Source organism: Mesorhizobium sp. BR1-1-13 (genome assembly GCF_020165515.1).
Lineage (GTDB): Bacteria > Pseudomonadota > Alphaproteobacteria > Rhizobiales > Rhizobiaceae > Mesorhizobium.
The window spans coordinates 841,066-897,410 of sequence record NZ_JAIUIH010000001.1 but is presented as its reverse complement, the minus strand read 5'-3'; the positions used below and the strand labels follow the sequence as shown (position 1 = coordinate 897,410).

The 56,345-nt window shown below is 64.1% G+C and carries 55 protein-coding genes (1 of these 55 running past the window's edge); 36 read left to right on the top strand and 19 right to left on the bottom strand.

Features of this window, described 5'->3' with window-relative positions; all coding sequences use genetic code 11:
- Positions 1-59 precede the first annotated feature (59 nt).
- Entirely contained in the window at positions 60-428 is a 369-nt protein-coding gene (locus tag LB533_RS04420) for a hypothetical protein (RefSeq protein WP_224676738.1), read from the bottom strand.
- 167 nt (positions 429-595) lie between these two features.
- Here LB533_RS04420 and ureC point away from each other — a divergent pair, with 167 nt between their 5' ends.
- A complete protein-coding gene (gene ureC, locus LB533_RS04415; RefSeq protein ID WP_411970874.1) occupies positions 596-2,308 on the top strand; it encodes an urease subunit alpha in 1,713 nt (570 codons plus the stop codon).
- A 6-nt stretch (positions 2,309-2,314) separates the two neighbouring features.
- Here the strand turns inward: ureC and LB533_RS04410 are convergent, their stop codons facing one another.
- On the bottom strand, positions 2,315-2,758 hold the full coding sequence (locus LB533_RS04410) for a hypothetical protein (RefSeq protein ID WP_224676737.1): 444 nt from the start codon (positions 2,756-2,758) through the stop codon (positions 2,315-2,317).
- Between the two features lie 140 nt (positions 2,759-2,898).
- On the opposite strand from LB533_RS04410, the gene LB533_RS04405 reads away from it, so the two are divergent.
- The 8 genes from LB533_RS04405 to LB533_RS04370 all read left to right on the top strand — a co-directional run bounded on the left by LB533_RS04405 (position 2,899) and on the right by LB533_RS04370 (position 7,823).
- A complete protein-coding gene (locus LB533_RS04405; protein ID WP_224676736.1) occupies positions 2,899-3,369 on the top strand; it encodes a DUF29 domain-containing protein in 471 nt (156 codons plus the stop codon).
- Positions 3,370-3,425: 56 nt separating this feature from the next.
- A complete protein-coding gene (locus tag LB533_RS04400) occupies positions 3,426-4,019 on the top strand; it encodes a hypothetical protein (protein WP_224676735.1) in 594 nt (197 codons plus the stop codon).
- A 45-nt stretch (positions 4,020-4,064) separates the two neighbouring features.
- The gene (locus tag LB533_RS04395) at positions 4,065-4,670 is read left to right on the top strand and encodes a glutathione S-transferase family protein (RefSeq protein WP_224658994.1); all 606 of its coding nucleotides are present in this window, start codon (positions 4,065-4,067) and stop codon (positions 4,668-4,670) included.
- Positions 4,667-5,239, top strand: coding sequence for an urease accessory protein UreE (gene ureE, locus LB533_RS04390; RefSeq protein WP_224676734.1), 573 nt, complete (start codon positions 4,667-4,669; stop codon positions 5,237-5,239). Before LB533_RS04395 ends, ureE begins: the two co-directional genes overlap by 4 nt.
- Positions 5,232-5,903, top strand: coding sequence for an urease accessory protein UreF (locus tag LB533_RS04385; protein ID WP_224676733.1), 672 nt, complete (start codon positions 5,232-5,234; stop codon positions 5,901-5,903). Before ureE ends, LB533_RS04385 begins: the two co-directional genes overlap by 8 nt.
- Positions 5,900-6,340, top strand: coding sequence for a DUF3995 domain-containing protein (locus LB533_RS04380; RefSeq protein WP_224676732.1), 441 nt, complete (start codon positions 5,900-5,902; stop codon positions 6,338-6,340). Before LB533_RS04385 ends, LB533_RS04380 begins: the two co-directional genes overlap by 4 nt.
- The gene (ureG, locus tag LB533_RS04375) at positions 6,337-6,978 is read left to right on the top strand and encodes an urease accessory protein UreG (RefSeq protein ID WP_140639263.1); all 642 of its coding nucleotides are present in this window, start codon (positions 6,337-6,339) and stop codon (positions 6,976-6,978) included. The genes LB533_RS04380 and ureG overlap by 4 nt, the downstream gene beginning before the upstream one ends.
- A gap of 77 nt (positions 6,979-7,055) precedes the next feature.
- Complete coding sequence (locus LB533_RS04370; protein WP_224676731.1) at positions 7,056-7,823, top strand: class II aldolase and adducin N-terminal domain-containing protein; 768 nt, start codon at positions 7,056-7,058, stop codon at positions 7,821-7,823.
- A gap of 3 nt (positions 7,824-7,826) precedes the next feature.
- On the opposite strand, the gene LB533_RS04365 is transcribed toward LB533_RS04370, so the two are convergent.
- Positions 7,827-8,459 (bottom strand): HAD family hydrolase, encoded by a 633-nt coding sequence (locus LB533_RS04365; RefSeq protein ID WP_224676730.1) that lies wholly within the window; start codon positions 8,457-8,459, stop codon positions 7,827-7,829.
- 254 nt (positions 8,460-8,713) lie between these two features.
- Between LB533_RS04365 and LB533_RS04360 the strand changes: the two genes are divergently transcribed.
- Entirely contained in the window at positions 8,714-9,673 is a 960-nt protein-coding gene (locus tag LB533_RS04360) for a sugar-binding transcriptional regulator (protein ID WP_224676729.1), read from the top strand.
- 52 nt (positions 9,674-9,725) lie between these two features.
- Here LB533_RS04360 and LB533_RS04355 read toward each other — a convergent pair whose 3' ends face one another.
- Complete coding sequence (locus tag LB533_RS04355) at positions 9,726-9,911, bottom strand: hypothetical protein (protein ID WP_224676762.1); 186 nt, start codon at positions 9,909-9,911, stop codon at positions 9,726-9,728.
- Positions 9,912-10,021: 110 nt separating this feature from the next.
- Between LB533_RS04355 and gcvA the strand changes: the two genes are divergently transcribed.
- The 9 genes from gcvA (at position 10,022) to LB533_RS04310 (ending at position 20,038) form a co-directional block, all read left to right on the top strand.
- On the top strand, positions 10,022-10,927 hold the full coding sequence (gene gcvA, locus LB533_RS04350; RefSeq protein WP_140639267.1) for a transcriptional regulator GcvA: 906 nt from the start codon (positions 10,022-10,024) through the stop codon (positions 10,925-10,927).
- Between the two features lie 211 nt (positions 10,928-11,138).
- Positions 11,139-12,449: an ABC transporter substrate-binding protein gene (locus LB533_RS04345; RefSeq protein ID WP_140491344.1), complete on the top strand. Its 1,311-nt coding sequence runs from the start codon at positions 11,139-11,141 to the stop codon at positions 12,447-12,449.
- Between the two features lie 124 nt (positions 12,450-12,573).
- Complete coding sequence (locus LB533_RS04340; RefSeq protein WP_140491346.1) at positions 12,574-13,446, top strand: carbohydrate ABC transporter permease; 873 nt, start codon at positions 12,574-12,576, stop codon at positions 13,444-13,446.
- A gap of 11 nt (positions 13,447-13,457) precedes the next feature.
- On the top strand, positions 13,458-14,282 hold the full coding sequence (locus LB533_RS04335; RefSeq protein ID WP_140551583.1) for a carbohydrate ABC transporter permease: 825 nt from the start codon (positions 13,458-13,460) through the stop codon (positions 14,280-14,282).
- Positions 14,283-14,342: 60 nt separating this feature from the next.
- Complete coding sequence (locus tag LB533_RS04330; RefSeq protein WP_140625194.1) at positions 14,343-15,347, top strand: ABC transporter ATP-binding protein; 1,005 nt, start codon at positions 14,343-14,345, stop codon at positions 15,345-15,347.
- Positions 15,344-16,114 (top strand): L-iditol 2-dehydrogenase, encoded by a 771-nt coding sequence (locus tag LB533_RS04325; RefSeq protein ID WP_224676728.1) that lies wholly within the window; start codon positions 15,344-15,346, stop codon positions 16,112-16,114. The genes LB533_RS04330 and LB533_RS04325 overlap by 4 nt, the downstream gene beginning before the upstream one ends.
- Before the next feature lie 163 nt (positions 16,115-16,277).
- Complete coding sequence (locus LB533_RS04320; protein WP_224676727.1) at positions 16,278-17,756, top strand: mannitol dehydrogenase family protein; 1,479 nt, start codon at positions 16,278-16,280, stop codon at positions 17,754-17,756.
- Between the two features lie 15 nt (positions 17,757-17,771).
- The gene (locus LB533_RS04315; protein ID WP_140639271.1) at positions 17,772-18,455 is read left to right on the top strand and encodes an HAD-IA family hydrolase; all 684 of its coding nucleotides are present in this window, start codon (positions 17,772-17,774) and stop codon (positions 18,453-18,455) included.
- Positions 18,452-20,038 (top strand): FGGY-family carbohydrate kinase, encoded by a 1,587-nt coding sequence (locus LB533_RS04310; protein ID WP_140639272.1) that lies wholly within the window; start codon positions 18,452-18,454, stop codon positions 20,036-20,038. The genes LB533_RS04315 and LB533_RS04310 overlap by 4 nt, the downstream gene beginning before the upstream one ends.
- A gap of 15 nt (positions 20,039-20,053) precedes the next feature.
- Here LB533_RS04310 and LB533_RS04305 read toward each other — a convergent pair whose 3' ends face one another.
- From LB533_RS04305 to LB533_RS04280, 6 genes are all read right to left on the bottom strand, one after another.
- The gene (locus LB533_RS04305) at positions 20,054-21,142 is read right to left on the bottom strand and encodes an ABC transporter ATP-binding protein (RefSeq protein WP_140639273.1); all 1,089 of its coding nucleotides are present in this window, start codon (positions 21,140-21,142) and stop codon (positions 20,054-20,056) included.
- A gap of 2 nt (positions 21,143-21,144) precedes the next feature.
- Positions 21,145-22,191 carry an NAD(P)-dependent alcohol dehydrogenase gene (locus LB533_RS04300; RefSeq protein ID WP_140639274.1) on the bottom strand — a complete coding sequence of 349 codons (1,047 nt, stop codon included), beginning with the start codon at positions 22,189-22,191 and terminating at the stop codon, positions 21,145-21,147.
- 15 nt (positions 22,192-22,206) lie between these two features.
- Positions 22,207-23,019, bottom strand: a complete 813-nt coding sequence (locus LB533_RS04295) for a carbohydrate ABC transporter permease (protein WP_140639275.1) — start codon at positions 23,017-23,019, stop codon at positions 22,207-22,209.
- Positions 23,020-23,030: 11 nt separating this feature from the next.
- Entirely contained in the window at positions 23,031-23,897 is an 867-nt protein-coding gene (locus tag LB533_RS04290; RefSeq protein ID WP_140639276.1) for a carbohydrate ABC transporter permease, read from the bottom strand.
- Positions 23,898-24,051: 154 nt separating this feature from the next.
- Positions 24,052-25,323, bottom strand: coding sequence for an ABC transporter substrate-binding protein (locus LB533_RS04285; protein ID WP_140639277.1), 1,272 nt, complete (start codon positions 25,321-25,323; stop codon positions 24,052-24,054).
- 242 nt (positions 25,324-25,565) lie between these two features.
- Entirely contained in the window at positions 25,566-26,483 is a 918-nt protein-coding gene (locus LB533_RS04280) for an AraC family transcriptional regulator (RefSeq protein ID WP_140639278.1), read from the bottom strand.
- A 243-nt stretch (positions 26,484-26,726) separates the two neighbouring features.
- Between LB533_RS04280 and LB533_RS04275 the strand changes: the two genes are divergently transcribed.
- Positions 26,727-28,130: an MATE family efflux transporter gene (locus tag LB533_RS04275; protein WP_140639279.1), complete on the top strand. Its 1,404-nt coding sequence runs from the start codon at positions 26,727-26,729 to the stop codon at positions 28,128-28,130.
- Between the two features lie 47 nt (positions 28,131-28,177).
- Here the strand turns inward: LB533_RS04275 and speB are convergent, their stop codons facing one another.
- Complete coding sequence (speB, locus tag LB533_RS04270; RefSeq protein WP_140639280.1) at positions 28,178-29,233, bottom strand: agmatinase; 1,056 nt, start codon at positions 29,231-29,233, stop codon at positions 28,178-28,180.
- A gap of 192 nt (positions 29,234-29,425) precedes the next feature.
- Here speB and pncB point away from each other — a divergent pair, with 192 nt between their 5' ends.
- From pncB to LB533_RS04235, 7 genes are all read left to right on the top strand, one after another.
- A complete protein-coding gene (gene pncB / locus LB533_RS04265) occupies positions 29,426-30,730 on the top strand; it encodes a nicotinate phosphoribosyltransferase (protein WP_140639281.1) in 1,305 nt (434 codons plus the stop codon).
- Positions 30,731-30,915: 185 nt separating this feature from the next.
- A complete protein-coding gene (locus tag LB533_RS04260) occupies positions 30,916-32,352 on the top strand; it encodes a hypothetical protein (protein WP_224676726.1) in 1,437 nt (478 codons plus the stop codon).
- Between the two features lie 156 nt (positions 32,353-32,508).
- Positions 32,509-33,813, top strand: a complete 1,305-nt coding sequence (locus LB533_RS04255) for an ABC transporter substrate-binding protein (RefSeq protein ID WP_224676725.1) — start codon at positions 32,509-32,511, stop codon at positions 33,811-33,813.
- Positions 33,814-33,910: 97 nt separating this feature from the next.
- A complete protein-coding gene (locus LB533_RS04250) occupies positions 33,911-34,792 on the top strand; it encodes a branched-chain amino acid ABC transporter permease (RefSeq protein WP_224676724.1) in 882 nt (293 codons plus the stop codon).
- On the top strand, positions 34,789-35,751 hold the full coding sequence (locus tag LB533_RS04245; protein WP_140639285.1) for a branched-chain amino acid ABC transporter permease: 963 nt from the start codon (positions 34,789-34,791) through the stop codon (positions 35,749-35,751). Before LB533_RS04250 ends, LB533_RS04245 begins: the two co-directional genes overlap by 4 nt.
- A complete protein-coding gene (locus LB533_RS04240; RefSeq protein ID WP_140639286.1) occupies positions 35,748-36,473 on the top strand; it encodes an ABC transporter ATP-binding protein in 726 nt (241 codons plus the stop codon). The genes LB533_RS04245 and LB533_RS04240 overlap by 4 nt, the downstream gene beginning before the upstream one ends.
- Positions 36,470-37,192, top strand: a complete 723-nt coding sequence (locus LB533_RS04235; RefSeq protein ID WP_140639287.1) for an ABC transporter ATP-binding protein — start codon at positions 36,470-36,472, stop codon at positions 37,190-37,192. Before LB533_RS04240 ends, LB533_RS04235 begins: the two co-directional genes overlap by 4 nt.
- A gap of 48 nt (positions 37,193-37,240) precedes the next feature.
- On the opposite strand, the gene LB533_RS04230 is transcribed toward LB533_RS04235, so the two are convergent.
- On the bottom strand, positions 37,241-38,623 hold the full coding sequence (locus LB533_RS04230; RefSeq protein ID WP_140639568.1) for a sodium:proton antiporter: 1,383 nt from the start codon (positions 38,621-38,623) through the stop codon (positions 37,241-37,243).
- Between the two features lie 79 nt (positions 38,624-38,702).
- The gene (gene pncA / locus LB533_RS04225) at positions 38,703-39,317 is read right to left on the bottom strand and encodes a bifunctional nicotinamidase/pyrazinamidase (protein WP_140639288.1); all 615 of its coding nucleotides are present in this window, start codon (positions 39,315-39,317) and stop codon (positions 38,703-38,705) included.
- 331 nt (positions 39,318-39,648) lie between these two features.
- On the opposite strand from pncA, the gene LB533_RS04220 reads away from it, so the two are divergent.
- Genes LB533_RS04220 through LB533_RS04195 form a run of 6 tightly spaced genes read left to right on the top strand, consistent with a single transcriptional unit; the run spans position 39,649 to position 46,947 of the window.
- Complete coding sequence (locus tag LB533_RS04220; protein WP_140639289.1) at positions 39,649-40,509, top strand: FAD binding domain-containing protein; 861 nt, start codon at positions 39,649-39,651, stop codon at positions 40,507-40,509.
- The gene (locus tag LB533_RS04215) at positions 40,506-43,490 is read left to right on the top strand and encodes a molybdopterin-dependent oxidoreductase (RefSeq protein ID WP_224556391.1); all 2,985 of its coding nucleotides are present in this window, start codon (positions 40,506-40,508) and stop codon (positions 43,488-43,490) included. The genes LB533_RS04220 and LB533_RS04215 overlap by 4 nt, the downstream gene beginning before the upstream one ends.
- Positions 43,487-45,028 (top strand): 6-hydroxynicotinate reductase, encoded by a 1,542-nt coding sequence (locus LB533_RS04210; RefSeq protein ID WP_224676723.1) that lies wholly within the window; start codon positions 43,487-43,489, stop codon positions 45,026-45,028. Before LB533_RS04215 ends, LB533_RS04210 begins: the two co-directional genes overlap by 4 nt.
- 2 nt (positions 45,029-45,030) lie before the next feature.
- Positions 45,031-45,912 (top strand): UPF0280 family protein, encoded by an 882-nt coding sequence (locus LB533_RS04205; RefSeq protein WP_140639291.1) that lies wholly within the window; start codon positions 45,031-45,033, stop codon positions 45,910-45,912.
- Complete coding sequence (locus LB533_RS04200) at positions 45,905-46,489, top strand: amino acid synthesis family protein (protein ID WP_140639292.1); 585 nt, start codon at positions 45,905-45,907, stop codon at positions 46,487-46,489. The genes LB533_RS04205 and LB533_RS04200 overlap by 8 nt, the downstream gene beginning before the upstream one ends.
- Positions 46,486-46,947 carry a MarR family winged helix-turn-helix transcriptional regulator gene (locus LB533_RS04195; RefSeq protein WP_140639293.1) on the top strand — a complete coding sequence of 154 codons (462 nt, stop codon included), beginning with the start codon at positions 46,486-46,488 and terminating at the stop codon, positions 46,945-46,947. Before LB533_RS04200 ends, LB533_RS04195 begins: the two co-directional genes overlap by 4 nt.
- A gap of 248 nt (positions 46,948-47,195) precedes the next feature.
- Here the strand turns inward: LB533_RS04195 and LB533_RS04190 are convergent, their stop codons facing one another.
- The 3 genes from LB533_RS04190 to LB533_RS04180 are packed head-to-tail and all read right to left on the bottom strand — an operon-like array spanning position 47,196 to position 51,054.
- Positions 47,196-48,164 (bottom strand): substrate-binding domain-containing protein, encoded by a 969-nt coding sequence (locus tag LB533_RS04190; RefSeq protein ID WP_140551609.1) that lies wholly within the window; start codon positions 48,162-48,164, stop codon positions 47,196-47,198.
- A complete protein-coding gene (locus LB533_RS04185) occupies positions 48,161-49,471 on the bottom strand; it encodes an ABC transporter permease (RefSeq protein ID WP_140551610.1) in 1,311 nt (436 codons plus the stop codon). Before LB533_RS04185 ends, LB533_RS04190 begins: the two co-directional genes overlap by 4 nt.
- Positions 49,468-51,054 (bottom strand): sugar ABC transporter ATP-binding protein, encoded by a 1,587-nt coding sequence (locus LB533_RS04180; RefSeq protein WP_140639570.1) that lies wholly within the window; start codon positions 51,052-51,054, stop codon positions 49,468-49,470. The genes LB533_RS04185 and LB533_RS04180 overlap by 4 nt, the downstream gene beginning before the upstream one ends.
- A 219-nt stretch (positions 51,055-51,273) precedes the next feature.
- Here LB533_RS04180 and LB533_RS04175 point away from each other — a divergent pair, with 219 nt between their 5' ends.
- Positions 51,274-52,293 (top strand): LacI family DNA-binding transcriptional regulator, encoded by a 1,020-nt coding sequence (locus LB533_RS04175; RefSeq protein WP_140639294.1) that lies wholly within the window; start codon positions 51,274-51,276, stop codon positions 52,291-52,293.
- Between the two features lie 48 nt (positions 52,294-52,341).
- Here LB533_RS04175 and LB533_RS04170 read toward each other — a convergent pair whose 3' ends face one another.
- The 3 genes from LB533_RS04170 to LB533_RS04160 form a co-directional block, all read right to left on the bottom strand.
- Positions 52,342-53,343: an LLM class flavin-dependent oxidoreductase gene (locus LB533_RS04170; RefSeq protein WP_140639295.1), complete on the bottom strand. Its 1,002-nt coding sequence runs from the start codon at positions 53,341-53,343 to the stop codon at positions 52,342-52,344.
- Position 53,344: 1 nt separating this feature from the next.
- Positions 53,345-53,491, bottom strand: coding sequence for a hypothetical protein (locus tag LB533_RS04165; protein WP_181169337.1), 147 nt, complete (start codon positions 53,489-53,491; stop codon positions 53,345-53,347).
- Positions 53,492-53,613: 122 nt separating this feature from the next.
- The gene (locus LB533_RS04160) at positions 53,614-54,783 is read right to left on the bottom strand and encodes an AI-2E family transporter (RefSeq protein ID WP_140639296.1); all 1,170 of its coding nucleotides are present in this window, start codon (positions 54,781-54,783) and stop codon (positions 53,614-53,616) included.
- 252 nt (positions 54,784-55,035) lie between these two features.
- Here LB533_RS04160 and LB533_RS04155 point away from each other — a divergent pair, with 252 nt between their 5' ends.
- Both LB533_RS04155 and LB533_RS04150 read left to right on the top strand, forming a co-directional pair.
- The gene (locus LB533_RS04155; RefSeq protein WP_140639297.1) at positions 55,036-55,602 is read left to right on the top strand and encodes a carboxymuconolactone decarboxylase family protein; all 567 of its coding nucleotides are present in this window, start codon (positions 55,036-55,038) and stop codon (positions 55,600-55,602) included.
- An 89-nt stretch (positions 55,603-55,691) separates the two neighbouring features.
- Positions 55,692-56,345, top strand: the 5' portion of a protein-coding gene (locus LB533_RS04150; RefSeq protein WP_224676722.1) for a helix-turn-helix domain-containing protein. 207 nt of this gene lie beyond the right edge of the window; 654 of the gene's 861 nt are visible here — the first part of the coding sequence; its start codon is at positions 55,692-55,694; its stop codon lies off the right edge, out of view.

Genomic DNA, 56,345 nt, shown 5'->3' with positions numbered 1-56,345 from the left:
AGGTTCCCTTCCAGATAGCGCGGGCGGACCGGACGACGGCCCGCCGCGCAGGCGCGCCGTCAGCTCGCCTTCTTGGTGATCAGGGTCAGGGCGCCGTTGGGCTCCATACTGGCCGCGACCACTTGCGCCGAGGTCATACCCTTGGCCTGAAGGGCGGATTTGACCTTTGGCGTGGCATCGATCGAGCTGCGCAGCTTCTGCAGGCCCTCGTCGCCGCGCTGGGCGATCACCTGGTTGACCTGCGTCTGGGTGTCCTTCGGCAGTTCGGTGATGTCGACGATGTTGACGCTCTGGATCGTCGGCGCGGCCTGCTGCCCGCCGGGGGCCGGCGCTGCTGGGGCGGGCTGTTGCGCGGGCTGCTGCTGGGCACTGGCGGCGCCCGCCAGCATCAGGGTGGCGGCAGCGGCGAGAACTATCGTTTTGCGCATGGATTTTCCTTCCATCGATTTGGCAAACGGTCGTGTTGGGGTGACCCTCCAACCTCAACCGCCAAATGGGATCAGAAGGTGTCGGCCAGCGGGTCATTGCGTGACCATTGGATGGCAGCAATGTGCAGCGCGGTTTCACCAGCACCGCAATTCGGGAGCAATCACTGATGGCCAGAATAACCCGCGCGGCCTATGCGCAGATGTACGGCCCGACGGCCGGCGACAGGGTGCGGCTTGCCGATACCGAACTCTTCATCGAGGTCGAGAAGGATTTCACGCTTCATGGCGAAGAGGTGAAATTCGGCGGCGGCAAGGTCATCCGCGACGGCATGGGCCAGAGCCAGGTCTCCCGCGCTGGAGGAGCGGTCGACACCGTTATCACCAATGCGCTGGTGATCGACGCCAGCGCCGGCATCTTCAAGGCCGATATCGGCCTCAGGGAGGGCCGCATCGCGGCAATCGGCAAGGCCGGCAACCCGGACACGCAGGATGGCGTCACCATTATCATCGGACCCGGCACCGAGATCATCGCGGGCGAAGGCAAGATCCTCACCGCCGGCGGCTTCGACGCGCATATCCACTTCATCTGCCCGCAGCAGATCGAGGAAGCGCTGATGTCGGGCATCACCACCATGCTCGGCGGCGGCACCGGCCCGGCGCATGGCACGCTCGCCACCACCTGCACGCCCGGGCCCTGGCACATGGCGCGGATGATCCAATCTTTCGACGCTTTCCCGATGAATATCGGCCTTTCCGGCAAGGGCAATGCCTCGCTGCCGGCCGCACTCGAGGAGATGGTGCTGGGCGGCGCCTGCTCGCTGAAGCTGCATGAGGACTGGGGTACCACGCCGGCCGCGATCGACTGCTGCCTGTCGGTCGCCGACGACCATGACGTCCAGGTGATGATCCACACCGATACGCTCAATGAATCCGGCTTCGTCGAGAACACGGTGGCGGCGATCAAGGGCCGCACCATCCACGCCTTCCACACCGAAGGGGCCGGCGGCGGGCATGCGCCCGATATCATCAAGGTCTGCGGCCTGCCCAACGTCATCCCGTCCTCGACCAACCCGACGCGGCCCTACACGGTCAACACGCTGGCCGAGCATCTCGACATGCTGATGGTCTGCCATCATCTGTCGCCGTCGATCCCGGAAGACATCGCCTTCGCCGAAAGCCGCATCCGTAAGGAGACCATCGCGGCGGAAGACATTTTGCACGACATCGGCGCCTTCTCGATCATCTCCTCGGACTCACAAGCGATGGGCCGCGTCGGCGAGGTGGCGATCCGAACCTGGCAGACCGCCGACAAGATGAAGCGCCAGCGTGGTTCGCTGCCGCAGGAAACCGGCGACAACGACAATTTCCGCGTCCGCCGCTACATCGCGAAATACACGATCAACCCGGCCATCGCGCACGGGCTGTCGAAGGAGATCGGTTCGGTCGCCGTCGGCAAACGCGCCGACCTGGTGCTGTGGAACCCGGCCTTCTTCGGCGTCAAGCCTGATATGGTGCTGATCGGGGGCATGATCGCGGCGGCGCCGATGGGCGACCCCAACGCCTCGATCCCGACGCCGCAGCCGATGCACTACCGGCCGATGTTCGGCGCCTACGGCAAGGCGCGGACCAACTCGTCGGTAACCTTCGTCTCGAAGGCGGCACTGGAGTCCGGTCTGCACGGCCGGCTCGGCGTCGACAAGCAGTTCGTCGCCGTCGAAAACACGCGTGGCGGCATCGGCAAGCACTCCATGGTTCTCAACGACGCCACGCCGCATGTCGAGGTGGATCCCGAGACCTACGAGGTTCGTGCCGATGGCGAATTGCTGACCTGCAAGCCGGCGACGGTGCTGCCGATGGCGCAGCGGTATTTTCTGTTTTGAGCTATGCTATCGCTTGCGGTTTCTGAGAGACCAATATCCCGCGTGTTTTCCTCTGGGCATCGCAAATACATCTCGAACTTCTTTATAGCGATCCGAATCCGAGGAATTGTCTTCGAGTGTACCTCGAATGGCTGCTTCCAAAGATGGAGGCGTCCGCTTTCCAATTTCATTGGAAATTTGTTCCACAGTCTTGTAAATTTCTCCGAGACTGCTTTCTCCACCCAATCTCACAAGAGAATATTCAATCACTTCCCACCATTTGGAATTGGCGGTCACACCAGAGTTGGTTGAGGTGATCACGTGCCGGGCCCCGACCTCTCTGTTTGGAGGGTTTTCTCTCATGCCGCCTGCGAGAATCCGTCGTAAAATTTGATCCTCAGTTTCCTCTCCGTCCTGCCGCCTCGACCAAATGAGCGCAAAAACGTCAACGGAAACGTCGATTGTTCGCATCGGCGACGCCTCCACCTGACCAGTTGGCAACAGAGATATAGGAGTTTTTAAACTCCGTAAATCTCTATTTGGAGATTTCGCGGAGTTTTGCGATTGCTTCCAAACTGAGGCATTATGCGCCTATGAACAGGATTGATCGCTTGAGGGCCCTCACGCCCTACGAAACGGACTTCGTGCAATGGAGCACCGAACAGAGCGCGTTGCTGCGCGAAGGTCGTCTCTCCGACCTTGATCGAGAGAATCTTGCCGAGGAGATCGAAAGCTTGGGGCGGAGCGACAAAAGAGAAATCCGGAGCCGTATGGAGGTGCTGATCGTACACCTTCTGAAATGGGAATTTCAACCAGGCCACAGATCTCACAGTTGGCAGTCATCGATTTCCGAGCAGCGCATCTGGATCGCTAACATCATCAAGGACAGTCCAAGCCTTCGCCGATATCCGGCTCAGGTTTTTGAGCAAACCTATAAGGATGCGTTGCCTGTCGCAATAAGAGAGACCGGCTTGCGGAAGGCGCATTTTCCAAGCCAACCGCCGTTCACGGCCAAAGAGGCGCTCGAAGGGCGATTTTGGCCGGGCAGCCCGCTCTCGACGGACGATTTTCTGCGGGACTGATGATCGATCCATAAATCCACACCCGCGTTCCCCCGCCACTTTGCTTATTGAGGCCCATGGCCACCGAAATAGCTTCGCCCCACGACATCTTCCCGCATATCCGCATTGTCATGGGCATGGTGATCGGGCTCGGCGTCGCGCGCCTGCTGTCGGGGGTGGCGCGCATCGTCCAGCATCCCGGTCAATACCGGCTCTATATGGTGCATCTGGCCTGGGTCGCTTCGGTGCTGTTGATGCTGGTGCATTTCTGGTGGTGGGAGTTCGGCCTCTACGCCATCGAAACCTGGACGTTCGGCAAGTACCTGTTCATCATCTTCTACGCCATCACCCTGTTCCTGCTCTGCGCGCTGCTGTTTCCGGATTCGATGCTCGACTACACCAGCTATGAGGATTTCTTCTATTCGCGCCGCGCCTGGTTCTTCGGCCTGCTGGCCGCGACCTACCTGCTCGACGTGATCGACACGCTGCTGAAGGGGCCGGAGCATTTCGCCCGCTTCGGCAGCGAGTATCTGTTCCGCACGCCAGTCTTCGTCGCGTTGTGCATCGTCGCGATCCTGGTGCGCGACCGCCGGTTCCACATCGCCTTCGTCGCGGCGGCGCTGATCTATCAGATATCGTTCATCCTGCGGCTCTTCGACACGATCGTATGACGGTCGCGGATGCTCTAGGCTGACCGGGAAAGGCAGGGTTCAACCATGTACAAGGCCGTCGGATCGCGTGGATCCCGGGTCAGCCGTGTTCTGTGGATGCTCGAAGAACTCGGGCAGGCCTATGAATTCGTCGAAATTCCCCTGCGCTCGCCCGAAGCCTATGCGCTCAATCCCTCGGGCAAGGTGCCGATCCTGATCGACGGCGAGCTGACGCTGACGGATTCGGCGGCGATCTGCGTCTATCTGGCCGATAAGCACGCGGATAAGGGCATGGGCGCCAGTCCCGGCCTCGCAGGCCGCGCCGAAATGGATTCCTGGATGCATTTCGCCCAGTCCGAGCTGGAAGCGCCATTGTGGAACAAATTGCGCCACCGTTTCCTGCTGCCCAGGGAGGTCCGGGTCGATGTCGGCCCCGCGGCCGCTTACGATTTCGCCTCCGAGGTCAAGGCGCTGGACCGCCGACTGGGCGACAAGCCGTTCGCGCTCGGCGACCGGTTCTCGGCTGTCGACGTGCTGCTCGGCGACATGGGCGGCTGGGCCAGAGCCGGCCGCTTTCCAATAGAATCCGAACGCGTCAACGCATATTTCGACCGCGTGCTTTCACGCCCTGCCCGTGCCCGGGCGCAAGCCAATGGCGGAGCCATGAAATGAAGCTCAACCTCAACATCGACTTCACCAAGTTCCCGCGCGCCATCTCGGTGCTGACCTCCGGCAATGCCGGCGCCACGGCGCCATCCGGTCGAGCCGTTCTTGCCCATGACGAGCGGCATCTGCGCCGCCGGGCGATCGAATTGTCCGACGGCAGCAAGGTGCTGGTCGACCTGCCGGAGCCCGTCGCGCTCAACGACGGCGACCGGCTGGTGCTGGAAGACGGCCGCTACGTCGAGATCATCGCGGCGCCGGAGGAGGTCTATGATATCCGCGCCCGCGACGCCGTGCATCTGGCCGAGCTTGCCTGGCATATCGGCAACCGCCATCTCGCGGCGGCGATAGAGGCGGAGCGCATCCTCATCCTGCGCGATCATGTCATCAAGGCGATGCTGGAGGGGCTCGGGGCCACGGTGAGCGAGATTTCCGAACCGTTCAAACCGGTGCGCGGCGCCTATTCCGGCGGCCATGACCACGGCCATGCGCACGCCCACAGCCACGCCGAAGCGCATTCGCACAGCCATTCGCATTCGCACGACCACCACGATCATCACGATGATCATCATGACTGACCAGCCATCCGGCATCGCCCTGCTGCGATTGATGGCATGGCTGTCGCCGGTCTTTCCGGTCGGCGGCTTTTCCTACAGCCATGGGCTTGAGCGCGCCGTGCACGATGGGCTGGTGACCGATGCGGCGAGCCTCGCCGGATGGCTTGAAACGCTGGTCGAGATGGGCTCCGCCTGGAACGACGCCGTGCTGTTCGCGGAGAGCTGGCGCAACGCCCGCGACGGCGGCGATCTGGCCGAAGTCGCCGCACTGGCCGAGGCGTTGGCCGGGTCGCGCGAACGCCATGCCGAGACAATTTTGCAAGGTGCGGCTTTCCTCAAAGCAGCCGCCGCCTGGCCCACTCCCGCGCTGGAGCGCGTGCCGGCGGAGTGTGCCTATTGCGTCGCCGTCGGCGCTGTTGCCGGCGGCAATGGTATCGCGCTTCAGGACGCGCTGTGCGCCTTCCTGCATGCCTTCTTCTCCAACCTCGTCCAGGCCGCGATCCGGCTGGGTGTCGTCGGACAAAGCGGCGCGACCAGTTTGCTCGCCGGATTCGAGCCGTTGGCCCTGGCGACCGCCGCCCGCGCATCCCGCTCGACGCTGGACGATCTCGGCGGCTGTGCCTTCGTCTCCGATGTCATGGCGATGACGCACGAAACCCAGTATTCGCGATTGTTCCGCTCATGATCGTCCTTGCCTTTATCCTCTCCTTCGTCCTGCTGGTGATCACCGCGTTGCATGTCTATTGGGGCATTGGCGGGATATGGCCGGGCAAGGATGCGGCGTCCTGCGCGCATGCGGTGGTCGGCTTTCGCGGCGTCGACGAGATGCCGGCGCCGTTCGCCTGCCTTGCCGTCGCCGCCTGCCTGGCGCTGGCGACGCTCTGGCCGATGGCTCTGGAGGGCGTGTTTGCCTCGCCCTTTCCCAGAGAAGGCCTCGCCGCCACCGCGCTGCTGATCGGGCTGGTGTTTCTCGGACGCGGCATTGCCGGCTTCACGCCCTGGTGGCGCCGGCTGGCACCGGAACAGCCTTTCGCCCGGCTCGACATCAGCCTTTATTCGCCGCTGTGCCTGCTGATCGGGCTCGGCTTCGCAGTCCTCGCCATCACGGAGTTCCCGACATGACACAGGCCAACGGTCCCCTTCGCATCGGCATTGGCGGCCCCGTCGGTTCGGGCAAGACCACGCTCACCGAAAAGCTCTGCAAGGCGCTGCGCGAGGAATTCTCCATCGCCGTCGTAACCAACGACATCTATACGAGGGAAGACGCCATGATGCTGGCGCGGCTGCAGGCGCTGCCGGAGGAGCGCATCGTGGGTGTCGAGACGGGCGGCTGCCCGCACACCGCCATCCGCGAGGACGCCTCGATCAATCTGCAGGCGATCGCGGAGCTCAACCGCAAATTCCCCGATCTCGACATCATCTTCATCGAATCCGGCGGCGACAATCTTGCCGCCACCTTTTCGCCGGATCTCGCCGACCTCACGCTCTATGTCATCTCCGTCTGCCAGGGCGAGGAGATCCCGCGGAAAGGCGGTCCGGCGATCACCCGTTCCGATTTCCTGATCATCAACAAGAGCGACCTGGCACCCTATGTGAACGTCAATCTCGACGTGATGGAGAGCGACGCCGCCCGCATGCGCGGCAAGCGGCCGTTCGGCTTCACCGACCTGTCGCGCGGCAAGGGGTTGCGGGAGGTGATCGATTTCATCGTCGAGCATGGCGGCTTGAGGCTCGGGACCGCCGCAAGCACAGCGGCGTGAGCCGGCTGCACCAACCGAAACCGGTTGCGGGCACAAGCAGGGCACGGCATTGTTCCTAAAACCCGGAGGATTTTTCGATGAGCATCGCCCGCCTGCAAAAGGAACAACTGACCAACCTGCCCTTCTACGAAGAGCGCGTCGATCTTGCCTGCGCTTTCCGCTGGACGGCGCGGCTCAACATGCATGAGGCGGTGGCCAACCATTTTTCGCTGGCGGTCAACGAGGACGGCACAAAATTCCTGATGAACCCCAATCAGGTGCATTTCTCGCGTATCAAGGCGAGCGACCTTTTGATGATCGACGCCAACGATCCCGAGACGCTGTCCGGCCCGAATGCGCCCGACCCGACCGCGTGGGGCCTGCACGGCGCCATCCACCGCAACGTCCGCCACGCGCGCTGCGTGATGCATGTGCATTCCATCCACGCCACCGTGCTGGCCTCGCTTGCCGATTCGAGGCTGCCGCCGGTCGACCAGAATTCGGCGATGTTCTTCAATCGCCATGTGGTCGATGCCCACTATGGCGGGCTGGCCTTCGAGGAAGAGGGCGAGCGCTGCTCGCAGCTTCTGACCGACCCCAAGGTCAAGGTAATGGTGATGGGCAATCACGGCGTGCTGGTCATCGGCGACACGGTGGCCGATGCCTTCAATCGCATGTTCTATTTCGAACGCGCCGCCGAGACCTACATCAAGGCGCTGTGGACAGGGCGGCCGCTGCGCACCCTTTCCGATGCAATCGCCGAGAAGACGGCGAGCGAGATGGACGACTATCCCGGCCAGGCCGAGCGGCATCTCAGCGAGTTGAAGGCGATCCTCGACGAGCAGGAGCCGGTCTATCGGAATTGAGTTTTAGAGCCCCAGTTCCGCCCGCAATTCCCCGGCGCTGTTGATGACCCGCGCTCCGGGCGGTCCTTCCATCGGTTTTTCCGGCCAGAAGATCGTCTTCATCCCCGCCGCCAGCCCTGCCATGGCGCCCGGCCAGCTGTCGTCGATCGCCACCGCGTTCGCGGGATCGACATCGGCCAGGTAGGCGGCGCGCAGGAACGGCTCGGCGTTCGGCTTGCCTTCGCGCACGTCGTTGCGGCTGATCGTCTTCATGCCGGGATAGGTCAGGCCGACCATGCCCAGATTGGCGTCGACGATCATGCGGTCGGAATTCGAGACCACGGCCTGCTGTACGCCAAGCGTGCGCAATTCGTTGAAGAGCTCTATCGCACCGGGGCGTGGCTTCAATGTTGTGACAAGCGGCAGATAATGCTCGTACTTGTGAACGATCCACTCGTCGAAGGGCAGATCCAAGCCGAACTCGTCGCGCATCATCAGGTAGACCGGCCAGGCAGCGACCCCGAGAACGCGCTCATGCAGGTCGGCCGGGGGCGTGAGGCCGACATTGCGCATCGCCGCCACCAGGGCTGCCTCGTGCAGCGGTTCGCTGTCGACCAGCGTGCCGTCCATGTCCCAGAAAACCGCTTTCGGTGTCATGCAACGCTCCTTTTGGCATTCCCTTAAAGGGTTTACCCCGGGAGATAAACCATCCGGACGGCAGAACGTGCCACCTGTCGGAACGGAAATCCTCCTTTTGCCTGCCGTGGAATCCAAGGCCGACGATGATCCGGCCGATCCCACGCCCGCAGGCGCAAGCAATTGCCCTGGCGATTGACAATTGCGCAGCGCGCGGTTCCCTGCGAAAGTAGGCACGGACCGCTTGCATGACCAGCGGTTTCGGGAGGCAGGACGTGAACAACCGGCAGGAGGGCGGCAGCAACAGGTTGGACGATGCCGCCCGCGCGGGCTGGCTTTATTACGTTGCCGGCAACACGCAGGACCAGATCGCCGCCACGCTCGGCATCTCGCGGCAGACTGCGCAGCGGCTGGTGTCGCTGGCAGTGTCGGAAGGCCTGATCAAGGTGCGCGTCGACCATCCGATCGCCAACTGCCTCGACCTCGCCGCCCGCCTGAAGTCGCGCTTCGCGCTCGATCTGGTGGAGGTGGTGCCGAGCGACCCCACCTCCTCGTCGACGACGATCGGCATCGCCGAAGCCGCCGCTGCGGAAATCGAAAGGCGGCTGAGATCGCCGGCCCCGATCGTTTTGGCGATCGGCACCGGCCGTACGCTGAAGGCGGCGATCGAGCAATTGCCGCCGATGGAGTGCCCACAGCACAAGGTGGTGTCGCTGACCGGCAATATCTCGCCCGACGGTTCGGCCGCTTTCTACAACGTCATCTTCACCATGGCCGACAGGGTCAAGGCACGGTCCTTCCCGATGCCGTTGCCGGTCATCGCCTCCTCGCCGCAGGAACGCGAGATGCTGCTCAGCCAGCCGATGATCCAGCCGACGCTGGCGCTGGCCGCGGAGGCCGACGTCACCTTCGTCGGCATCGGCGACCTCGGCCCGAAGGCGCCGCTCTATGAGGACGGCTTCATTTCCGACGCCGAGTTGAAGGCATTGCAGAAAGCGGGCGGCGTCGCCGAAATCGTCGGCTGGGTGTTCGATCGCGACGGCCGCATGGTCGAGGGCATCACCAACGACCGGGTGTCGTCGGCGGCCCTGCCGTCACGGGAGAAGTCGCTGGTCATCGCGCTCGCCATGGGTGAACGCAAGCTGCCGGGCATCCTGGCGGCCGTGAACCGCCGGCTGGTCAACGGGCTCATCACCGATGAGCGGACGGCGACCGCCCTGCTGGCCGGCATCTGACCGGCTTGCGGCATGTGGCCGTGCCGACCGCGTTGCGATAAAGCCAACAAGGCTATCCGTGCCGGCCCAACGGATCGTTGCCGTCGAGGAAACCGAGGTCGCGCTGCAGATGCGGCGACAGATCCCTGATGTCGAGATGTGCGCGTTTTCTGGTCGCGAACCAGCCGAATCCGTCCGCAAGCCATGAAATCCAGCGGTGATCCGGAGCGGGAGTGCATTTCTGCTGCGTCGTGGTCATGATCGTCAACCTTCGCTATCCTGAACCCGCATGACGGGTTGAGGATGAATGTCGGCCTTGCCGGCCACCTTTGCCAATCGAACGTCGATAACGACCCATAAGGAGGCTTTATGCCGGATCTCGGCTCGCGACAGGTTGCGCAGCTCCCGCCGCTGCAGGCGATCCGGGTGTTCGAAGCGGTGGCGCGGCATCTTTCCTTCACAAAGGCGGCCGAGGAACTGGCGATGACGCAAGCAGCGGTCAGCTATCAGATCAAGGTGCTGGAGGAGCGGGTCGGCGCGCCGCTTTTCCTGCGCCGGCCGCGACAGATCGAACTCACCGAAGCTGGGCAGCGCCTGGCGCCGGCGGTCAGCGAGGCCTTCGCCATACTCGGCCAGGCCTATGCGGCGGCGCGCGGCGGGGCCGACGGTCTGCTGTGCGTCACCACGGTGCTGACCTTTGCCTCCAACTGGCTGGCGCATCATCTGGGTTCGTTCCAGATCGCGCATCCCTCGCTTGCCGTGCGGCTCGATACGTCGAGCCGCCTGACGGATTTCGCCCGCGAGGATGTCGACCTTGCCATCCGCTCGGGCGGCGGCAAATGGCCGGGGCTGGAAGCCTACAAGCTGCTCGACGCCGATTTCACGCCGATGCTCAGCCCCAAGCTCGCAGCGAGCATCGGCGGCGTCAAGGAGCCGGCCGACCTGTTGCGGCTGCCGATCCTCGATCCCGGAGACATCTGGTGGACGCAATGGTTCGAGGCCGCAGGCGTGCAAAGTCATGACCTTGCCAAGCGCCCCGGCAGCAGCATGGGCGCGCAGGCTTATGAGGCCAATGCGGCAATCGCAGGCCATGGCGTGGCGATCCTGACCAGGGCCCTGTTCAAGGCGGAACTCGCCGACGGCCGGCTGATCCAGCCCTTCGATCTGGTCGGCGACGATGGCCACGCCTATTGGTTGGTCTATCCGGAGGCGCGCCGCAACGTGCCGAAGATCCGCGCTTTCCGCGACTGGATCCTGGCCGAGATCGCCTGCTGACCGGCTAACTCCAGGATCAAAACCGCGCTCCATCCAGATCGCCGTTGTCGCCCGGTCCGCGCCTGCGGGACGGCCATTTGCACGTGCCATGTCGGCGCTCCTCCATCGAGTGTGCACTGCACCATCGAATCTGGCTTGACATAATTCATTCTTAATGAGTAATTGCTCACAGCCAAGGCAAATGCTCATCTTGGTCCATGGGAGGAATTTGATGAAACTTCGTACGCTCATCCTGGGCTTGTGCTCGGCCAGCGCGCTCGCGTTCGCGGCACATGCCGAATCCATCACCATCGCCACCGTCAACAATGGCGATATGGTCCGCATGCAGAAGCTGACCGACGACTTCACCAAGGCGAACCCCGACATCCAGCTCAACTGGGTGACGCTGGAAGAGAACGTGCTGCGCGAGCGCGTCACCACCGACATCGCCACCAAGGGCGGCCAGTATGACGTGATGACCATCGGCACCTACGAGGTCCCGATCTGGGCCAAGCAGAGCTGGTTGTTGCCGCTCGACAAGCTCGGCGACGACTACGACGCCAAGGATATCATTCCGGCGATCGCCGGCGGCCTCTCGGTCGACGGCAAGCTCTATGCCGCGCCTTTCTACGGCGAAAGCTCCTTCGTCATGTACCGCAAGGACCTGATGGAGAAGGCGGGGCTGAAGATGCCCGACGCGCCGACCTGGGACTTCATCAAGCAGGCCGCCGACAAGATGACCGACCGCGCCAATGGCGTGAACGGCGTGTGCCTGCGCGGCAAGGCCGGTTGGGGCGAGAACATGGCCTTCCTGACCGCCATGTCGAACTCCTTCGGCGCGCGCTGGTTCGACGAGAACTGGAAGCCGCAATTCGACCAGCCCGAATGGAAGAACACCCTGCAGTTCTATGTCGACCTGATGAAGGCCGACGGGCCGGAGGGCGCGTCCTCCAACGGCTTCAACGAGAATTTGGCGCTGTTCCAGCAGGGCAAGTGCGGCATGTGGATCGACGCCACCGTCGCCGCCTCCTTCGTCTCCGATCCCAAGGCCTCGCAGGTCGCCGACAAGGTCGGTTACGCGCTGGCGCCTGACAATGGGCTCGGCAAGCGCGGCAACTGGCTGTGGGCGTGGTCGCTGGCCATTCCTGCCGGTACGCAGAAGGCCGATGCCGCCGAGAAGTTCGTGTCATGGGCAACCAGCAAGCACTACGCCGAGCTGGTCGCCTCGAAGGAAGGCTGGGCCAACGTTCCGCCGGGAACGCGCTCCTCGCTCTACGCCAATCCAGAGTACCAGAAGGCGGCTCCGTTCGCCAAGATGACGCTGGACTCCATCAATGCTGCCGACCCGACGCACCCGACCGTCAAGCCGGTGCCCTATGTCGGCGTGCAGTTCGTCGCCATCCCTGAGTTCCAAGGCCTCGGCACCACCGTCGGCCAGCTGTTCTCGGCAGCCCTTGCCGGCCAGTCGAGCGTCGACGACGCGCTGAAGCAGGCCCAGGACGCCGCAACCGCGGCGATGACCGAGGGCGGCTACATCCAGTAAGGCTCCTCCCGGTGCCTAAGGCCGGCCGCCGACCATGGCCGGCAACGGCCGCCCGAAACCCAGTTCGGGCGGCCACTTCCGACAGCTCGAGAAAATTCCGTCCGATCCTTGAAGGGTGACCGTCATGGCTACTCAGCAGACCCGTTCGCTTGCCCGTTTCATGATGGCGCCATCCGTCGTCCTGCTGCTCGTCTGGATGGTCGTTCCGCTGGCGCTCACGCTCTGGTTCTCCTTCCAGCAGTACAATCCGCTCAATCCTATCCGCGACGGCTTCGTCGGCTTCTCCAATTACGCGCTGTTCTATTCCAACCCGGCCTTCCTGCAATCGATCCTCAACACGCTGCTGATCGTCGTCAGCGTGCTTGTGATCACCGTGGTCGGCGGCATCCTGCTGGCGCTTTTGATCGACCAGCCGATGTGGGGCCAGGGCATCGTGCGCATCCTCGTCATCTCGCCGTTCTTCGTCATGCCGCCGGTGGCGGCACTGGTCTGGAAGAACATGATCATGCATCCGCAATACGGCGTCTTCGCCGACATAGCGCGGTTCTTCGGCCTCCAGCCCATAGACTGGTTCGGACAATATCCGCTGACCGCCATCATCATCATCGTCGCCTGGCAGTGGCTGCCTTTCGCGACGCTCATTCTTTTGACTTCGCTTCAGTCGCTGGACGGCGAGCAGAAGGAAGCCGCCGAGATGGACGGCGCCGGCTTCATCAGCCGCTTCATCTACCTGACGTTGCCGCACATGTCGCGGGCGATTACCGTCGTCATCCTGATCCAGACGATCTTCCTTCTTTCGGTCTATGCCGAGATCCTCGTCACCACCAATGGCGGTCCGGGATACGCCTCCACCAACCTGCCCTTCCTGGTTTACCAGAAGGCGCTGCTGGAGTTCAAAATCGGCCAGGCCTCTGCCGGCGGCATCATCGCCGTCATTCTCGCCAACATCGTCGCCTTCTTCGCCATGCGCGCCGTTGGCAAGAACCTGGACAGATAAGGGAGGAAAAGATGGCACGCGCAGTCACAACCCGGCACAAGACGATCGCGACGGCGGCCGCCTGGATCGTCGCCTTGCTGATCTTCTTCCCGATCCTCTACACCATCATCACCTCGTTCAAGTCGGAACAGGAGGCGATCCAGGGCTTCAACCTGTTCCCGTCGGGAACCACGGAAAGCTATTCCGAGGTCCAGGCGCAGAGCGGCTATTTCAAGTTCTTCCTGAACTCGGTGATCCTGTCGGTCGGCTCCACCATCCTGGCCCTGCTGGTCGCCATTCCGGCGGCCTGGTCGATGGCGTTCTCGCCGACCAAGCGGACCAAGGACATTTTGATGTGGATGCTGTCCACCAAGATGATGCCGGCCGTGGCCGTGCTGTTTCCGATCTACCTGATCTTCCGCGACACCGGCCTGCTCGACAGCCGCATCGGCCTGATGGTGATGCTGATGCTGATCAACCTGCCGATCGTGGTGTGGATGCTCTACACCTATTTCCGCGAAATCCCCGGCGAGATCCTGGAAGCGGCGCGCATGGACGGCGCCTCGCTGTGGAACGAGATCATCTATGTGCTCACACCCATGGCGGTGCCGGGCATTGCCTCGACCATGCTGCTCAACATCATCCTGGCCTGGAACGAAGCGTTCTGGACGATCCGGCTGACCACGACGGAAGCAGCACCCTTGACCGCCTTCATCAGCTCCTTCTCCAGCCCGCAAGGCCTGTTCTGGGCGAAGCTCTCGGCCGCCTCGACGCTGGCGATCGCGCCGATCCTGATCATGGGCTGGTTCAGCCAGAAGCAACTGGTGCGCGGCCTGACCTTCGGTGCGGTGAAGTAGGGACGCCGTGAAGTAGCAGCGTGCGCCAGGCGGCGGACGGAAATCCACCGGGAGGAAAGCATGGGAAATATCACGCTTAAGAACGTCTCCAAGTCCTTCGGCTCGACTTCGATCATTCCTAACATCGATCTCGTCATCGAGGACGGCGAGTTCGTCGTCTTCGTCGGCCCGTCGGGTTGCGGCAAGTCCACATTGCTGCGCCTGATCGCCGGCCTGGAGGACACCAGCGGCGGCACCATCAACATTGACGGCCGCGACGTCACCGGCGAGGCGCCGGCCAAGCGCAAGCTTGCCATGGTATTCCAGTCCTATGCGCTCTACCCGCACATGACGGTGGCCAAGAACATCGCCTTCCCGCTGAAGATGGCGGGCGAGGACCAGGCGACCATCGACAAGAAGGTGAAGGACGCCGCGCGCGTGCTTAACCTCACCAACTATCTCGAGCGCCGCCCCGGCCAGCTTTCCGGTGGCCAGCGCCAGCGCGTCGCCATCGGCCGCGCCATCGTGCGCCAGCCTTCAGCCTTCCTGTTCGATGAACCCTTATCCAACCTCGACGCGGCACTGCGCGGCACGATGCGGCTGGAGATCAGCGAACTGCACCACCAGCTCAAGACGACGATGATCTACGTCACCCACGACCAGGTCGAGGCGATGACCATGGCCGACAAGATCGTCGTGCTGAATGCTGGAAATGTCGAGCAGGTCGGCTCGCCGATGGAGCTCTACAAGACGCCGAAAAACCTGTTCGTCGCCGGCTTCATCGGCTCCCCGAAAATGAACCTGATCGAAGGCGCGCCGGCGGCGAAGTACGGCGCCAAGACCATCGGCATCCGGCCCGAGCACATGGCGATCTCGACCACGGCGGGCGACTGGAAGGCGACGGTCGGCGTCGCCGAACACCTGGGATCCGACACCTTCCTGCATGTCCAGGCCGACGGTGTCGGCCCGCTGACGGTGCGCGCCGACGGCGAACTCAGCGTCCACCATGGCGACAGCATTTACCTCACGCCCGACAAGGCCAAGCTGCATCGCTTCGGCCCCGACGGCAAGGCATTGGCGCCGTGAGGCTGAAAGGCAAATCGGCGCTGATCACCGGGTCGGCGCGCGGTATCGGCAAGGCCTTCGCCGAAGCCTATGCCCGTGAAGGCGCCGTGGTGGCGATTGCCGACATCGATCTCGAAGCCGCCGAGAAGGCGGCCGCGGGGATCGGCGGCACGGCCTATGCCGTGAAGCTCGACGTCACGGACCAGGCCTCCATCGACGCCGCGGTGAAGGCGGTGGAAACCAGGACCGGCGGCCTGGACATACTGATCAACAACGCCGCGATCTTCGACCTGGCGCCGATCGTGGAGATATCGAGAGCCAGCTACGAGAAACTGTTCTCCGTCAACGTCGCCGGCACGCTGTTCATGCTGCAGGCAGCAAGCCGCTCGATGATCGCGCGGGGAAAGGGCGGCAGGATCATCAACATGGCGAGTCAGGCCGGGCGGCGCGGCGAGCCGCTGGTCGCGGTCTACTGCGCCAGCAAGGCGGCGGTCATCTCGCTGACCCAGTCGGCCGGGCTCGACCTGATCAAGCACGGCATCAACGTCAATGGCATCGCGCCCGGCGTCGTCGACAGCGACATGTGGGACCAGGTCGACGCGCTGTTCGCCAAGTACGAGAACCGGCCGAAGGGCGAAAAGAAGAGACTGGTCGGCGAAGGCGTGCCCTATGGCCGCATGGGCAGACCGGAAGACCTCGCCGGCATGGCCGTGTTCCTGGCCAGCGATGAAGCCGAATACATCGTCGCCCAGACCTACAATGTCGATGGCGGCCAGTGGATGAGTTGACGTGGATGAGTTGAGGGGGGAGGCGCTTTTCTCTTTTCCTCCGGAGAAGACGCCGCGGGGCAGGTGAGGGGCAGCATACTGAACGCCAGGTTTTGCCCCTCATCCCCGCTCTTCCGAAGGAGGCGAAACAGTCGGGCCGCAGATCGGCCGAAGGGTAATGCAGATGACAGTGAAACTCTCTTCCTCGAACCTCGCCAGGCTTCCGCCGAAGGTCGCCGGTCCGAACTATGACCGGTCGGCGCTGAAGGCCGGCATCGTGCATTTCGGAGTCGGTAATTTCCACCGCTCGCACCAGGCCGTCTATCTCGACGAGCTGTTCAATTCGGGCGTCGGCCACGACTGGGCGCTGGTCGGCGCCGGCGTATTCGAGGGCGAGAAGATCGGCCGCGGCAAATTGGAAGCGCAGGACTGGCTGACGACGGTGGTCGAGCAGGATGAGGGGCATATGAGCGCCCGCGTCACCGGCGCCATGATCGACTTCCTGACGCCGGGCGATGCCGCCGCCATCATCGAACGGCTGGCCGATCCGGCGATCAAGATCGTGTCGCTGACCATCACCGAAGGCGGCTATTTCATCGATCCTGCCTCCGGCGTGTTCAACCCCACGCATCCCGACATCGTCGCGGATGCGCAAGCCGGTGCCGTGCCGAAGACCGTGTTCGGCATCATCCTCGCCGGCCTGATGCGGCGGCGTGCCGACGGCATCGTGCCGTTCACGGTCATGTCCTGCGACAACATCCCCCATAACGGCCATGTCACCTCCGACGGCGTCATCGGGCTTGCCCGGCTGATCGACGAGGACCTGGCGAACTGGGTCAGCGACAAGGTCGCCTTTCCCAACGCCATGGTCGACCGCATCACGCCGGCCACCTCCGATCGCGAGCGCACGATCCTGGCCAAGGATTTCGGCGTGGAGGACAATTGGCCGGTGTTCTGCGAGCCGTTCCGGCAATGGGTGCTGGAAGACCATTTCACCGCCGGCCGCCCGCCGCTGGAGAATGTCGGCGTGCAGTTCGTCAGCGATGTTGCCCCTTACGAGCTGATGAAGATCCGCATCCTCAATGGCGGCCATGCAGCCATCGCCTATCCGGCCGGGCTGATGGACATCCATTTCGTCCACGAGGCGATGCAGGAGCCGCTGGTGCGCGGCTTCCTCGACAAGCTCGAGCACGACGAGATCATCCCCACCGTGCCGCCGGTGCCGGACACGGTGCTGGAGGAGTATTACCAACTCATCGAGCACCGCTTCTCCAACCCCAAGATCGGCGACACGGTGCGCCGGCTTTGCCTCGACGGCTCCAACCGCCAGCCGAAATTCATCATCCCGACCATCGCTGACCGGTTGAAGGCGGGAAAGGGTGTCGCCGGCCTGGCGCTGGAATCGGCGCTGTGGTGCCGCTACTGCTTCGGCACGACGGATAGCGGCGCCGTCATCGAGCCCAACGATCCGAGCTGGGAACGTTTGCAGGCGACCGCGAAGGCGGCCAAGGATACGCCCGCGGCGTGGCTTGCCATGGAGGATATCTATGGCGATGTCGGCCGTGCCGCACCGTTCGTCGAGGCCTTCGCGCACGCATTGAACGTGCTGTGGACGGATGGCGCGCGCGCCACGCTGACGCGCTATCTCGCAGGCAGGCTCTGAGAGCCGTTCGATACCATGGCGCCTGACCTGGTCATCTTCGACTGCGACGGCGTGCTGGTGGACAGCGAGGCGCTGTCGGTCTCGGCGCTGCTGGGCATGATCGCGCTTGCCGGCGGCAGCATCGGCGAGGACAAGGCCTACGAGCATTTCCTCGGCAAGAGCATGAAAAGCGTGCGCGAGATCCTCGACCGCGACTTTGGCCTTGATATCACCGATCAGCACCTGACCACGATGCGTGTCGAATTGATGCGCAAGTTTCGCGAAGAGCTGAAGCCGATCCCCGGCGTCAAGGACATGCTGCTGAAGCTCGGGCTGCCGTTCTGTGTCGCGTCCTCGGGCACGCTCGACCGTATCCGCTATGCGCTCGACGTCACGGGATTGCTTGGGCTGATGGAGCCGCATCTGTTCAGCGCCGGCATGGTGGCAAGGGGAAAGCCGGCGCCGGACCTGTTCCTTCATGCCGCCGCCTCGATGCGGGCGCATCCGCGCAAATGCCTTGTGATCGAGGACAGCCCCGCCGGCGTCGCGGCGGCGCGCGCCGCGGGCATGCGCGTCTTTGCTTTCACCGGCGGCTCGCATGCCGGCAACCCGGCGCTGAAAGCGCGGCTTGCGTCGAGTGAGCCGGACTTTATATTCGCTGACATGCTGCAATTGCCCGATCTGATTGCAGGCCTGGGAGCGAGAGACAGAGCATCTTGACGAAACAGTTCGTTTGCGCGGTCGATGTCGGCACCGGGAGCGCCCGCGCGGGTATTCTCGACACCAGTGGCACCTTGCTCGGCCGCGCCGAGCACCCGATCGCCATGCACCAGCCGAAGGCCGATCACGCCGAGCATGATTCGCGTGATATCTGGTCAGCCGTGTGCGCCGCGGTGCGTGCGGCCCGCGAAAAATCCGGTGTTGCCGCCGAGGACATTGCCGGCATTTCCTTCGATGCCACCTGCTCGCTGGTCGTGCGCGACAGGCAAGGCGGCCAGCTCAGCGTTTCGGTGACCGGAGAGGAGCGCTGGGACACCATCGTCTGGCTCGATCACCGCGCCATCGCCGAGGCCGACGAATGCACGGCAAGCGGCCATGAGGTGCTCAACTATATCGGCGGCGTCATGTCGCCGGAAATGGCAACGCCGAAGCTGATGTGGCTGAAGCGAAACCTGCCGAAGACCTGGAATGAAGCCGGCTATCTATTCGACCTCACCGACTTCCTGACCTGGCAGGCGACGGGGTCGCTGGCCCGCTCGCAGTGCACGCTGACCGCCAAATGGACCTATCTGGCACACCGGGAACCCGCATGGCAGCGCGATTTCTTCGAACTCGTCGGCCTCGATGACCTCTTCGAGCACGGCAATCTGCCCGAAAGGGCAAGTCCGGTCGGCGCTTGCATCGGCTCTTTGAGCGCGCAAGCAGCGGCGGGCCTTGGCCTGACGGAGACATGCCGGGTCGGCGCCGGGGTGATCGACGCCTATGCCGGCGCGCTTGGCGTGCTCGGCGGCTTTGCCGGCGACGAGCGGAATATCGGCCGTCACCTGGCGCTGATCGCCGGCACGTCCTCCTGCGTCATGGCGATGTCGCCCGATCCGCAGCCTTTCGCCGGCGTCTGGGGCCCCTATTACGGCGCCGCACTTCCGAAGCTGTGGCTGTCGGAAGGCGGCCAGTCTGCCACCGGCGCCCTGCTCGACCACATTATCCGCTGGCACGGCGCCGGCGGCGAGCCGAACGCCGCCATGCATGCCAGGATTGCAAGCCGCGTTGCCGAGCTGCGCGCCGCGGAGGGCGATGCGCTTGCCGGCCGGCTGCACGTGCTGCCGGATTTCCACGGCAACCGCTCGCCGCTCGCCGACCCGCACGCGGTCGGCGTCATCAGCGGTCTGACGCTGGATTCCTCCTTCGACAGCCTGTGCCGACTTTACTGGCGCGCCGCCGTCGGCATCGCGCTCGGCGTGCGCCATGTGCTGGAAGCGCTGAACGAGAATGGCTATCTGATCGACACGCTGCATGTCACCGGCGGCCACACCAAAAACCCGCTCTTGATGGAACTCTATGCCGACGCCACCGGCTGCACGGTGGTCGAGCCGCTGGCGGACGAGGCGGTGCTGCTTGGCACCGGCATGGTGGCGGCGACCGCGGCCGGGCTTTTCCCCGACCTCAACGCAGCCTGTCTTGCCATGCAGCAGGGCGGCAGGACGCGCGCCGCCAACCCGGCCGCCGGCGCCCGCTTCGATCGCGACTACCGGATCTTCCTGGAGATGCACCGGCAGCGCCAAGCGCTCGACGCGATACGGTAGAACTGGGAATGCGCTTTACCGTGTCAACAAGGATAGGCCGGACTTGGCATCGAACAGGTGCATATCCGATTCGTCGAACGTATAGCGGACATCGCTGCGGATAGTAGGGCAGGCGCGGCTGGGAACGAGTGCGCTGATCTCCTTGCCGCCAAGAGCGAATGTCACCAGTGCATCGTTGCCATGAAACTCGATGAGATCGGCCGTTCCTGCCAGGAGGTTTCCGGCGCTGTCGGGGTTCGCGGGCTTGAGATCCGGAGGCCTGATCCCAAGCACCGCCTGCTCGCCATGTTGGAGCTTGAAGCGCGAGCCGTTGACGGTGAAGACAGTTCCGCCATTGGTCAGCGTCCAGCCATTTCCTTTCCGGGCCACCGTCACGTCGATGAAATTCATGTTCGGCGTGCCAATAAAACCGGCCACGAACATGTTGCCGGGCCGCCGGTAGATTTCCGCCGGCGAGCCGACCTGCTCGATGACGCCATCCTTGAGCAGCACGATGCGGTCGGCGAGCGTCATCGCTTCGAGCTGGTCATGGGTGACGTAGACGGTGGTGGTCTTCAGCGACTGGTGCAGCCGCGCGATCTCGACGCGCATGTGGTTGCGCAGCTTGGCGTCAAGATTGGACAGCGGCTCATCGAACAGGAACACTTTCGGCGTCTTGATCATGGCGCGCGCGATCGCCACGCGCTGCTGCTGGCCGCCGGAAAGCTCGGCTGGCTTGCGGCCGAGATAGGGTTCCAGCCCGAGCGTCCTTGACACCGCTTCGACCCGCTTCTGGATCTCGGCCGCAGGCACTTTCTGGCGCCGCAGCCCGAAGGCGATGTTGTCGAAGATCGTCATATGCGGGTAAAGGGCATAGTTCTGGAACACCATGGCGATGCCGCGATCGCCCGGATCGAGATCGTTGACCACCTTGCCGCCGATCGAGACCTCGCCGCCGCTGATTTCCTCCAGCCCCGCCAGCATGCGCAGCAAGGTCGACTTGCCACAGCCGGACGGGCCGAGGAACACGACGAACTCGTGCTCCTCGATCGAGAGGTTGAGGTCGCGGATGACCGTCGTGGCGCCATAGGCCTTGTCGACATGGAAACAGGTGATCGCGGACATGGTCAGCCCTTTTCGCCGCTGAGCAGGATCTGCAGCTTGACGTCCTGCGGGTGCGCTGCCGCCGCCCGCTCGAAAGCCTCGATGCTGTCGGAGAAATCATAGGTGCCAGTGATCAGCGGCTTGAGATCGACCTTGCCGGAGGCGATCAACTGCAGGGCGCGGTCGAAAATGTTGGCATAGCGGAACACGGTTTCGATGCGCACTTCCTTCGATATGGCCGCTGGCACGTTGAGCGCCACAGGCTCCACCGGCAGCCCGACGAGGACCACCGCGCCGCCGGGGCGCACGACGTCGAACAGATCAGCGAAGGCCTTGGGGCTGCCGCTGGCCTCGAAGACGATGTCCGCCCCCCAGCCGTCGGTGGCCGCGCGCACGGCATCGACCAGCGGCTGCTCGCCGATGTTGACCGGAACGACGCCGGGATAGCGCCCGGCAATTTCGAGCTTGGGCGCGGAGAAGTCGGAAATCAGCACTTTCGAGCAACCACCGGCCAGCGCGGCCAGCGCGATCATGATGCCGATCGGGCCACAGCCGACGACACCCGCCACGTCACCCGGAACGATTCGCGCGCGCGCCGCCGCCTGCATGCCGATGGCGAAAGGTTCGACCATCGCGCCTTCGGCGAAGGAGACATTGTCGGGCAGCCTGTAGGTGAACGCCGCCGGATGCACGGCTTGCGGCGCCAGAATGCCATGCACCGGCGGCGTCGCCCAGAAGGTGACGTCCGGGTCGACATTGTAGATGCCGAGCTTGGTCGCCCGCGACGACAGGTTCGGCACGCCCGGTTCCATGCAGACGCGATCGCCGACCTTCAGCGTCCGGACATTGGCGCCGATCTCGACGATCGTTCCGGACGCTTCGTGGCCGAGCACCATCGGCGCGCGCACGACATAGCTGCCGATGGCGCCATGGGTGTAATAATGCACGTCGCTGCCGCAGACGCCGACCGTATGGATGGCGATCCTGACGTCGTCCGGGCCGACGTCGAGCGGCAACGCGATCTCGCGCAGGGCCAGCTCGCCCTTTTTCTCAAGCACCAGTGCCCGCATCGTGTCGTCCTCGCTTCAAGTCTTTTTTTGCCGGAAAACGGAATTCAGGAAGCCGCTGAGCACGCCGAGAAACAACAGCGGCGGCAGCGACAGAAGCACGACCGAGGCGTTCAGGATTCCCCACGGCACGTTCATGCCTTGCTGGGAGAGTTCCGAGGCGACGATCGGCAAGGTCTTGGCGTTGGAGCTCGACAGCATCAGCGCTATCAGGAACTCGTTCCAGACCAGCACGAAACTGAAAGCCACCGCGCCGATCAGCGAGCGCGCCGCGACCGGCAGCGCGATCCGCCAGAACACCGAATAGGCGCCGTAGCCGTCGACGAAGGCGGCTTCCTCGACCTCCTTCGGCACGGCCTGGAAGGCCGGGATGGCGAGCCACATGATCACCGAGATGGTGAGCAGGCAATAGGTGACGATCAGCGCGGCAAGCGTGTCGTAAAGCCCGAGCTGCAGCCAGATCACCATCAGCGGAATGGCGACCGCCACCGGCGGCAGGAAGCGCAGCGACAAAACGAAGAACTGGATGTCGCCCGCCCAGCGGTTCGGGTAACGCGCCACGGCGTAAGCCGCCGGCAGGCCGAGCACCACGCCGATCAGCACCGCGCAGCCGCAGGCGACGACCGAATTGTAGAGGCCGGTCATGACGCTGTCGCGGCCGACGATATAGCTGATGTTGGCCAGCGTCGGCGTGAACACCAGGCGCGGGACGCAGGTGATGATGTCGACATTGTTCTTCAGCGAGTTGAGCGCCGTCCACAGCAACGGAAACACGGCCATGAAGCCTGCAAACGCCAGCACGGTCTTGCCGATCAGGCGGCCGGGTCTCATGCGATATGGCCTCATGCCTGCACCCGCTTCCACAGCATGGTGAAGGTGATGACCGTGGCGATCATCATCAGCACAGCCATCGCCGAGGCGTAGGAGACCTTGCCGGACTCGATGAAGCCTTGCGAGAAGGCGTACATGTCGAGCGTCTCGGTCGCCACGCCCGGCCCGCCGCGGGTCATCACATAGATCAGGTCGAAGGAGCGCAGCGATTCGATCATCTTGACGAACATCAGGCTGACCAGCGGCGCCTTCAGCATCGGCAAGGTCACATAGGCGTGGATCTGCCAGCGTTTGGCATGGTCGAGCCGTGCGGCCTCGATCGGCTGCGGCGGCAGCGTTTCCAGGAGCTTCAACACGATGACGGCGAAGAACAGGCCCCACTGCCAGACATCGACCGATGCGACGGCGAACAACGCCGTCGCCGGCTTCGACAGCGGATCGAAGATCAGCCCGCCGGTGAGCAGCCGGTAAGGATAGGTGGCGATGCCGTAGAGCGGATGATAGGCGAACTTCCAGACGAAGGCCGCCGACACGCGTGGCAGCAGGACCGGGATGATGAACAGCAGGCAGTAGATGTTGCGCAGGCGCGGCGACGCGACCTCGAACATCAGGACGCCCAGTCCGATGGCGACCGCCATTGTCGCGATGACCGTGACGAATTCCCATTTCACCGACACCCAGACGGCGTTGAGAAAGCGGCGGTCGACGAACAGGTCGGCGAAATTCGAGAACCAGACATAGGAATAGGCTGTCGAGCTGAGTTCACGGTTCTGCAGGGCGATGACGACCGCGTAGAGCGTCGGCACCATCGACAGCACCAGAAGGATGGCGAGTGTCGGCACGACGAAGGTGACCGGCAGGGATGAGCGTCGCGGCATCTGTCTAACCTCTGCTGCGTCTCGGACGATTGGGCATGACTGGCCTTTCGGGCGAAGACTGGCTCAAACCGAAATGATGAACCAAGACCTGCGGCGCACAGGTTCCGGCGCTCCACCGAATGCCGTGGACCGCGCGCCGCAGGGGGAGGATGGCTTATTTCTTCACCAGCTCGTTGGCATAGGCCTCGAGTTCGTTGAGGCCGCCCTTGATGTCGGTGCGGGTGCCGGTGACCAGTTCCTCGAGGATGATGCCCCAGCGGTCGCCGAGATCGGGCCAGCGCGGGTCCTGCCAGAAATTGACCGCCGTGACCTTGCCGGTTTCGGCCAGTGCCTGGCCGAGATCGGCGCCGTAAATATCGGCGAATTCCTTGCTGGCCAGGATGCTGGTGCGGTTCAGCTCGCCGAACTGGTGGGCGTCGAGCCGGCGCTTCTCGTTTTCCTTCGATGTTGCCCAGGCGATGAACAGGCCGGCGCATTTCTTCGACGCGTCGTCGGCATTGGCCTTCGCCGCGATGGCGAGGCCATGGCCGTAACCGCCGCCGGGCAGTGGCGACGGCGGCGGCAGGAAGCCGATGTTGCCGACGACCTGCGAGGTCTTCGGGTCGACCGCCATGCCCGACAGCGGCGTGGATTCAACCAGGATCGCGACCTGGCCCGACAGGAAGGCGCCGGTCGATTCATCCCAGCTGCCGGTCTGCGTGCCGGGCGCCGAATCCTTGAACAGTTTCAGGTAGGTCTCGGTCGCCTTGACCGCGGCATCCGAATTGAAGACCGGCTTGTCGCCGTCGAACCACTGGCCGCCATAGGCCTTGAAGAACGGCATCCAGCGCCAGACATTGGCGCCCGAACCGCGCGCGCCACGCAGCGCGATGCCATACATGCCCTTGTCCGGGTTGGTCAGCTTCGGCACGTCGGCGATCAGCTCGTCGAGCGTCTTCGGCGGCTGGATGCCGGCGGCCTCCAGCACGTCCTTGCGATAGACCATCAGGTCGCCGCCGCCGGTCAGCGGCGCGAACCAGACCTTGCCGTCATAGGTGGCGACCTTCTGGCGGCCGGGGTCGAAGTCGGCATAGTCGTAGTCGGCCGGATAATAGTCGGCCAGCGGCACGATCCATTTCGAGGAAGCGAACAGCGCGACATTGGCTTCGTCGACATAGTAGACGTTGTAGTTGCCGACCGTGGACGCGTCGGCGCGCGATTTTGCCCGGCGGTCGTTCTCGTTGAGGTAATCGATCTGGAAGCCGGCGCCGGCAAGCTTCTCGAACTCGGCCTTGGAGTCCTCCAGAAGCGTCAGGCCGTCACGTGGCTGCGCCAGCACCTTGACCGGCGCCGAGCAGACCGGCGCCTGCGCCAAAGCGGTGGTGGAAACGGTAGCGGAAAGCATGAAAGCTGCACCAAGGCTGGCAGCGAGCCGAATTGGTTTCATTATTTTCTCCTCCAGGAACACGTCGCAGGAAGCGGACGTCCTCGGGTTGCGCGATCCTCACCATCGCCCGAGCGACTTGCCACCCATCGCCAAAATGCGGAGTTGCGGCGGCTCGCGCTAGAAGCCCCGTTGCAGAAGACCTGTACTTTTATGCATTGTGCGGCGCAAAAACCGGCATCCGGTTGCGGCCAATCTCACATGAGTATCGATCGGACTCGGGGACGGTGGTTTTTAGGGCGTGCTTACGCGCGCATCGCCAGCCGCTGCCGCGACAGCTTGCGATAGGATGACGGCGTCATCTTGTGCTTGCGCATGAAGGCGCGGTTGAAATTGGAGATGTTCATGTAGCCGACCTGGAAACAGATGTCGGTGATCGGAATATCGGTATCGGCCAGCAGCTTGCAGGCCTGCCACAGCCTCAGCTTGGCAAGGTGGTCACTGAAGGAATTGCCGGTGTTCTTCTGGAAGAAGCGCGAGAATGTGCTCTCGGTCATTCCCGCGAGCGCCGCCACATCAGGCAGCTTCAGATCTTCGGCGAAATGCTGAAACAGATAGGTCAGCGTACGCTGGATGATGTCGAGCGAGGCGGCATCCAGAACAGGAGAGAAATCCGGCGAAGACAACAGCTCGTATTCGTCGGTCCTGGCGAGGAGATCGACGAGGTTCAGGAACAGGCAGAACCTGGTTAGCCCGCTGACCTCCCCCATCCGTTCCATCAGCTCGGCGCCTTCCAATGCCGTGCGGCCATGAAAAACCATGCCGCGCAGCGACCGCTCCAGGAACGGTTCCAATTCGCGCAGTTCGGGCAACAGGCCAGCCGACCCGCGCAGCCTCTCGGCATCGAACTGGAGGACGATGTCGCGGCCTTCGATCAGCTCGCCCGGCTGCACCGCCGTCACCCAATCATGCGGCAGCCCGCCGCCGACGATGGTGAGATAACCCGGTCCGAATTCGCCGATGTGGTCGCCGACCAGCACGACGCCGGAGGATTTTCGCAAGAGGTGGATTTCGTACTCCGGATGGAAATTCCAGACATTGCGCTCCCAGGGATAGTCGTCCAGCCGCCACAGGAAACTGTCGCTCGCCTCGGTGACGATATGTTCGAAGGCCGGCGCTGTGCGCGGGATAGCGGCCGTGTTCTTCCTGCGCCTGAACGGCATCCGATCCTCCCGGCAATGCGCCGGCATTCCAATCTCACCGCATTCCTAGCAGCAGCCGATAGCCAAGTGAACGCGAGCCGGCGATTGCGGTTTGCCTCTGGCTCAATCGCTCGCCATCCCTCCTCCCTTGCCATCATGTCGCATTTCGTTCAAAAGGCGACGCAAACGACGCCATTTTGCGCCGTTTGCCGTGCGGCTTCCGGGCCTGGTCCCGACGCGCCGTGTTCTGAAAGAGCGGAAACAATGTCTGCGATCGAAGCCGGCGCTCGCGCGCCGGAAAATCTTTGGCGTCAGGAAATCAGGGCGACGCTGGCGCTCGCCTGGCCGATGGTGCTGACCAATCTCGGCCAGACCGCCATGACGGCCACCGACGTCATGATGATGGGCAGACTGGGGGCGGACACGCTGGCCAGCGGCGCGCTTGGCGCCAATCTCTATTTCATGCCGCTGATCTTCGGCCTCGGCCTGATGCTGGCGACCTCGCCGATGATGGCGACCGAGCTCGGCCGCCGCCGTCATTCGGTGCGCGACCTGCGCCGCACCGTGCGCCAGGGCCTGTGGCTGGCGATCCTCATCTGCATCCCGATCTGGATCTTTCTCTGGCACGGCGAGAGCGTGCTGCTCGCCATGGGCCAGGAGCCCGCTCTGGCGCACAGCGCCGGCATCTACCTGCGCTGGCTGGAATGGGCGGTGCTGCCCTTCTACGGCTATATCGTGCTGCGTTCCTTCATATCGGCGCTGGAGCGGCCGGGCTGGGCATTGATAATCGTCTTTGTCGCCGTCGCCTGCAACGCGCTCTTCAACTGGGTGTTCATGTTCGGCAATCTCGGCGTCCCGGCCATGGGCATATCAGGCTCGGGCCTTGCCACCTCGCTGTCCTCAACGCTGATGTTCGTCGGCATGGCCGCCGTGGTGATGTGGGAGAAGAAATTCAGGCGCTATCATCTGTTCGGCCGCTTCTGGCGGTCCGACTGGCCGCGCTTCAAGGGCCTGCTACGGCTTGGCCTGCCGATCGCCGGCATCCTTGCTTTCGAGGTGACGATCTTCAATGCCGCGGCGCTGCTGATGGGGCTGATCGACGCGGATTCGCTTGCCGCGCACGCCATCGCCATCCAGATCGCCTCGATCTCCTTCATGGTGCCGCTCGGCCTCAACCAGGCGGTGACGGTGCGCGTCGGACTTGCGCATGGCGCCGGCAATCGCGAAGGCGTCTCGCGCGCCGGCTGGACCGCCTTCGTCATCGGCGTCTCGTTCATGGCCCTGATGGGCCTGGTAATGATCCTGTGGCCGCATCTCTTGATCAGCGCCTTCATCGATCTGACCAATCCGGCCAATGCCAGAGTGATCACGCTTGCCGTATCGTTCCTGGTCTTCGCGGCCCTGTTCCAGGTCTTCGACGGCGCGCAAGCGGTTGCCGCCGGCATGCTGCGCGGCCTGCACGACACCAAGGTGCCGATGATCTATGCCGCCATCGGCTATTGGGGCGTCGGCCTGCCGCTCGGCGTGCTGCTCGCCTTCCCGTTCGGCTTCCACGGCATCGGCATCTGGATCGGGCTGTCCAGCGGACTGGCGGTGGTGGCGGCACTGCTTCTGGCGCGCTGGCTGCGGCGCGACCGCCTGGCGCCGCCTTTGGTGTTCGGGCATTGATGAGAGGGCCGCCGGGGTGTCCGGCGGCCTTTCCGTCATTGTCGGCGTCAGCTGCTTTCGAGCGCCGGGCTGAACACCATCAGGCTCAGGATCTCGAACAGTACCTGCGCGCCGGCATGCGCGGTGTTGGTGGTGGCGTCATATTGCGGCGCCACCTCGACAACGTCGCCGCCGACGATATTGAGGCCTTTGAGGCCGCGCAGGAGTTCGAGAACTTCCCGCGTGGTCAGCCCGCCGACTTCGGGCGTGCCGGTGCCCGGCGCGAAGGCCGGATCGATGCTGTCGATGTCGAACGAGACATAGGTCGGCCCGTCGCCAACAATCTTGCGCGCCTTCTCGATGATCGCCGGGATACCGAGACCGGTGATCTCCTCTGCATGAACCACCGTCATGCCGGACTCGTAAGTGAACTCCCACAGATATTCGGCTGAGCCGCGTATGCCGATCTGGATGGTGCGCGTCGGATCGAGCACGCCGTCCAGCACCGCGTTGCGGAACGGGCCGCCGTGGTGGAACTTGGTCATGTCGAACAGGCCGCTGGTGTCGCAATGGGCGTCGATGTGAATAAGGCCGACCGGCGCCTTCTTGCCGACCGCCTTGAGAATCGGGTGCGTGATCGAATGGTCGCCGCCGACCGAGAGCGGCATGACGCCGGCGTCGACGATCTGGTTGATGCGCCGCTCGATATCCTCATGGCTGGTCTCCAGCCGGTAGCGGCTCCGGAACGGCACGTCGCCAATGTCGGCGACCCTCAGCTCATGCGTCGGGGCGCATTCCAGCACGTGATTGTAGGGGCCGATGCGCTCAATTGCCCGCAATGCTCGCGGCCCAAAGCGCGAGCCCGGCCGGTTGGTGACGCCGAGATCCATCGGCACGCCTGTCATCGCCACCTGCAAATCGCCGAAATCCGGGTTGTCGGCCGATATTTCACGATAGGGCGCGGCGAGGAAGGTGGGGATACCGGAATAGGGCGCAAGCCGCGTGCCCGACTTGGAGAAGATCTTGTCGGCGACCTTGCGGAACTTCGGGTCGAACATCTCGCCGCCATGGCTCTCGCCATATTTGCGGCGCAACGCGTCGAGCTTGCCGCTGTCATAACCCATGTCGGTTCCTCCTATCTGTCTCTCCGGAGTGTCCGGTAGCGCCTTGGAAAAATCAATTGCGTTCGGATGGGTTGGCTGCCGCAGGCCTTTCTTTTTGTCGGGCCAGCCTGAAAGCGGCAGCGCTTTTGCCAATTCGATGCTATGAGGCCTGTCGCGATCATGGGCGGCAGGCAGCGAAGGCGGTAACGAGACATGGCCAGGACCGATATTGCGCGGCGCGTCTACAACCATACCTGGAAGCTCGACCCGATCGTGCGCAGCCTGCTCGACACGGATTTCTACAAGCTTCTGATGCTGCAGATGATCTGGGGCATGTATCCCAAGGTCGACGCCACCTTTTCGCTGATCAACCGCACCACTTCGGTGCGGCTGGCCGAGGAGATCGACGAAGGCGAGTTGCGCGAACAGCTCGACCACGCCCGCACCTTGCGCTTCTCCAAGAAGGAGATGATCTGGCTGGGCGGCAACAATTTCTATGGCCGCAAGCAGATATTCGAGCCGGAATTCCTGGCCTGGCTGGAGAATTTCCGGCTGCCCGACTACGAGCTTTCCAGGCGCGGCGGGCAGTATGAACTCTCCTTCAGCGGCCCGTGGATGTACACCACGCTTTGGGAGATTCCCGCACTCGCCATCATCAACGAATTGCGCTCGCGCGCCGCCTTGCGGTCGTTCGGGCCTTTCACGCTCGACGTGCTCTACGCCCGCGCCAAAGCCAAGATGTGGGCCAAGACCGAACGGCTGAAGGCGCTGCCCGGCATCCGTATTTCCGACTTCGGCACGCGCCGGCGCCATTCCTTCCTGTGGCAGCGCTGGTGCGTGGAAGCGCTGAAGGAAGGCATCGGCGAGGCTTTCACCGGCACCTCCAACGTGCTGCTGGCCATGGACAACGACCTCGAGGCGCTGGGCACCAACGCGCATGAACTGCCGATGGTCTTCGGAGCGCTGGCCAATTCGGAAAAGGAATTGAAACAGGCGCCCTACAAGGTGCTGCAGGATTGGCAGCGCTACTATGGCGGCAATTTGCTGATCGTGCTGCCCGACGCCTTCGGCACGGCTTCCTTCCTGCGCGACGCGCCGGACTGGGTGGCCGACTGGACCGGCTTTCGCCCCGACAGCGCGCCACCGATCGAGGGCGGCGAGAAGATCCTGTCCTGGTGGCGCGAGAAGGGCAAGGACCCCAGGCAGAAGCTGCTGATCTTCTCCGACGGGCTCGAGGTCGAAACCATCGAGGAGACCTACCGCCACTTCAAGGGCAAGGTGCGCATGTCCTTCGGCTGGGGCACAAACCTCACCAATGATTTCGAAGGCTGCGCGCCGACGCAAACCGACAGCCTCGACGCCATATCGCTGGTCTGCAAGGTCACCGAGGCCAACGGAAAGCCGGCGGTCAAGCTGTCCGACAATCCGGCCAAGGCGACGGGCGACCCCAGAGAAATCGAGCGCTATTTGCGCATCTTCGGCGAAAAGGACCGGGTGGAGCAGTTGGTCAAGGTGTGAGGTTGAGGGCTCGCAGCGGAGTGGAAAACCTGGATAGGTTGAGTTCCGTCGCGCCCCCCTCTGTCCTGCCGGACATCTCCCCCACGAGGGGGGAGATTGGCTGTTATCCAAACCTTCGCCGATCTCAAACATCGAATGAAAAGCGCCGATCGAGCGAACTGCCGATCTCCCCCCAAGTGGGGGAGATGTCCGGCAGGACAGAGGAGGGCGCCGTAGAGTGCTTCCGTCTGTCGGTACTCATCCTGTTTGCCGCATTGTGGTTCCTCTCACCCAATCCCGCCTTCGCCCACGCCTCCGACCGCGGGCATGTCCTGCTTCTGCCCACCGGCTATTATTTCGTCGGCGGCGCCTTCGCCGTCGCCATCAGTTTCCTCATCCTTGCATTGCTGCCGCCCGAAGTGCCGGACCGCTTCTGGCGCCGCCGCCTGCCGTTTTTCAGCTTCACCGACAGCGCCCGCGTCGCCGTCAGCCTGATATCGTTTGCCGGCTTTGCAATCGTACTCACCGCCGGCTTTCTCGGCAGCCGCGATCCGCTCTCCAACCCGCTGCCTCTGGTGATCTGGACACTGCTGTGGGCCGGCGGCACGCTGCTGCAAGGCCTGTTTGGCGATCTCTGGTCGTGGCTCAATCCGTGGTATGGGCCATGGCGCCTCGTCTCGCGCCTAACCACTCGAGGCGACGAAGAGGTGCGCCTTCCCCGCTGGCTCGGCTGCTGGCCGGCAGTCATCCTGTTCCTGGCCTTTGCCTGGTTCGAACTCATCGATCCGGCGCCCGACGACCCCGCACGGCTTGCCTTCGCCGCCGGCCTTTATTGGCTATTCACCTTCATCGCGATGTTGCTGTTCGGCTACCGGAACTGGAGCCGGAGTGGCGAATTCTTGACTATCTTCTTCTCCATGGTGGCGCGCTTCGCGCCGGTCGAGCGTGATGAGAAAGGCAGGCTCGGCCTGTGCTGGCCGGGCGCCAAGCTGCTGAGCGCCGCGCCTTTGCCGGCAAGCGGCGTGGCCTTCCTGCTGCTCGCCCTGTCCTCCGTTTCCTATGACGGCCTGTCGAAGACCTTCTTCTGGCTGGGCCTGTTCGGTATCAATCCGCTGGAATTCCCCGGCCGCACGGCGGTGACCGGGAGCGGCAGTTTCGGCCTCGTCCTGACATTCGTGCTGCTTGCGACGGTCTTCCTGCTTGCCGTGGTCGTCGGCCAGAAGCTCGCCGGCGGCGGCCATAGGCTTGGCGAGACGGCGGGACTGTTGGTCTGGTCGATCGTGCCGATCGCGCTTGCCTACCATGTCGCGCATTACCTGACGGCGCTGCTGGTCGACGGCCAATATGCGCTTGCAGCGCTGTCCGATCCATTCGCGCTCGGCTGGAACCTTTTCGGCACCGCCGACATGCAGATCGAGGCCGGCATCGTCGCCGGCGCGGGCTCGGCATGGTGCCTGTGGAACGTCCAGGCCGGCGCCATCATAACAGGTCACCTGCTTGCCGTGCTCGTCGCCCACGGCTTCGCCGCGCGGCTGCACCCGGTTGCCTTCCGCGCCGCGCTCAGCCAGTTTCCGCTCACCTTGCTGATGATCGCCTACACCGTCTTCGGCCTCTGGCTGCTCGCCACACCGACCGTTGGCTAGTCGCGGCGGAAATAAACCGGGATCCGCCCGGGGAAACGGCATTGCCGTGTCCGGGCTTTGGTGATTTAGTTTGTACACATGCAATTTCGGCCATCCGCAGGGGGCGGCCTGCTACGTTCCAGCCATTGGTCAAAACTCAAAAACAGGGGAACTGCCGTGACTGACAAGAATGGGTTTTTCGATCTTTCCAAGGCCGGCCTCACCCGCCGCACCGCGCTGAAGGGTCTCGCCGCCGGCGCCGGCCTGGCGGTCGCGCCCGGTTTCGTCCGCTACTCCCAGGCGCAAAGCTCCGCCCCGGTCAAGATCGGCTTCCAGTCGCACCGAACCGGCATCGGCGCCGCCTATGGCCGCTGGTACGAGAAGACCACGGCCGCAGCGGTCAAGGCGATCAACGCGGCCGGCGGCATCAATGGCCGGCCGGTAGAGGTCATCATCGAGGATGACGGCACCGATCCCGGCCGCGGCGCCGAGGTGGTCGGCAAGTTCGCCACCCAGCACAAGACCGACATCGTCTTCGGCACCTTGTTCTCGCATGTCGTCATCGGCTCGGCACCCGCCGCCGGTGAAGCCAAGATGCCCTATTTCGTCGTCAGCGAAGGCCACCATGTCGCCTCGACCAAGCTCAACCGTTATGTCTTCCAGCCCGGCATCACCGACGTGAAGAGCCAGATCCAGTCGATGGCACCGTGGATCGCGGCCAATGCCGGCAAGAAGGTGACGCAGATCTTCCCCGATTTCGCTTTCGGCTACGACCACCGCGACTACCTCCCGCCGGCGCTGAAGGCGCAAGGCGCAGAGGTCATCGCGCAAATCGCCATTCCACCGACGGAGAGCTCCTTCACCAAATACTTCCCGCAGATTCCGGCCGAGACCGAGGTGATCTACCACGTCATGGTCGGCCCGGCGGTGCTTACCTTCGTCAAGGAGCTCGGCGAGTTCTACGGTTCCAACCGGCCGCAGCTGTTCGGCTTCATCGATTCACTGGAAGCGGTCGACATCAACAGCCCCGGGCTCGAATTCCTGGACGGCAGTCATTTCTGGGAAGGCTCGCCGCGTTATGCCCAGGCGGACGATTCCGAGGCGCAGAAGGCCTATCGCGCCGCCGTCGGCATCGACGACAATGGCGCGGCCGTCGGCGACCCCAAGGATGTCTCCACCGCCGCGCACATGTTCGGCTGCTGGGAGACGCTCTACGTCGTCAAGAAGGCGATGGAAGACGCCGGCTACAAGGGCCCGGAAGACCGCGCCAAGCTGGTCGAGGCGACCGAGGCGCTGACCGAATTCGCCGAAGGCCCGGAGCATCCGCAGGGGCCAAAAACCTTCAACGGCAAGATCCACCAGTGCTTCGGCATCCAGAACATCTCCAAGGTCGAAGGCGGCAAGCTCAAGGTGGTGCACAAGACCAAGATCGAGGACGGGCTTTACGAGGCCGAGGGGGATTATACGACGCAGGCGCTCTAGGTTGGCTTCTCCAGCGAGCGTGAGTGCGAGGCGTACCCTCCTCTGCCCGGTAGGGCAGAGGGGGGTACGCCTCGCGCCTACCTTGGGTATTTAGCCCATGCACTTCGGCCCCCACCTCCTGCTTGCCGCCCTAGAAGGCCTCGTTACATCAGCCGCGCTGGCGCTGACCGCGCTCGGCCTGTCGCTGGTGTTCGGCGTCATGCGCGTCGTCAATGTCGCGCATGGCGAATTCTTCATGCTGGGGGCGGTGCTGGCCTGGGCGATCACCACGGCGATATCGGGCCATCCGGCGCTCGGGTTCCTGGCGGCGCTGGTGATCGCGCCGCTGATCGTCGGCGCCATTGCGCTGGTGGCCGAGCGGCTGGTGCTGCGCCGGCTGAACTACAATCCGGAAGCCACCATCGTCGCCACCATCGGCATGCTCTACATCATCCAGCAGCTGGCGCTGACCTTCTATGGTCCGGAAGCGCGCCCGGTGGAGCCGCCCTTCAGCTACCGCATCCTTTTGCCGTGGTTCGGCTATTCAGGTTACAAGCTATCGATCATCGCGGCATCCGCCCTTCTGCTCGTCGTGACATGGCTGGTGCTGACGCGCACCAGGATCGGCCTCGTCATGCGTGCCACGCAGTATGACAGCGAGACGGCGCAGGCTTTCGGCATTCCGGTCGATCGCGTCTATGGCGGCGTCTTCGCGCTCGGCGCCGTGCTCGCGGCCATTGCGGCGGTGCTGATTGTGCCGATCAGCCAGGCGCATTACCTGATGGGGCAGGATCCGCTGCTGCTTTCCTTCATCGTCGTCATCATCGGCGGTCTCGGCTCGCTGCGCGGAACCGTCATCGCCGCCGTGCTGATCGGGCTGTCGGACGGCATCATCTCGGTGTTCTTCTCGCCGACGCTGGCCAAGATCATCGCCACGCTGCTGGTCGCCATGGTGCTGGTGTTCCGGCCGCAGGGCCTGTTCGGGACGGCGACGCGATGAGCGAGACCTCGCCGGCAAAAGCCTACGGCCTCCATTTCGGCGCCATCGCGCTGCTTTTTGTCCTGAGCTTCGTGCTGCCGGATTATCATCACGGCCTCGTCGCCCGCATCATGGTGCTGGCGGTTTTCGCCATGGGCTACAACTTGCTGTTCGGCTATGTCGGACTGCTCAGTCTCGGTCATGCCATGTTCTTTGCCGCCGGCCTCTACGGCGCCGGCCTTGCCGTCATCCAGCTCGGCTGGAGCGTACCGGCGGCTTTGTTGAGCGGCATCGCCTGCGGCGCGGTGCTGGCGCTGGTGATCGGGCTGCTGGCGCTGCGCACCACGGGTGTCGCCTTCATGATCGTCACCATGATGTTCGCGCAGGTCTTTTACCTCCTCATCCTCTATTTTGCCGCGTGGACCGGCGGCGACCAGGGCATGGTGGTGCCGCAGCCGGCACGCGTCCTGAATTTCGGCGCGATGTCGCTCGATCTCACCCATCCGACGGTGCGCTACATGAGCGCGCTGGCGCTGTTCTCGCTCGTGCTTCTGGTCACACTGGCCGTCGTCCGCTCCCGATACGGCCGCGTGCTGGTCGCCATCCGCGAAAACGAGGAACGGACCAAAATGCTGGGTTACGATACATTCTCCAACAAGCTCGCCGCCGTGGTCGTCTCAGGCACGATCTGCGCGGCGTCGGGCGCGGCCTATGCGCTGCTGTTCGGCTATGTCGGCTCGAGCTTCGCCTCGGTACAGTACTCGATCCTGCCGCTGCTTTGGGTGCTGCTCGGCGGCGCCGCCACCACGCTCGGACCGCTGATCGGCACGCTGTTCATGTACTATGTCATCGACATCACCAGCGGCTTCACCTCCGCCTACCTGTTGATCGTCGGGGTCGCGTTGATCCTGCTGGTGCTGTTCTTCCCGAAAGGCATTCTGGGCAGCATCCGGCAGCGCTGGCTTGGATGGCTGCCATGACGCCGCTTCTGACCACCAAAGGCCTGTCGCGCAATTTCGGCGGCCTGCGCGCCGTCGACAGCGTCGATTTCACCTTGGTGCCGGGCGAAATCCGCGCTGTCATCGGCCCCAACGGTGCCGGAAAGACCACTTTCGTCAGCCTGATCAGCGGCCGTATCCCGCCCTCGTCCGGATCGATCGTTTTCGACGGCTCCGACATCACCGGCCTGCCGGCCTATGTCAGGGTCCGCCAGGGCATTGCCTACACGTTCCAGATCACCAGCATCTATGCCAACCTGTCCGTTTACGCCAACATCGCGCTGCCCGTGCAACTGACGCTGCGGCATGGCCATTCCAAGAGCGCGATACGGGCCGCTGTCATGTCGGCGCTCGCACGCACCGGGCTGGCCGACCGTGCCCATATGCCGGCCGGTCAATTGTCCTATGGCCACCAGCGCCTGCTGGAGGTGGCGATGGGCCTGGCGCTGAAGCCGCGCCTGCTGATCCTCGACGAGCCGACGCAGGGGCTCGCCGACAGCGAGATCGACAATTTTATCGCCCTGGTGCGCGAGATCGCCAGGGACGCCACCGTGCTCCTGATCGAGCACAACATGCCTGTCGTCATGCAGCTTGCCGACCGCATCACCGTTTTCAACGCCGGCAAGATCCTGGCAGAGGGCACGCCGGAGGCGATCCGCGAAAATGCGGCGGTGCAGGAAGCCTATCTGGGGACCGCCCCATGACCGAGACGAGCAAGACGCAAGCGTTGCGGATCGCGGGACTGGACTGCTTCTATGGCGAGGTCCAGGTGCTCTATGGCCTCGACCTGGTGCTGAACACGGGCGAGGTGTTGTGCTTGTTCGGCCGCAACGGCGCCGGCAAGACGACGACGCTGAAAGCCATCATGGGACTGGTCCGGGCCAATGCCGGTTCGATCAGCCTCGCTGGCCACGAATTGACCGGCCTGGCTGCCCACGAGGTGCCGAAAGCCGGCATCGCCTATGTGCCGCAAGGCAGGCGGCTGTTCGCCGAAATGACGGTGGCGGAGAACATCGAGATCGGGCTGATGGCGCGCGGCAAGGCGAAGGCCGTTCGCGAAAACGTGCTCGACCTGTTCCCGCTGCTGCGCCAGCGGCTCAGGCAGCGCTCGGGCACCTTGTCGGGCGGCGAGCAGCAGATGCTGGCCATGGCACGCGCGCTCTGCCTGGAACCACAGGTGCTGCTGCTCGACGAGCCGACCGAAGGGCTGATGCCGTCGATGATCGCAAAAATCCGCGAGACGGTGGCCAAGCTGCGCGAACGGGGCGTTTCCACCATCCTGGTGGAGCAGCGGGTCGACGCCGTGCTGTCGGTCGCCGACCGCGTCGCCTTCATCGAGAACGGCCGCAACCGCGAGACGGTCGACGTCGAGGCGTTGCGCGCCGACCCGTCGGCGGTCAGGCGCTATGTCGGCGTAGGCTGAGCATTATTCTCTCCTTCTGGAAGGCAAGGGCCTGGCGTCCTCGCCGGCTCACCCGAAGAACAGAAACCCTGCGACCAAAAAAGTCGGGATCAGCACCGCGCCCGACCATGCCATGTAGCCGAAAAAACCCGGCATGTTCACGCCGCGGTGCCGGGCAATGGCGTAGACCATGAAGTTCGGCGCATTGCCGATATAGGTGTTGGCGCCCATGAACACCGCGCCCGCCGAGATCGCCGCCAAGGTCGAAGCGAGCTCGGTCATCAGATGCCGAGGGGCGCCGCCGGCAAGCTCGAAAAACACCAGATAGGTCGGCGCATTGTCGAGGAAGGACGACAGCGCCCCGGTCAGCCAGAAATAGGCGAGATCGTTGGGCATGCCCTGCCCGGAGGTGACGAGCGCGACCAGAGGCGCCAGCGCGCCTTCATGGCCGGCCCTCAGGATGGCGACCACGGGCACGATGCAGATGAAGATGCCGGCGAACAGTTTCGCCACTTCCGCGATCGGCCCCCAGTTGAAGCCGTTCGCCTCGCGATACTCCTTGCGCGAGACGGCGAGCGAAACGAAGGCAAGCGCCAGGATGACGGCGTCGCGCACGAGGTTCTGCAGCTCGAGGTCCACCCCCTGGATGGAAAGACCGATGCCGGGCTTCCATGTGGCCGAAAGCAGGATCGCGCCGATCACGCCGGCCAGCAGCGGCAGGTTGGGCAGGCCGCGGATGCGCACCTTCGTGTCCGGCGTTGGGTCCTTGATCTTTGGCGCGCCCATTTCGCGGCGATGCAGCGTGATGTCGATCGCCAGGAAGACTGCGAGCACGACGACGCCGACGAACAGGGTCTCGCGCCAGAGGTTGGCGGTGGTCCAGAAGAAATCGACGCCGCGCAGGAAGCCGACGAATAGCGGCGGGTCGCCGAGCGGCGTCAGCGAACCGCCGATGTTGGACACCAGGAAGATGAAGAAGATGATGACATGGGCGTTGAACGCCCGGTTGTCATTGGCGCGGATGAGCGGCCGGATCAGGATCATCGAGGCGCCGGTAGTGCCGATGACGGAAGCGAGCAGGGCGCCGATGAGCAACAGCCCGGCATTGACCAATGGCGTGCCGTGGATGTTGCCGGCCACGAGAATGCCGCCCGAAATGGTGAACAGCGCGAACAGGAGAATGATGAACGACATGTATTCGGTGAGCAGCGCATGCAGCACCGCTTCCGTTGCCAGCGTCGTGCCGAAGGCCGATGCGAGCGGCACCACCACCAGAGCCGCCCAGAGCGCTGCGATCTTGCCGTAGTGATGCTCCCATAGATGGTTGAAAAGCAGCGGTCCCGTGGCGATCGACAGCAACAGCCCGGCAAAGGGCAGTGCCCACCACAGCGACATCGTCCGGCCTGGCAGGCCGTGTTCCTCCGCGGCGAAGACCGTTCCCGGAAACAGCATCGCGACAGCGACCACGGCGGCGCCTGCTGTCAAAGCTGTCGCTGTCGGTATGGACCCCCTCTTTGCCCCCACGATGCGATTAGTCCGCCGCGTGGTCTTCGAGCGTCACGCCTGCTTGGCGCATCCTTGCCAGCATCGTCTCGACGGAACCGTTGAGGTCGATCCCGCGGCAGGCATCGAGCCTGACAGTGGTTGTGAACCCCTGTTTGACCGCGTCGAGCGCCGAGAAGGCAACGCAGAAATCGGTCGCCAGGCCGACCAGGGTCAGCGTGTCGATGCCGCGCTCCCTGAGATAGCCGGCAAGGCCGGTCGGCGTTGTGTGGTCGTTCTCGAAGAAGGCCGAATAGCTGTCGATATCAGGCCGAAATCCCTTGCGGATGACGAGCTCGGCCTTGGTCCAGGCAAGACCCGAGTGAAAATCCGACCCGAGGCTGCCCTGGATGCAATGGTCCGGCCACAATGTCTGCTGGCCGTAGGGCATCTCAATGGTTTCGAAAGGCTGGGCGCCTGGATGGCTTGAGGCAAAGCTCGAATGGCCGGCTGGATGCCAGTCCTGCGTCAGCACCACATGGTCGGTTCGCCGGATCAGGTCGTTGACCAGCGGCACGATCTCGTCGCCGCCGGCCACTGCCAGCGCGCCGCCAGGGCAAAAATCGTTCTGCAGGTCGATGACGACAAGCGCTTCCTCGGCCATGGGGTTCCTTCCTGGCGGTATCGGGCTCGGGCCCCCAGGGGGATCCCGGCGAAAGAAAGCCGCTGGCGCGACCGAGAAAGAAACTTGACCAGATGGCGAGCCGCGTCAACCATTACAGCGTCGCACGTGCCCCCTGGACGCGCGAAGAGCGCTGCTGCACCTGGATTTACGCAAGACAAATGCGTGGCGGCGGTGGTCGTGCGGGTGCCTTGCAAACTCCGGCTTTGACAATTTCTGCCGACTTGATATCATTTGCATACGAATGAATTTGAGCCGGGCCCAGACGCCGGCAAGTTCCCTCGGAAAGGCCCTTTTTCTGGGAAGGCAAAGCGTGATCCGTTACGCGAAACCCACCACGGTCGACGAGGCGCTCGCCCTGCTTGGCGAAGCTTCGTGGCGCATCCTTGCCGGCGGCACCGACTTCTACCCGGCGCAAGGCAGCAAGCCTTTCCGCGACAATGTGCTCGACATCAACGGGCTGGCGGCCCTGCGCGGCATTGCGGAGACCGAAACGCACTGGCGGATCGGCGCGCGCACCAGTTGGACCGATATCGTTCGCCATCCCTTGCCGCCAGCCTTCGATGCGCTGAAAGCGGCGGCGCGGGAGGTCGGGTCCGTTCAGATCCAGAATGTCGCCTCGATCGCCGGCAACCTCTGCAACGCTTCGCCGGCCGCGGATGGCGTGCCGGCGCTGCTGGTGCTCAATGCCGAGGTCGAACTGCGCTCGGCGCAAGCGATGCGCCACCTGCCGCTCGGGGAATTCGTCCTCGGCAATCGCCGCACGGACCTGCGGCCCGGCGAGATGGTTACCGCCATCCGCGTGCCGAAAACGGCCGGCACAGGTATGTCGGCTTTCGTCAAGCTCGGCGCGCGGCGCTATCTCGTCATCTCCATCGCCATGGCGGCGGCACGCCTGGTCGTGCAGGACGGCATCGTCGCGCAAGCGGCGGTCGCCGTCGGTTCCTGCTCGGCTGTCGCAAAGCGGCTCGGCGGGGTCGAGGCGGCCCTGCGCGGACTGGCGGCGGATCATGGACTGGCCGCAGCGGTTCTCGCCGCGCCGATGGAAGAGCTGTCGCCGATCGGCGACGTGCGCAGCAGCGCCGAATACCGGCAGGACGCGGCGCGCGAAATCGTTGTCCGCGCCGTGCTGGCGGCTGCGGGGCCGGTGAATGGTGACAGGGCGGCGGCATGAACAAAGCACAGCCTGACATCAGCCAAGGTCGACCCGGCGGAGCCCTTTCCGACAGTGACGCAGGTCAGCCCCGCCTCGCACGCGCCGAGATCACCTTCGCGGTCAATGGCGCCGCCGTCTCGGTCAACGTGCCACCGCTGCGCCGGCTGTCCTCGGTGCTGCGCGACGAATTGCTGCTGACGGGGACCAAGGTCGGCTGCGACGCCGGCGACTGCGGCGCCTGCACGGTGCTGGTCGATGGCGAACCGGTCTGCGCCTGCCTGATGCCGGCCGCGTCGGCCGCCGGGGCCTCGGTGACGACGGTCGAAGGGCTCGCCCATGGCCGGCTGTCGGCGCTGCAGGCCTCCTTCCTGGCACATGGCGCGGCGCAGTGCGGCATCTGCACGCCCGGCCTGCTGGTGGCGGCGACCGCTCTGCTGGACAAGAAAGCCAGGCCGAGCGAAATCGAGGTGCAGGATGCGCTGGGCGGCGTCCTCTGCCGTTGCACCGGGTACCGGAAGATCGTCGCTGCGGTGATGGAGGCAGGGCGGGAAGAACCATCAAACGACGGCGCCGCCCCTCATCCGTCTGCCGGCACCTTCTCCCCGTATAGTGACGGAGAGAAGGGAAGCGCTCCAGCGTCGGGTATCCCCTCTCCCCGTTCTTTACGGGGAGAGGGTGCGGGTGAGGGGCAGCGCCAGCTTCACCAATTGGATCGCGATCTTGACCGAAGAATGCCAGCCTCGGGCAACGCGGTCGGCTCCTCCCCGATCCGGCTCGATGGCGTGCCGAAGGTGACCGGCGGTGAAAAATTCGGCGGCGATTCCTTCCCGGCCGATGCGCTGGCGGTGCTGGTGATCCGCTCGCCGCACTACCATGCCAGCTTCGCCTTCGGCGACCTCGACGGCTGGACAAAAGCTCGTCCCGGCATCGCCGGTGTCTTTACGGCCGCCGATATCCCGGGAAAGAACTGTTTCGGCGTCATCGGTCCGTTCGCCGACCAGCCGGCTCTCGCCGAAGGCTTGGCGCGGTTTCGCGGCGAGGCGGTGGCGCTGGTGGCCGGCGAGCGTGAGGCGATGCTCGATCTCGACCTGTCGGATTTCCCGATTCGCTGGACCGAACTGCCACATCTGTTGCAGCCTTGCGAGGCACAGGCCGAAGGTGCGGCGCTGATCCATGCGAACCGCCCGGCCAACCTTCTGACCAAGGGTTTCGTCGAACGCGGCGATCCCGAGGCGGCGCTTGCCGATGCCGCCGTCATCGTGACCGGTGCGATCGAGACGTCCTATGTCGAGCATGCCTATATCGAGCCGGAAGCCGGCCATGCCTATATGGATGGCGACACGCTGGTCGTCGTCGCCTGCACGCAGGCGCCCTATATGGATCGCGACGAGACGGCGAAGGTGCTGGGCCTGCCCGTCGACAAGGTGCGCATCGTGCCGACCGCGACCGGCGGCGGTTTTGGTTCCAAACTCGACGTGTCCCTGCAACCGCTGATTGGCCTGGTGGCGATGAAGACCGGGCGACCGGCTTCGCTTGCCTACACACGCAATGAATCGATGATGTCGACCACCAAGCGTCATCCAGCCGAGATGAAAGCGACCATTGGAGCCGACGCCGAGGGTCATGTCACCGGCATGATTTTCTCAGGCGATTTCAACACCGGCGCCTATGCCAGCTGGGGACCGACGGTAGCCAACCGCGTGCCGGTGCATGCCTCCGGTCCCTATGCGACACCGCACTACCGCGCCGAAGGCCGCGCCATCCATACAAATGGGCCGATTTCCGGCGCCTTTCGCGGCTTCGGCGTGCCGCAGGCGACAATCATGCAGGAGACGCTGTATGACGAGCTGGCCGATAAGCTCGGGATTGACCGACTCGATTTTCGCTTGAAGAACTGCCTTCGGAACGGCTCCGAAACGGTTACCGGGCAAAGGCTGGAGTCCGGCGTCGGCATTGCCGAATGCCTCGATGTCCTGCGGCCGCATTGGTCGCGTGCAACGGCTGACGCGGATGCCTTCAACAGTGCCAACGTGGATAAAAAGCGCGGCGTCGGCATCGCGTCCTGCTGGTATGGCTGCGGCAACACCTCGCTACCCAATCCGTCGACCATCCGGGTCGGAATTGCGGCGTCAGGCGAGATCATCCTGCACCAGGGCGCCGTCGACATCGGCCAGGGCTCCAACACCGTCGTCACGCAAATCTGCGCCGACGCGCTCGGTCTGCCCCTGGAAAGGTTCCGGCTGAAAAACGCCGACACCGCGATCACTCCCGATGCCGGCAAGACCTCGGCCTCGCGCCAGACCTTCGTCACCGGCAAGGCGGCCGAGAAGGCGGGCCGTGCCTTGCGCGATGAGATCCTGCGTTTTGCCAATGTCTCGCAAAAGGCGTCGCTTCAACTCGACGGCCCGACGATTATCATCTGCGAGGGCGAAGCGATCCGCCGCGTCGATCTTGGCGCCCTCGAAGCGGATGCCGACGGCTTCGTCTTCCGCGCTGAGGAGACTTACGACCCGCCGACCTTGCCGCTCGACGCCAAGGGCCAGGGCAAGCCCTATGCGGTCTATGGTTACGGCGCGCAGATCGCCGAGCTCGAGGTCGACCTCAAGCTCGGCACGGTCAAGCTGGTCAAGATCACCGCCGCGCACGATGTCGGCAAGGCAATCAACCCGCTGCTGGTCGAGGGCCAGATCGAGGGCGGCATCGCGCAAGGCATCGGCATGGCGCTGATGGAAGAGTATATTCCCGGCCGCACCGAGAACCTGCACGATTATCTCATTCCAACCATCGGCGACGTGCCGCCGATCGAGACGGTATTGATCGAGGTGCCAGACCCGGAAGGGCCGTTCGGCGCCAAGGGCCTGGGTGAACATGTGCTGATCCCGACGGCGCCGGCGATCCTCAACGCCATCCGCCATGCGACCGGTATTGCGATCACCAAAGTTCCGGCGACGCCGACTCGCATCCGCGCCGCCATTCGCGAGAAGGAGGCATGCCGATGAGCGAGCTTGCCGAACGCTTCGAAACCCATGATCCCGGCGAGAAGCTGGTGGCGGAGAAGATCCGCTGCGATGCCTGCCCCGTGATGTGCTACATCGCAGATGGCCGCACCGGGGCTTGCGACCGCTACGGCAATGCCGGCGGCCGGATCGTGCGCATGGACCCGCTGACCATTCTCGATCATACCGCCGAGATCGACGGCGCTGTCGTGCCCTTCGTCGCAGAGGGCGAGGCCTGGGACGGCGAACTGGTCAACACCGGCCGCCGCTTCGTCACGGCGATCGGCGCCGGAACCACCTATCCCGACTACAAGCCGGCGCCCTTCATCGTCAGCCAGCAGGTCGAGGGCGTCGATCTCGTCACCGTCGTCACGGAGGGCATCTTCTCCTATTGCGGCGTCAAGGTGAAGATCGATACCGACCGTCATATCGGACCCGAAACGGCTGTCGTACGCTCGCAAGGCGAGGCGATCGGCCATGTCACGACGGGCGAATATGGCTCGCAGATGCTGTCGCTGGGCGGCGTGCATCATCTGACCGGCGGCTCCAAGGCTGAAGGCCGCGCCACCTGCGATGCGCTGCTCGATCTGTGCAACCGCAAGCCGGTGGAACTGACCATCGACGGCGGCGCCACTATAATAGTCGAAGCCGGCAAACCGCCTGTCATCGACGGCAAGCAGGAGCATCGCATGCGGGTCGGCTGCGGGTCGGCGACCATCGGCATGTTCGCCACGCAATGGCGCGGGCTGGTCGACGAGGTGGTGGTGGTCGACGACCACATAACCGGCGTCGTCTCCGAGCATCAGGCCGGCAAGGTGCTGGGCTGGCAGGACACGGGGATAAAGATCATCGGCCGCCGCTCGACGCCTGGGCGCTATTTCAAGGTCTCCGAGCCCGGCCTCGGCTGGGGCGGCACCAGCATATCCGACCCGCTGTCGATCCTGGGCGAATGGAACGCCAGGAGGGGCGCGCGGCCCGGCCTGTCGCTGCTGATGGTTTCGACCACCGGCGAGCAGTTCGCCTATTACGAGCTCGACGACGATCTGAAGCCGGTCGAAAAACCGTTTCCCGAGCGACTGCGAAAATCCGTAGGGCTGATCGAGGACAATTGCGAGCCGGCGCTGTGCACCGTGCTGTTCGTCGGCGGCGCCGGCGGCTCGCTGCGCGCCGGCGTCACCGAAAATCCGGTCAACCTGACCCGTTCCGTGCAGGGCCTGACCACCTATGTGACGGTCGGCGGCGCGCCGGTCTATGTCTGGCCGGGCGGCGGCATCACCCTGATGGTGGATGTGATGCGTGTGCCGGAAGGCGCCTTCGGCTATGTGCCGACGCCGGCGCTGGTGGCGCCGATCGAATTCACGCTGCGCCGCGACGATTATATCAGGCTCGGTGGCTACGAAGCCGAGATCCGCAGCGTCGAGGATGTCGTCGCCAAGGGCGGCGAGTACCTGAACGCGCGCCAGGGCGGCGGTGCGCCGGCCGGCAATCCGTGGCCGCCGCTGGCGCAGTTGCGGCGCGCGCCCGCGAACGGGGCCTCGTGACGATGAACGGTCCGCAAGCGCATTGGCTCGGGGACGGCAGGCGGCTGCACCTCAACCACGGGCCGATCGACCTGATCGTCGAGGTCTTTGGGACGCCAGGCGAATGCCGGCGAGCTTATGAGCAGGCCGTGGCGCGGTTCCAGACCATCCTGCCAGAACTGGTGGAGGAATTGCCCGAGTTGCGCCGGCCGGCCACGTTGCGCCCGCGCGCCTTCGCCGGCCCGACGGCGCGGCGCATGGAAGCGGCAGTTACCCCGTTGGCGGACGACTTCATCACGCCGATGGCCGCCGTCGCCGGTTCGGTAGCCGACGAAATACTTGCCGCGCTGAGTGCCGGACGAAAACTCGATCGTGCTTACGTCAACAATGGCGGCGACAGCGCGCTGCATCTCGATGCCGGCCAATCGATCACCCTTGCCATTGCCGGCACCGGCCATGGCCTTGCCGACCGCATCGTCATCCGCGCCGAGGACGAGGTAGGCGGCGTTGCCACCAGCGGCTGGCGCGGGCGCTCGTTTTCGCTCGGCATCGCCGACGCCGTCACCGTGCTGGCGAGGACCGGCGCCGAGGCCGATGCCGCGGCGACGCTGATCGCCAATGCCGTCGACTTGGCCAACCATCCCGCTATTCGGCGTGTGCCCGCGCATGATCTGGCGCCGGACAACGACCTTGGCGACAGGCTGGTGACGCAAGAGGTCGGGCCTCTTTCTGCCGAAGAGATTGCCACGGCGCTGGACAGCGGACTTGCCGTCGCCGAAGATTTCCGCCGCAGGGGACTGATCGCCGCATCGGCGCTGTTCCTCGCCGGCCAGACCCGCATCGAGGGCTCAATAGCGCTTGCCGCGCCCGACAAAAGTCCAGGGAAGGAAGTTGCCCATGCCTGAGTTTCCGATCCGCAAGATCGTGGTGCTGACCGAAGAGATCTTTCATGAGGGCGGGCCGGAGGCCAAGGTGCCGCGCCGCCGTGCCGCCGCCATGGCACTGGTGAAGAACCCGTTCGCCGGGCGCTATGTCGAGGAGTTGCAGAGCGCCATGGACGATCTGAAGCCGCTTGGCCTGCTGCTCGCCGACCGGCTGATCGCGGCATTGGGTGGCGACGTGAAGCAGATCGACGGCTATGGCAAAGGCGCCATCGTCGGCATATCGGGCGAACTCGAGCATGGCGCGCTTTGGCATGTGCCGGGCGGCTACGCCATGCGCGAGCGGCTCGGCGGCGCCAAGGCGATCGTGCCGTCGGCCAAGAAGGTCGGCGCCTTCGGCTCGCGGCTGGATGTGCCTCTCGGCCACATCAACGCCGCCTATGTGCGCAGCCATTTCGATGCGATGGAAGTCGGCGTCGGCGACGGACCGCGCCCCGATGAGATCCTGTTCTGCCTCGCCATGACCTGCGGTCCGCGCGTGCACAATCGCATGGGCGGCCTGGCCGCCGACGACATCAAGGCCTGGGACGGGCTGCGGTGAGCGGCGAGGACAATCTGCTGAAGCTGGTCGAGGTCGAGGAGGCCGACGATCAGGACTACCACCTGCAGGAACAGGTCGGCTTCATCCTGCGCAAGGCGCACCAGCGCCATGTCTCGATCTTCGCGGCGCGTATCGGCGACCTGACGCCGCCGCAATTCGCGGCACTGGCCAAGCTGCGCGATGTCGGCGAGACTTCGCAGAACCAGCTCGGTACGCTGATCGCCATGGATGCGGCGACGGTCAAGGGCGTCATCGACCGGCTGAAGGCGCGCGGCCTCGTCGAGCTCTCCAAGCACGAGGGCGACAAGAGGCGGCTGCTGGTCAATTTGACCGCCGAGGGGCGACAGGCGATCGAACGCCTGATCCCGCTGGCGCGCGAGATTACGGAGGAAACCTTGGCACCGCTCACGGCCAAGGAGATCGCCACCTTCATGAAGCTGCTGGCGAAATTGGCGTAGGGGCCGGCGACGAGGTCCTTCCTCTCCCTCCGGAGGGGAATAGGCGACGCTGCGAAGCGGCAACGGAGTGGGAAGCCACCTGGCCACCGCCGCCGACGGATATTGAAAGGGGAACAGGGCGCGCGCCAAGTGTCGACCCCCACTCCGTCGAGCTGCGCTCGACACCTCTCCCCCGATCGACGGGGGAGAGGAAGGTCCCTGGGACGAAGAACCTGGACCTTGGGCCGGCAATTATCTCCGGCGAAAACTCAGAGGCCGTTGTCCTTCAGCACCTGGGCGGCGTTTTCCTTGGTGATCTTTTGCGTCGGCAAGGTGATGGTCTTTTCGACCTTCTCGCCGTTGAGGAACTTGATCGCCTGGCGCAAGCCTTCCGCGCCCGGGGTCACATAGGTGAAGGTCGCCGTCAGCTCACCCTTGTTCACCATTTGCACGCCTTCGTTCGGCAGGCCGTCGATGCCGATGAACTTGATGTCCTTCTCGCGGCCGACATCCTTGGCGGCGAGGTAGGCGCCGTAGGCCATGGGGTCGTTGTGGCCGTAGACGAGATCGATCTTCTCGTTGCTCTTCAGCGCGTTGGCCATCAGATTGTAGGCCTGGTCTTGCTTCCAGTCACCCGACTGCTGGTCGAGCAGGTACTTGATGCCCGGCTCCTTGTCGGTGAACTCATGGAAGCCGTCGTGGCGGTCATGCGCCGGCTGGGTGCCCATGCCGCCCCAGATCTCGACGACGTTGCCCGATGCCTTGCCCTTGCCGCCGAGCAGCTCGACGGCATATTCGCCGGCCGCGCGGCCGATCAGCTTGTTGTCGCCGCCGACGAACTGGGTGTAGTCCTTGGTGTCGACATTGCGGTCGAGCACGAAGACCGGGATCTTGGCGTCGATCGCCTGCTGCACGACGCCGGTCAGCCCGGCCGATTCCTTCGGCGACACCAAAAGCGCATCGACCTCCTGGCGGATCAGGTTCTCTACGTCGGCGACCTGCTTCTCGGTCTTGTCCTCGCCGTCGGTGATAATCAGCTCGACCTCGGGATGCTTTGCGGCCTCGGCCAGTATGTCCTTGTTGAACTGCGCGCGCCAAGGCTCGATGGTCGTCACCTGCGAGAAGCCGATCTTCCACTTCTTGTCCTGGGCCAAGGCGTGGCCGGTGGAGAGCAGCGCGGTGGTGGTCAGCAATGCCGCGCCAAGGGCGGCAAGCTTCAGCGTGTCACGTCGTTTCATTTCTTGTTTCCTCCGAGATTGAGAGACCGGGTCTCTTGCGACGGCCGTTTTGCCGCGGCCGTTTCCTTGTGCGCCGCTCCGGGCAGGCGCAGATAGGCTAGGAGATCACCGGCGTTGCGCTCCTGCACGAGCACTGTGCCGATGATGATCATCCCCTTCAGCACCAGCTGAAGGTTCGAATTGATGTTGTGGAGCTGCAATATGTTGGACAGCAGCCCGAAGATCAGCACGCCGCAGAAGGTCCCGGTGAGGCTGCCTCGCCCACCCATCAGGCTGGTGCCGCCGATGACCACGGCGGCGATGGCGTCGAGCTCCAGGCCGGCGCCGGCATCGGGCTTGCCCTGCCGGTACTGAGCGACATAGAGCACCGCGGCAATGCCGGCGAGCAGGCCCGAAACGGCGTAGGTGACGATCTTGACCCGGCCGGCGGCGATGCCGGAAAGCCTGGCCGCCTCCTCGTTGCCTCCGATGGCGTAGACATAGCGGCCGAACGGCGTGAAGCGCAGCACCGCGCCATAGATCAGGATGGCGCCGAGGAAGAACAGGCCGGGCATCGGGACGACTCCGAACACCATGGAGCGCAGCAGCTCGAAATCCTCGGTGGCGTTCGAGCCGGTATAGACCGGCAGCACGGCATTGTTCTGGCCGGCGGTCAGCCGGGCGATGCCCAACGCCGTCACCATCATCGCCAGGGTGACGATGAAGGGCTGCAGACGCCCGGCGACGATGATGAAGCCGTTGAGCGCACCGAACAGCAGGCCCACGCATGGCGCGACCAGCAGCACGCCGAGCACGCCGAATTTGGGCTCGACCTGCGGCAGCAGGTACCACAGGGAAAGACAGCACAGGACCACGCCGACGATTGCCGGCGTGACCAGGCCGCGGGCGCGGTCCAGCCTTGCGTCGCGCGAGGCATCGGCGCCGGCGCGCGACTTTTCGAGATTGAGGAAGACGAAGCGGGTGACGATGAAGCCGAGACAGAGTGCCACCAAGGCGACGGTGGGCACGCCAAGCACCACTCCCGGCGTCACGCCCGGAACCGTCAGCAGCATGGCACAGACCACCGAACAGATTGCCATCAGCGAACCGACGGAAAGGTCGATGCCGCCGGTGATGATCACCGCCGTCATGCCGGTGGCGATCAGGCCGGTGGTCGACACCTGGCGCAGCACGTCGAGCAGATTGCCGTAGGACAGGAAGATGTTGTTGCCCTTGGAACTGACCGGCGAGCCCAGCACGCCGATCAGGAAGATGGCGATCAGGCCCCAATAGAGCTTGGTGCGGGACAGGAGTTTCAAGGCGGTCATGCGGCTGGTCTCGAAATCGTGCGGCGCGGCGCGGCGAGACGCATGATGGCCTCCTCGCTCGCCGCATCGCGGGAAAGGATGCCGGTCTGGCGGCCATCGGCCATCACGAGGATGCGGTCCGAGAGGTGCAGCAGTTCGGGCAATTCGGAGCTGATGACGGCAATGGCCAGCCCGTCGCGCGCAAGCTTGAAGATGAGATCGTAGATCTCGCGCTTGGCGCCCACGTCGATGCCGCGCGTCGGCTCGTCGAGAAGAAGCACGCGCGGCCGTGTCGCCAGCCATTTGCCGATGACGACCTTCTGCTGGTTGCCGCCCGACAGCGTGCCGGCTGGCTGGTCGATGTCCTCGCACCGTATGCCGAGCGCCCGGACCGCCTGGCGCGCCAGCCCCTGTTCGCCGGCCAGCGAACGGATGCCGAAGCGCGCCAGCGATCCGACCAGCGGCAACGCGACGTTGTCTGTAATGGAAGCCTGGAGATGCAGGCCTTGCGTCTTGCGGTCCTCGGTCACCAGCGCAATGCCGAGGCGCCTGGCATCGCGCGGCGAGCGGATCTCGACCGACGCGCCGTCGAGCCGGATCTCGCCGCCGGTGCGGCCATCGCTCGAGCCGAAGATCGCCTCCAGGATTTCGGTGCGCCCTGAACCCAGCAACCCGCCAATACCAAGGATCTCGCCTTCGGCGAGTTCGAAGTTGACGCCGTCGATCACGGTGCGCCAGCCATGGGCGTCGGGTTTCGTCAGCGACAGGTTCTCGACGGAAAGCACGACTTCGCCGCCGTAACGGCGCTCCTCTTCCGAGGAGGCCAGCAGGTCGCGCCCGACCATCGCCGAAATGATGGCGTTCTCGTCGAGCTCGCCCATCGGCCGCGTCAGCACGTGACGTCCGTCGCGAAACACCGTGACCCTGCCCGCCAGGTGCATGACCTCGTCGATGCGGTGCGAGATGTAGACGATGGCGACGCCGCTGTCGGCAAGCTGGCGGATGATGCGGAACAGCCTCTGGCATTCGGCTGGAGAGAGCGCCGAGGTCGGCTCGTCCATGATCAGGATGCGCGCCGACATCGACAGCGCCTTGGCGATCTCGACCAGTTGCTGTTCGCCGACGCGCAAGGTGCCGACACGGGCTTCCGGGTCGAGCTCGATGCCCAGCCGCTGCAGAAGGGCGCTGGCGGCGCGGCTGCTCGCCTTGCGGTCGACGATCAGCCCGGCGATCAGCTTCTCGCGTCCGAGAAAGATGTTGTCGGCGACGTTGAGTTCGGGAACCAGGTTGAGCTCCTGGTGGATGATGGCAATGCCGGCGGCCTCGGCGTCGCGCACGCCGGCGAAATTCGCGGCTACGCCGTCGACGCGAACCGTGCCTTCATAACCCGTGTAGACACCGGAAAGGATTTTCATCAGCGTCGACTTGCCGGCGCCGTTCTCACCCATCAAGGCGTGGACTTCGCCGCGCCGCAGCTCGAAACCGACGTCGACCAAGGCGGCAATGCCGCCGAAGCTCTTGGATATGTGCTCGGCGCTCAGGACGACATCCGAACGGTCCGCCGCCGCAACATCCCCCCGAGCGATGGAATTTCCGTGCTCCATGACAAAGGCGGCCTCCCTTCCGTCGTCGTCTGACGTCATAAACGCTATTCTAAACGTTTCGATCCTGTCAAGCTTCTATCTGGTCACGCGAGATCGCCTCATTTCAATTCTTGCGAAAAACCGCGATATTCCGTAGGTATGAGGCATAGTGAGGCGGCGAAACGTTTCGAAATGGCAGGGCCAAGCAAGACAAGGCAGCGAAGATCGACGGCGCCGACCATGCTTCACGTGGCCGAGGCGGCGCGCGTGTCGGTCGCCACGGTTTCGGCGCTGATCAACGGCACGGCGACCGTCAGCCCGGAGCTCAGCCAGCGCATCGAGCAGGCGATCCGCGATATCGGCTACAAGCGCAATGCGATCGCCCGAAGCCTGAAAATGGGCACCACGCGCACCATTGGATTGACTGTCCCGCACATCACCAATCCGTTCTTCACCGATGTCGTGTCAGTCATCCAGCAGGCCTTCGACCGCGCCGGCTATGCGGTCATGCTGTGCTGCACGGACGAGGACCTCAACACCCAGGACGACCAGATCAGGCTGCTGCTCGACCGCATGGTCGACGGGCTGATCGTGGCGCGCGTCGGCGATGGGACGATCCTCAAGCGCATCGTCGACGACGCCAACGTGCCGGTCGTCCTGCTTGACCGCATCTGTGACGGTGTCGACACGGATGCCGTGGTGCTCGACAACCAGCGCGCCGTGTTCGACGCCATCACCTACCTGATCCATCTCGGGCACCGGCGCATCGGCTACATCACCGGAACGTCGGATATCTCACCGATGCATGATCGCATGGCGGGATATCGCGAAGCGCTTCAGGCAGCCGGTCTGCCGGTGGCCGAAGACCTGATACGTTCCGGCAATTTTCACGAGATCGACGGCTATAACGCGGCCATGCAGTTGTTGTCGCTGCACGACAGGCCGAGCGCGATCTTCTCCGCCAACAATCCGATGGTGATCGGCACCATGAAGGCGATCCGCGATATCGGCCTGTCCTGCCCGGAAGATGTTTCGATCGCCTGTTTCGACGATTTTCCGTGGTCGGACGTGTTTGTCCCGCAACTGACCACGGTGGCGCAGCCGGTGCAGGCGATCGGCGAACAGGCGGCCAATTTGCTGCTCGACCGCCTTGCCGGAAATCGCGACGCGCCGCCGCGCAAGCTGGTGCTCAAGGGCCGGCTGATGATCCGCAATTCATGCCGACCGCTGGCAGCGGTGGCGCAGAGCGTGAGTGCGTAGAGCGGTTCATTGATTGAATCGCTATCGGCAAGCGCCGAGCTGGAAATCTCACGCCGCTTGCGACAGCGATTTGTGGGCGTCAGCCAGGATTTCGAAGGATCTCACCCGAGCCGCATGATCGAATATCTGCGCGGTGACCATCAATTCGTCGGCGCCGGTGCGGCGAACGAAGGCGTCGATGCCTTGCCGCACCGTTTCCGGCGAGCCGACGACGGCGCAGGACAGCGCCTGGCCGAGCATGGACATGGCCATCGGATCGAGATCGCGGTCATAGTTCTCGACCGGTGGCGGCAGTTTTCCGGGGCGGCCGGTGCGCAGATTGACGAAAGCCTGCTGCAGCGAGGTGAACAGCAGCCGCGCCTCAGTGTCGGTGGGCGCCGCAAAGACGTTGAGGCCGAGCATGACATAGGGTTTGTCGAGCTGTTCCGACGGCTGGAAGCGCGAGCGGTAGATGTCCAGCGCATGGTCTAGCTCGGCCGGCGCGAAATGCGAAGCGAAGGCGTAGGGCAGGCCGAGCATGGCGGCAAGCTGGGCGCCATACAGGCTGGAGCCGAGGATCCAGACCGGCACGGTCTGGCCTTCGCCCGGCACGGCGCGCAGCCGCTGGCCCTCTTCCGCCGGCAGGAAATAGCCCATCAGCTCGACGACGTCCTGCGGGAAATTGTCGGCACCGGCCTCGAGATTGCGGCGCAAAGCACGCGCCGTGTTCATGTCCGTACCGGGCGCCCTGCCGAGGCCGAGATCGATGCGGCCGGGGAACAAGGCGGCCAGCGTGCCGAACTGCTCGGCGATGACCAGCGGCGAGTGATTGGGCAGCATGATGCCGCCGGCGCCGACGCGAATGGTTTTAGTGCCGCCGGCGACATGGGCGATGACGACTGACGTGGCGGCACTGGCGATGCCGGGCATGTTGTGATGCTCGGCCAGCCAATAGCGCCTGTAGCCCAGCCGCTCGGCATGGCGGGCAAGATCGAGCGAATTGGCGAGCGAACGCGAGGCATCGCTGCCTTCGACGATCGGCGACAGGTCGAGGACGGAAAGGGCTGCCATGTCAGGTCTCCACGATTTTTGTCTCAAGCACCCTGGCCCCGAAGGCCGTGCGGTGGGGAATAACGATGCCAAGCTGGGCCTCGAGCGCGGCGGCAAGTTCGCTGGCCGTGGCCATATGCTTCAGCGTCGCATCCCGCGAACCCGGCATCGCCGATGCAAGCGAAATAGGCGTCGAGGTCGAAGAAAGCGGCGCTCATGGGAAAGGTACCGGGCATTGACCGACCGGATATAGGCATTCGGGCCAGGGGCCGCAAACCCGACGCACCGGCTTTATACGGAGGCCTTGCTGCCTTCCTCGGCGGCTTCGTCCTCGACCGCCGCGAGATGCTGCGCCGCCAGGAAGTTGCCGACATGGCTGAGACCATCAAAGTGATCGCAGAACACCTTGACGACGACCAGCAGCGGCACCGCCATCAGGGCGCCGACAAAGCCCCACAGCCATGACCAGAAGGCGATGGCGATGAAGATCGCCACGGCGTTGATCTCGAGCCGCCGGCCGACAACCATCGGCGTGACGAACTGGCCTTCAACGATGTCGCACAAAAGCAGGAAGGCAGGCGCCAACAATGCATAAGAGATCGTGTCGAAGCTGATCAGCGCGATGATCGTGACCACAACGAGAGTGATCATGGCGCCGACATAGGGCAGGAAATTGAGCAGAGCGGCCGCGGCGCCCCAGACGAACGGGTTGGGCATGCCGAGCGCCCACAGGCCAAGGCCGATGATCGTGCCGAGACCGATATTGATGATGGTGACGGTGAGCAGATAGTGCGAGATTTCCTGTTCCACGTCATAGACGACGCGCAGCGCCCGCTTCTTCTCGGTGAGACTGGCAAAGGACTGGATGATCTTTTCATAAAACATCGTGCCCGAAGCGAGCAGGAAAAGCGACAGCACGAAAATGATGGTCAGGCTTGTTCCCGCCGACAGGATGTTTGAGGCGGCCGACGACAGGAAGCCGGACTGGGCTACCGCAACCCTTTGTACACCCGGCTCCTGAGATGTCTCGGTCAGGCCTTCAATCTGGTGCGCAATTTCCATTCCCCTCTCCAGCGGACGCCGTAGTTGCGCCAGCCGCTCGGTCAGCCGCTGGCCGATCGACGAGGTGTTGTTGATGAGGTCGATCACCGGGCCGCTCAGCAAATAGCCGGCGCTGGCGAAGAGGCAGAGGGACAGAAGCACCAGAAGCGTCGCCGAAACCGCTTCGGGAATGCCGCGCTTGCGCAGAAGCCTGACGATCGGCGTCAGCGTCAGTGCCAGCAGAAAAGCGAGTATGACCGGCATGAAGAAAGCGCGGGCGAAATAGAGCGCATAGACGGCCATGAAAATGAAGATGCCGACGAGCAGCGAGCGTATCAGATGGGTGTCGGCGCGGGCGACGATGCGCGCCTCTTCTGCTTCGGAAACGCCCGCGACCGAAGCGGTGGGGTCAACTTTCATCACGGTCCCTCGGCGTTGGCGCAACCGCTGACGAAAACGCCCCTGCCGCTCCAAGGTTCCGTTAGCCGGCGTTGACGGCGAGCTCCCAGGCGTGCGGCTCACGATAGACGCAGCCCTGCTATTACATGCCATGTAATTGAGGCCGCGCACTGGGCGGGCGTAGTACGAACAGGCTTTCGCGATGAACGGGAAAGCCGGCGGGCCGGACAAGCCAGCCGCGCAATCACATCCGAACTGGAAGAGGACAACACAATGCAGAGGTTCCACCTTCAAACCGTCGAGTCCGCGCCGGAGCAATCCAAACCCGCGCTGAAGGCGCTCGAAGAGAGGTTCGGCTTCCTGCCGAATGTCATGGCGACGATGGCGAACAATCCGGTCCTTCTCAATGGATTCGTCAACAGCTTCGGCAGCTTTCACGGCGGCAGCTTCGACGAGATCGAGAAGCAGGTCCTGCTGCTTACCAATGCCGTCACGATCAAATGCCCCTGGACCGTTGCCGCGCACTCGACATTCGCTATCGAAGACGGGATTGCCGAGAGCGAAGTCAGGGCGATCCGTGAAGGCCGGTTGCCACAGGATCCGAAATACGCCGCACTTTCGGCGCTGACAAAGGCGCTGATCGAAAACAAGGGAAACGTGACCGACGCGGACATCGACAGGTTCACCTCGGCAGGTTATTCGAAACTCCAGATCCTTGAAGTCGTAACCGGCGTGGGCGTCTCCACGATGGCGGCAACGACGACGAATATGGCCGGTACCCCGATCGAGGACCGCTTCCAGCCGCAGGCATGGTCACCTCCCTCGGCGATCGCGGCTTGAGCCGAATGACGGCGCATGGATCGCCATGCGCCGTCGAACGATAAGCGGGTGGACGCCTATCGTTGGACGGGTTGCGAGGATAGTGCATCATGAAACCGTCGAACCTCAGGACGAGCACGAGGCCTGAGCTGGGCGTGCTCCTGCGTCACTGGCGCGATGCGCGCGGCAGAAGCCAGCTCGACCTGTCCCTTGATACCGGCGTTTCGCAAAGACAGATCAGTTTCATCGAAAGCGGACGCAGCGTTCCCAACCGCGAGACCTTGATGGCGATCGCCCGGGCACTCGATGTCCCTTTGCGCGATCGCAACACATTGCTGCTGGCGGCAGGCTACGCGCCGATGTTTTCCGAGGCCGCTTGGGATTCGGTGGAAATGAAGAGCGTGACCGATGCCTTGACGCGCATCCTGCGGCAGCATGAACCGTTTCCGGCGCTGGTCATGGACCGGTACTGGAACGTGCTGATGACCAATGAGGCCGCGCCACTCTTCTTCGGCTGCTTCATCGACATGGCCGTTCGCAAGGGGCCGCGCAACATGCTGCACCTGATATTCGATCCCGACGGCATGCGCCCGTTCGTCGCCAATTGGCAGGACGTGGCGCGGAGCTTGTTCGAACGTGTCTATCGCGAATCCATCGGCCGCGTCGTCGACGAAAAGACAAAGGATTTGCTGGCGGCACTGCTGGCCTACCCGGATGTGAAAAACGAATGGAAGAACCCGGTGGCGATCGGCTTCATGCCCGTC

Bases quoted from the DNA above. Each gene is read 5' to 3' on its own strand.
- LB533_RS04420 (WP_224676738.1), bottom strand. From the start codon at position 428: ATGCGCAAAACGATAGTTCTCGCCGCTGCCGCCACCCTGATGCTGGCG.
- ureC (WP_411970874.1), top strand. From the start codon at position 596: ATGGCCAGAATAACCCGCGCGGCCTATGCGCAGATGTACGGCCCGACG.
- LB533_RS04410 (WP_224676737.1), bottom strand. From the start codon at position 2,758: ATGCGAACAATCGACGTTTCCGTTGACGTTTTTGCGCTCATTTGGTCG.
- LB533_RS04400 (WP_224676735.1), top strand. From the start codon at position 3,426: ATGGCCACCGAAATAGCTTCGCCCCACGACATCTTCCCGCATATCCGC.
- LB533_RS04395 (WP_224658994.1), top strand. From the start codon at position 4,065: ATGTACAAGGCCGTCGGATCGCGTGGATCCCGGGTCAGCCGTGTTCTG.
- ureE (WP_224676734.1), top strand. From the start codon at position 4,667: ATGAAGCTCAACCTCAACATCGACTTCACCAAGTTCCCGCGCGCCATC.
- LB533_RS04385 (WP_224676733.1), top strand. From the start codon at position 5,232: ATGACTGACCAGCCATCCGGCATCGCCCTGCTGCGATTGATGGCATGG.
- LB533_RS04380 (WP_224676732.1), top strand. From the start codon at position 5,900: ATGATCGTCCTTGCCTTTATCCTCTCCTTCGTCCTGCTGGTGATCACC.
- ureG (WP_140639263.1), top strand. From the start codon at position 6,337: ATGACACAGGCCAACGGTCCCCTTCGCATCGGCATTGGCGGCCCCGTC.
- LB533_RS04370 (WP_224676731.1), top strand. From the start codon at position 7,056: ATGAGCATCGCCCGCCTGCAAAAGGAACAACTGACCAACCTGCCCTTC.
- LB533_RS04365 (WP_224676730.1), bottom strand. From the start codon at position 8,459: ATGACACCGAAAGCGGTTTTCTGGGACATGGACGGCACGCTGGTCGAC.
- LB533_RS04355 (WP_224676762.1), bottom strand. From the start codon at position 9,911: ATGACCACGACGCAGCAGAAATGCACTCCCGCTCCGGATCACCGCTGG.
- gcvA (WP_140639267.1), top strand. From the start codon at position 10,022: ATGCCGGATCTCGGCTCGCGACAGGTTGCGCAGCTCCCGCCGCTGCAG.
- LB533_RS04345 (WP_140491344.1), top strand. From the start codon at position 11,139: ATGAAACTTCGTACGCTCATCCTGGGCTTGTGCTCGGCCAGCGCGCTC.
- LB533_RS04340 (WP_140491346.1), top strand. From the start codon at position 12,574: ATGGCTACTCAGCAGACCCGTTCGCTTGCCCGTTTCATGATGGCGCCA.
- LB533_RS04335 (WP_140551583.1), top strand. From the start codon at position 13,458: ATGGCACGCGCAGTCACAACCCGGCACAAGACGATCGCGACGGCGGCC.
- LB533_RS04330 (WP_140625194.1), top strand. From the start codon at position 14,343: ATGGGAAATATCACGCTTAAGAACGTCTCCAAGTCCTTCGGCTCGACT.
- LB533_RS04320 (WP_224676727.1), top strand. From the start codon at position 16,278: ATGACAGTGAAACTCTCTTCCTCGAACCTCGCCAGGCTTCCGCCGAAG.
- LB533_RS04315 (WP_140639271.1), top strand. From the start codon at position 17,772: ATGGCGCCTGACCTGGTCATCTTCGACTGCGACGGCGTGCTGGTGGAC.
- LB533_RS04305 (WP_140639273.1), bottom strand. From the start codon at position 21,142: ATGTCCGCGATCACCTGTTTCCATGTCGACAAGGCCTATGGCGCCACG.
- LB533_RS04300 (WP_140639274.1), bottom strand. From the start codon at position 22,191: ATGCGGGCACTGGTGCTTGAGAAAAAGGGCGAGCTGGCCCTGCGCGAG.
- LB533_RS04295 (WP_140639275.1), bottom strand. From the start codon at position 23,019: ATGAGACCCGGCCGCCTGATCGGCAAGACCGTGCTGGCGTTTGCAGGC.
- LB533_RS04290 (WP_140639276.1), bottom strand. From the start codon at position 23,897: ATGCCGCGACGCTCATCCCTGCCGGTCACCTTCGTCGTGCCGACACTC.
- LB533_RS04285 (WP_140639277.1), bottom strand. From the start codon at position 25,323: ATGAAACCAATTCGGCTCGCTGCCAGCCTTGGTGCAGCTTTCATGCTT.
- LB533_RS04280 (WP_140639278.1), bottom strand. From the start codon at position 26,483: ATGCCGTTCAGGCGCAGGAAGAACACGGCCGCTATCCCGCGCACAGCG.
- LB533_RS04275 (WP_140639279.1), top strand. From the start codon at position 26,727: ATGTCTGCGATCGAAGCCGGCGCTCGCGCGCCGGAAAATCTTTGGCGT.
- speB (WP_140639280.1), bottom strand. From the start codon at position 29,233: ATGGGTTATGACAGCGGCAAGCTCGACGCGTTGCGCCGCAAATATGGC.
- pncB (WP_140639281.1), top strand. From the start codon at position 29,426: ATGGCCAGGACCGATATTGCGCGGCGCGTCTACAACCATACCTGGAAG.
- LB533_RS04260 (WP_224676726.1), top strand. From the start codon at position 30,916: ATGTCCGGCAGGACAGAGGAGGGCGCCGTAGAGTGCTTCCGTCTGTCG.
- LB533_RS04250 (WP_224676724.1), top strand. From the start codon at position 33,911: ATGCACTTCGGCCCCCACCTCCTGCTTGCCGCCCTAGAAGGCCTCGTT.
- LB533_RS04245 (WP_140639285.1), top strand. From the start codon at position 34,789: ATGAGCGAGACCTCGCCGGCAAAAGCCTACGGCCTCCATTTCGGCGCC.
- LB533_RS04240 (WP_140639286.1), top strand. From the start codon at position 35,748: ATGACGCCGCTTCTGACCACCAAAGGCCTGTCGCGCAATTTCGGCGGC.
- LB533_RS04235 (WP_140639287.1), top strand. From the start codon at position 36,470: ATGACCGAGACGAGCAAGACGCAAGCGTTGCGGATCGCGGGACTGGAC.
- LB533_RS04230 (WP_140639568.1), bottom strand. From the start codon at position 38,623: ATGCTGTTTCCGGGAACGGTCTTCGCCGCGGAGGAACACGGCCTGCCA.
- pncA (WP_140639288.1), bottom strand. From the start codon at position 39,317: ATGGCCGAGGAAGCGCTTGTCGTCATCGACCTGCAGAACGATTTTTGC.
- LB533_RS04215 (WP_224556391.1), top strand. From the start codon at position 40,506: ATGAACAAAGCACAGCCTGACATCAGCCAAGGTCGACCCGGCGGAGCC.
- LB533_RS04210 (WP_224676723.1), top strand. From the start codon at position 43,487: ATGAGCGAGCTTGCCGAACGCTTCGAAACCCATGATCCCGGCGAGAAG.
- LB533_RS04205 (WP_140639291.1), top strand. From the start codon at position 45,031: ATGAACGGTCCGCAAGCGCATTGGCTCGGGGACGGCAGGCGGCTGCAC.
- LB533_RS04200 (WP_140639292.1), top strand. From the start codon at position 45,905: ATGCCTGAGTTTCCGATCCGCAAGATCGTGGTGCTGACCGAAGAGATC.
- LB533_RS04190 (WP_140551609.1), bottom strand. From the start codon at position 48,164: ATGAAACGACGTGACACGCTGAAGCTTGCCGCCCTTGGCGCGGCATTG.
- LB533_RS04185 (WP_140551610.1), bottom strand. From the start codon at position 49,471: ATGACCGCCTTGAAACTCCTGTCCCGCACCAAGCTCTATTGGGGCCTG.
- LB533_RS04180 (WP_140639570.1), bottom strand. From the start codon at position 51,054: ATGGAGCACGGAAATTCCATCGCTCGGGGGGATGTTGCGGCGGCGGAC.
- LB533_RS04175 (WP_140639294.1), top strand. From the start codon at position 51,274: ATGCTTCACGTGGCCGAGGCGGCGCGCGTGTCGGTCGCCACGGTTTCG.
- LB533_RS04170 (WP_140639295.1), bottom strand. From the start codon at position 53,343: ATGGCAGCCCTTTCCGTCCTCGACCTGTCGCCGATCGTCGAAGGCAGC.
- LB533_RS04165 (WP_181169337.1), bottom strand. From the start codon at position 53,491: ATGCCGGGTTCGCGGGATGCGACGCTGAAGCATATGGCCACGGCCAGC.
- LB533_RS04160 (WP_140639296.1), bottom strand. From the start codon at position 54,783: ATGAAAGTTGACCCCACCGCTTCGGTCGCGGGCGTTTCCGAAGCAGAA.
- LB533_RS04155 (WP_140639297.1), top strand. From the start codon at position 55,036: ATGCAGAGGTTCCACCTTCAAACCGTCGAGTCCGCGCCGGAGCAATCC.